This is a genomic window from Nonomuraea mangrovi (genome assembly GCF_042681425.1).
GTDB lineage: Bacteria > Actinomycetota > Actinomycetes > Streptosporangiales > Streptosporangiaceae > Nonomuraea > Nonomuraea mangrovi.
The window spans coordinates 56,114-100,810 of the sequence record NZ_JBHUFV010000024.1; the positions used below are offsets into that span (position 1 = coordinate 56,114).

Genomic DNA, 44,697 nt, shown 5'->3' on the forward strand with positions numbered 1-44,697 from the left:
CGTCGTAGGACCCTTCCGGCGATCCCTACGTGTCCGCGCCCGCGTACCGGCCGGCGAGCGCGGCCCGACCACGCCCATCGATCCGCGACCACGCAATGGCGGCCGGCGCTGTTCTCGCCTCACCGAGGCCACCGCCCCTTGGAGGATTGACATGCAACGACGGGACCTTCTTCGCGCCGGCCTGGTCGCCACGACCGGGTTCGGCCTCGCCGAGGTAACCGCGGGTCCGGCCGCGGCGGCCGAGCCACGGCGTACGCCGCTGCGCGTGCACACCGTGCTGTACGACGGCGTGGAAGAGCAGGATTTCGCCGGGCCGATCGCGGTCTTCGGCGTCAACGCCGACCACATCAAGCAGACCTTCGTGACCGCCGACGGCCCCCGCACGGTCACCACGGCGATCGGCATGGAGATCGTGGTGCGCGACTCGTGGGACCCCCGGTCGGCCGACGTGCTCATGGTGCCGGGCGGCGGCCTGGGCGAGGGGTCGGCCACGTACCGGGAGATCAGCCGCGGCGTACTGCCCAAGGCGCTGGCCGCCGCGCGGCGGCCCGGCTTGATCATGGCGTCGGTGTGCGCCGGAACGCTGTTGCTGTCGGCCGCCCGGATCACCGCCGGACGGTCCTGCACCACCCACCACGCGGCCAAGCAGGAGCTCAAGAAGCAGGGCGGCAAGGTCGTCGACGGCCGGGTCGTCGACGCCGGGGACCTGGTCACCTGCGGCGGGGTGACCTCCGGTCTCGACCTCGCGCTGTGGCTCACCGAGCGTTTCCACGGACCTCAAGCCGCGTTGTTCGCCGAGAAGGTGATCGAATACGAGCGGCGCGGCACCGTCTGGCGGCGACCCTCCTGAGCTGGACTCCGTGTCCGGCCTGTCCGTGCTCCCGGATGGGCCGCGACTCGACGCCTCACCCTCGTGTGAAGAGGACGGTGTCACCGACGTCGAGCACCTCGGCGATCCGCCCTTCCATACCGTGCAGTACTGTACGGAAGGGCGGATCTTCCGATTGTTCCCTACCTCGTGCCGAGCCTTCGGAAGGTGCGTCACCGCATCGTCAACGGCACACGACAACCGTCGCTCCGGAGGAATGATGGACACACGTATCCCGCTGGTATGGGGGGCTACGGCTGAGGAAATCAAGGCTCCCTACCCCTGTGACACCCAGCTCGAGGCCACGTCCCAGCCGCTGTTCCGCGCCGTCACCGTGCAGGCCGAACCGTCGGTGCTGTTCAGGTGGCTCTGTCAGCTGAGGATTTCCAGCTACAGCTTCGCCTTCCTGTTCGGCATGCGGACCCCCACGACACTCACCCCGGGCACGGACCGGCTCGAGGTGGGCCAGCGCTTCATGGACCTGTTCGACCTCGTCGACTACGACGTGAACCGGCATCTGACATTGGCGATATCCGGAAGCGGCGGCAAGACGATCTATGGCGACCTGGTGGTCAGCTACGTCGTGCGCGACATCGGCCACGGCCTCAGCAGGCTGGTCGTCAAGACGATTCACGAGCCCGCAGGCGGTTTGCAGAAGGTTCTCAAGCCCTTCCTGGCCTGGGGCGACCTGTTCATGATGCGCCGTCAGCTGCACAACCTGAGGAGATTCGCCGAACGCGAGCAGCTGTCGCGGCAAGGACACTGAGTGTTCGGCGTGGCGGGGCCGGTGCCGGCCCCATCCGAACGTTCAGCCCCACCGCGTATCGACGACCTCTACAATGCGGCCGAAAGTGATCTTTCACCGGAAAGTCAGGATTGGGGATAGATGTCGGTCAAAAAGCGTACGGCGTCCGCACTTCTCGCCGGATCCCTCATCGTCGCGGGACTAGGAGCCGGAACCACCGCCGCCTCGGCGGACACCAGCAGTGCCCCGTGCACGGGCAAGACCGGCCTTCACATCATGGCCAAGGGCGAGACCAGCGGTAAGGCCTGGGCGGATGTCCTCAACTGCGGCAGCACGGGCCTCGTGACGCTCGACATCTCGTGGGGGCCCGATCCGCTGTGCCGGGAGATCCGTCATGGGGTCACGGCGAGGATCACCGCCCCCACCGCCGTCGGCAGCGTCAGGAAGGCCAAGTACTGCTGACCCCCTGGATGGGCGGCCTCCGCTCTCTCGGACGGCCATGAGCTGCGGGACACCAGACGACGAGGTCCCGCCTGATCCTGGCGATCGGGCGGGATCCCGCCGGTTCAGGCTCGGAGTCCCGGCTGGGGCAGGCGAAGGGAGCGCAAGGTGACGCCAGAGGATGTGGTCCGGCACACGAAGCAGACCGTGGTCACGGTCGATGACGTCTGCGGCGTCGACAGGCGTAGGTGATCACTACGGCCGTCACGCGCGCCGAAACCCCGCTACGTGGTCCTCGCGATCCACTCGGCCGTCGTCGACAGGCGAGCGAGGCTGTCAGGATCCGGGAGCACGCCGAGCCCGGGGGTGTCCGGGACGGCGAGGTGGCCGTCCGACAGGGTGAAGGGGACCGTGATGTCCTCGCTGTAGTAGCGGGCGGTGGCGCTGATGTCGCCCGGAAGGGTGAAGCCGGGAAGGGCGGCGAGCGCGAGGTTGGCGGCACGCCCGAGGCCGGTCTCGAGCATGCCGCCGCACCAGACCGGGACGCCGCTCGCCTGGGCCACGTCGTGGATGCGCCGCGCCTCCAGATATCCGCCGACACGGCCCGGCTTGATGTTGATGATGGAGCAGGCGTCGGCGCGGATGGCTCTGGCCGCGTCGGCCGCGGAGTGGATGCTCTCGTCCAGGCAGATCGGCGTGTCCATGGCGGCCGCGAGCCTGGCGTGCGCGCCGAGGTCGTCGGGCGCGAACGGCTGCTCGACCAGGACCAGGCCGAAATCGTCAAGCCCGAGCAGGTGCCGGAGTTCGCCCGGCGCGTACGCGGCGTTGGCGTCCACCTGGAGCGGGATGTCGCCGAACGTCTCACGGACCACGCGCACCGGTTCGAGGTCCCATCCCGGCTCGATCTTCAGCTTGATCCGGGCGTACCCGGCGGCCAGGTATTTGTCCACCTGGTCGAGCAGTTGGTCAAGGGTGTCCGTGATGCCGACCGACACGCCGACGGCAACGCTCCGCCGTACTCCCCCGAGGTAGCGCACCAGGCTCACCCCCTTGGCCCGCAGGAAGGCGTCCAGCACCGCCATCTCCACGGCCGCCTTGGCCATCGGATGCCCGCGGAACCGGTCAAGCGCGACCGCGACCCCTGCCGGGTCGAGGTCCTCCACGGCGAAGAGCGCGGGCAGGAGGAACCTTCTGATCACGTCGGCCGCGCCCTCGAGGTATTCCGGGCTGTAGTCGGGCTCGTCGTCGGCGACGCACTCCGCCCAGCCCTCGCCCGCGTCCGTCACCAGACGGATCACCAGGGCGTTACGCACGTGCTGGGTGCCCAGCGACGTGCGGAAGGGGGTGACCAGCGGCAGCGAGACCCGCCGCAGTTCGGCCTTGTCCAGTTTCATCAAGCATCCAGAAGGTAGTAGCCGTCACAGGTGAGTCCGGTGACCGGCGCGATCATCAGGGGTGGAGCGACGGGATCACCGAGTTCATCCCGTGATGGGGGAGTTCCGGCCGTCACGCATGAGAGTCCCCGCGCAGGCGCAGCTGCAGCGCCAGGACGAGCCGGGTGTCAGGATCGTCGATGTCGATCAGCTCGCCGATGCGCCGCAGCCGGTAGCGCAACGTGTTGGGATGGAGTGAGAGCACCTCGGCGGCGCGGGGCACGTCGTAGTGCGAGGCGATCCACGCCCGCAGGCTGTGCAGGTAGTCGGTGCCGTGGCGACGGTCGTGCTCGGTCACCCGGGCGAGCGGCTCACCGGTCAGCGCGGGCAGCTCGCGCATGGCCGTGCCGACGTCGAGGAGCAGCAGCGGAGCCGCCAGGTCCTCGTGCCTGCCGATGTCTCCCCTGCCCAGGTGGCTGTAGAGCACGCGCAGCGCCGCCTCGGCCTGCCGCAGGCTCTCGGGTACGGCCACGAGCGGCACGCTCCGCCCGATTCCCGCTCGCCATCCGTCCCCGAGCCGCTCGTTGGCCTGCGCCAACGCGTCGGCGGTGATCCGGTGCAGGAGCGGCGCCCGGGAGTCGGCGGAGACGATCGCGTAGGCCCGCCCGTCCACGGCTCCTGCGGCCGCGCGGACACGGTAGGCGGCGAACGCCGAACGGAGCAGGTCGCCCGCGTAGACCGCGTCCACGGCGTGGTCACCACGGCTGATCGCCACGACCGTGACCGGCTTGCCCGCCGGCAGGCCGAACGCCGCGGCCAGTTCCTCGGTCGGCCCGAGGCCGCGCAGCAGCCTGCCGAGCTGCTCGGTCCTTCGGCGCCGTACCTCGTCGGCGTCCAGGTTGACACGGGCCAGGTGCGGTGCGGCCGCGACGGCGGCCTCGGCGAGCACCTCGGCGGCATCGGGCGCGAGCGGCCGGTCCGCCTCGACGGCCCAGATCGTGCCGAGCGCCTCGCCGCGCGCGCGTACGGCGATGGCCAGGCGGGGCAGGAACTCGCGAGGCTCGCGGCTCCAGATCGCGCCGTCGGACCGCAGGACGGCGGTGTACTCCTCGACGTGGGTCGGGTGCTCGGGCACTCTGCGGCCAAGGATGCCGTCCCTGCGCAGATCGTCGATCCGCTGGCCCTCGATGGTCGAGTAGGCGAGGATCCGCATGGCCAGGTCCTCGATCGCGACGGCCCCGCCGACCCGGGCCGCGATCTGGTTGGCCAGCGTGAACAGGTCGGCGGGCTCGCCGGGTCCGAAGGGGCCAGCGACGGCGAGCAGCGCGTCGATCAGCGTGTACAGCTGACCCCAGGACACCTCGGGCGCGGCCCTGAGCACGGCGGTCCCTGCCGAGGCCCAGCGTTCGTCGTCGGACTTCACGATGACCGCCGCGACTCCCGCCTCGACCAGCTTCGGCAGCACGTCGGCCGACGGCCTGGACGCGGCCAGCAGGACCGCGCCTTCGAGTCCGGCCGGTGGCTCGGCAGGGTCGTAGATCACCGGACCGCCGACCGGGACGTCCGTACCCCGCGGCAGGGTCACCGGCCGTACCAGCTCGGGCCCGAGGCTGTCGAGCAGAACGCCCAGCGTCGCGCTCATGATCGTCCGTGGCGCAGCACCCGCCCGTGCCTCCCTCCGGTGAACTCGCCGTCCTCGATGACCAGGTGGCCGCCGAGCAGCACATGGCGCACGCCGACCGGCCGGAGATCGGGCGCCTCGTAGGTGCCGGGGTGGTCGATGACCGAGGGGTCGAAGACGCAGACGTCGGCTGTGGCCCCTGGCCCGAGCCAGCCGCGATCGGCCAGCGCGAACTGCGTCGCGGTCGCCGAGGTGACCTTGCGAATCGCCTCCTCCAGCGGAACGACCCCGCGATCTCTGACGTATCGCCCGAGGAACACCGGGAACGTTCCGAACGTGCGCGGATGGTTCGGGCCGACCGGCGGGCCGCCGTCGGAACCGATCGCGATCAGCGGATCGGCCATGATCCGCATCACGTCGTCGTCGTGCATCGTGTGGAAGACCCCGGCCGCGCCCGGGTCCTTGATCAGCAGATCGCAGAGCGCGTCCCACGCGTCGCCGTCCCCTGCCGTCTCGGCCAGGGTACGCCCGGCGATCGACGGGTCGGTGTGGACGAGGATCCGCACGTCGTCCGGGTGGAGTTCGCGCCAGAACCCGACCCCGGTCCCGTTCGCCGGGTCCTCGGCGACCTCGCGAAAGGCCTTGCGCTGAGCCGGGTCGGCAAGCCGCGCCCGCAGCTCGGCGATGCCGCCTTCGAGGACGGCAGGCGGGAGCACGGCCGCCAGTGAGGTGCTGAAGGCCTGGTAGGGGTACTGATCGGCCCGGACGTCGACGCCGCTGAGACGTGCCTGGCGAAGCTTGTCCAGCAGCATGACCGACGAGCCGTGGACCGCCCGCCCGGACGCCTTGCAGTGCGACACCTGGAGCCGCACCCCCGCCGCCCGCGCCACCGCGATCGCCTCGTCGAGCGCGTCTGCCAGCCCCTCGCTCTCGCTCCGCATGTGCGTGGCGTAGGTCCCGTTCCACCGCCGCGCCACCAGGGCCAGAGCGATCAGTTCGTCGGTTCCCGCGTACGCGCCGGGCACGTATTCGAGTCCGCTGGAGAACCCGAAGGCCCCCGCATGGAACGCCTCCTCGGCCAGTGCCAGGAGCCGGTCCCGCCCGTCGCGCGGCAGGTCCCGGTTCAGGCCGGCGACCATGACGCGCAGCGTGTTGTGCCCGACCAGCACGGCCAGGTTGTTGGTCGTCCCGGCGGCCTCGGCGGCGTCCAGGTAGCCGCCGAACGTCGCGAAGAGGTCGTCGCCGTCGCCGAGGGGCGTGAAGTCCGAGCTCGACGGATCACCGGGGGCGCACGAGAACCCGCAGTTGCCGCAGATCTCGGTGGTGACGCCCTGGTAGAGCTTGAACGGCTGGGCGTCGGCCAGGAACGGAACCGTGTCGGAGTGGCTGTGCGGGTCCACGAACCCGGGCGCGACCGCGAGGCCGGTCACGTCGATCATCCGGCGTCCGGTGAGCCCCTGGCCGACCGCCACGAGCAGGTCCCCCGAGATCGCGACATCGGCCGTCCTGCCCGGTGTCCCGAACCCGTCGTACACCGTGCCGCCATGCAATACCAAGTCGTACATCTCTACCTTTTCTACCCTTCGAACGTGATTTCCGGGAGGGAGGCGATCAGCCGCCGGGTGTAGTCGTGCCGGGGGTCGTCGAGCACGTCCGCCGTCGGCCCGCTCTCCACCACCTGCCCGTTCAGCATGACCAGCAGCCGGTCGGTGACCTGCCGGACCACGGCCAGATCGTGCGTGATGAACAGCAGGCTCGTCCCGAGGTCGCGGTTCACCGACCGCAGCAGCGAAAGGATGTGCGCCTGCACCGACACGTCCAGGGACGCCACCGGCTCGTCGCAGATCAGCAGCGCAGGACGTACGGCGAGAGCTCGCGCGATCGCCACCCGCTGCCGTTCGCCTCCCGAAAGCCCGCCGGGCCGCCGGGTGGCGTAGGCGGCGGGCAACCCGACCAGCCGCAGCAGGTCGGAGGGGGTGGGACGATCGTCGGCCGGTCCCTGCGCGGCCGCTTCGGCCAGCGTGGTACCGATCGACCTGGCGGGGTTGAGCGAGGTGTAGGGATCCTGGAAGACGCACTGCACGAGCCGGTGCCGGGGCCGGTCCCCGGTCCCGAGCGCGATCCGCCCGCCGCTCGGCGTCACCAGCCCCAGCACGCACCGGGCGAGCGTCGTCTTGCCGGACCCCGACTCCCCGACGATCCCGACGCTCTCCCCTGCCGCGACGTCCAGGCTGACATCCCGCACGGCCCGCACGGCCCGGTAGTCCTTCCGCAGCCCGTCGACCTTCAGCAACGTCCCGCCGACAGCCTGGGGGCGCCTCTCGTCAGTGGGCGTTTCGGGCGCAGGCCGTACCGGAAGCAGACACGCGCTCTCCCGCGTGTGGGCGACGGGTCGCAGCGCGGGACGCGCCTCCCCGCACTCGGGAGCCGCCTGGTCGCAGCGCTCGAGGAAGGCGCACCGATCCTGGACGGTGTTCGCCGGAGGGACGCTGCCCGGGATTCCGGTCAGCGTGGCCAGGGTCCGCTCGGCCGACGGGAGCGCGCGCAGCAGCCCCGCGGTGTAGGGATGCGCGGGACCTGCGGCGATCTCGCGGGCGGGGCCCCGCTCGACGATCCGCCCTGCGTACATCACGGCGAGGCGGTCGCACAGCGTGAAGGCGACCCGCAGGTCGTGGGTGATGAGCAGCACGGACATGCCGCGTTCCCGCTGGATCCGGCCGAGCAGCTCCATGATCTCGTGCTGGATGGTCGCGTCCAGCGCGGTGGTCGGCTCGTCGGCGATCAGCAGCTCGGGATCGCGGGCGAGCGCGGCGGCCAGAGCGACCCGCTGCCGCATGCCGCCGGAGAGCTGGAACGGGTACCGCTTGGCCACGGTGGGATCGTCGATGCCGACCTCCCTCAGGCGTTCCCGTACGGCCCCACCGGACTCGGCGATGGTCTGGCCCGCCGTACGGAGGGGATTCAGCATGGCGAACGGGTCCTGCATGAGCAGGCTGATTCGCCGCCCGCGCACCGCGTGGAACGCCTTCTCCCCCGACAGCGCGGCATCGCGGAACCGGATGGAACCCGAGGCGGTGATACCGCGCGGCAGCAGCCCGACGACGGCGCGGGCGGTCAGTGACTTGCCGCTGCCCGACTCGCCGACCAGGCCGTAGGTCTCTCCCTGCGCGATCTCCAGGTCGACGCCGTCGACGATCAGCCTGGAGCCGTGCCGGACCCGCAGATCCTCAATCTCCAGCACGCTGCGTTCCTTTCGCGGACAGCCGGTCGAAGATCCCGTCGCCGAGCAGGGTGGCGGCGGTCGCGGCGACGGTGATCAGGATCGCGGGCGCGAGCGACGCCCACGGGTTGAGATCGAGCAGGCGGCGGTTCTCCTCGATCATCAGCCCCCAGTCGGGGGTTCCGGGCGGAAGCCCGATGCCGAGGAACGACAGCCCGGACAACGCGACGAGCGCGGCGACGAAGGTCAGCAACAGGTTGGCGAGCACGGTCGGGGCCAGGTTCGGCAGGATGTGCCGGAACATGATCCGCCCGGACCGCAGTCCCAGCGTCCTCGCGGCCTCCACGTAGGCGAGGTCGCGCTGGGCGAACACCAGGCTGCGGATGACCCGCACGTCGTTGGGGGCCGACAGCACGATCAGCGCGGCGACCGCCCACACGTAGCCGCCGCCGACCACACCCACCAGCACGACCAGGACCAGCAGGCCGGGCAGCGCGATCATCAGATCGGTGACCCGCATGAGGATCGCGTCGGTCCAGCCCCGGTAGTACCCGGCGGCCAGGCCGAGGGCCGTACCCAGGACGGTCGTCCCGACGGCGCCCACGACGGGCCCCCACAGGGCGGTCCCCGCTCCGGCCAGGAGCCGGGAGGCGATGTCCCGGCCCAGCTCGTCGGTGCCGAGCCAGTGCCCGGCCGACGGTCCTGTCGGGCCGAGATCCAGGTTCTGCGCTCCCGGGTCGTACGGCGCGACCAGCGGGCCGAACAGCGCCGCGAGCGCCGCCAGGAGCAGTACGGCGAGAGCCGAACCGAGCACGACGCGGTCTCTCATGCCTCGATCACCCCGTGCCTGACCCGGGCGTCCACGGCCAGACAGGCCAGGTCGATCAGCAGGTTCGTCACGACCACGACCGTCCCACCGAGGAGCACCAGCGCCTGCACGACCGGGATGTCCTTCTGCCCTACGGCCTGGATCAGCAGCGATCCGAGACCGGGCAGGCTGAAGACCCGCTCGACGAAGACGGCGCCCGTGAGGTTGGCCGCGAGCAGCAGCCCGCCGACGGTCAGGACCGGGAGCGAGGCGTTGCGCAGGGCGTAGCTGACCCAGATGCGGCGCCGGCCGAGCCCGCGCGCCCTGGCGAAGGTCAGGTAGTCCTGGTTCGCCAGGTCGAGCGCCGCCGCCCTGGTCTGCCGGACCACGAACGCCGCCTGCCCGGCCGCCAGCGCGATCGCGGGCAGGGTCAGGTGCGCGAGGTCACCCGACCCGTACATCGGGAACCAGCCGAGGGCCACGGCGAAGCCGTACAGCAACGCGATGCCGAGGGCGTAGGACGGGACCGACGTGGCGATCAGCGCGGCGGAGGTGATGCCCTGGTCGAGACCGCTCCCCCGCCGCATGCCCGCGATCAGCCCGGTGGGGATGGCCACGACCAGGGTGAGCCCGACCGCGTAGGCGGCCAGCCCCGCGGTGGTGGAGAACCGCTCGCCGACCACACTGCTCACAGGCTCACGGGAGTACACCGAGCTGCCGAAGTCGCCATGGACGGCGTTGCCGAGCCAGTGGCCGTACCGGACGACGAAGGGCTCGTCGAGCATGAACTCGGCGCGGATGGCGGCGCGGGTCTCCGGGGTGGAGGGCCTGCTGCCCAGCAGGGCCTGCTCGGGGCTGCCGGGGGCGACCGCGAGCAGGCCGTAGGTCAGCAGCGACAGCAGCCCGAGCAGGAGTACCGCCGCGGCGACCCTGCGGGCGAGGAACGTCACCATGGGCATGTCAGCCCGCCATGCGGATCGCGCTGAAGATGTCGAGCGTCCACGCGTTCACCTTGATGGTGAACCTCTCGTTGAGCGCGTAGGCACCGTCGAAGTAGTACAGCGGCACGTAGGGCACCTGCTCGGCGACCTCGTTGAGGATCGTGTCGACCAGCGGGATACGCGCGGGGCCCGACGTCGTGAGCATCCGGTCGAGGGCCGCGTCCAGCGCGGCGGAGCCGTACAGCGCGAAATTCCACCCCTGCGGCTCGGCGGAGGCCTGGCTGAGCAGGTCGGGCAGGACCTCACCGGGGTCGGGAGTGCCGTAGACGAGGCGGTGCAGCTGCATGCCGGCCCGGTCGTGGGACATGAGCCGCGCGCGGTAGGCGTCGGCCGGCATGGACTCGACGGTGATCCTGATGCCGATCTTGGCGAGGTCGGAGATGATCGCCTGCATGGTGAGGGCGTCCTCACTGTTCGGCGTGAAGGGGATGGTCATGGCGAAGCCGTCCGGGTACGGCGACAGCGCGAGTTCCGCCTTGGCCTTGCCGATGTCATGCGGGTAGGTGCGGGTGAGCGGGCTTCCCTTGTCGCCGTAGAGCGTCTTGAGCTGCGGGGCGGTCAGGAGCGCGGCGGCCGCGGAGCCGTGCCCGCCGGTACCGAGCCTGACCAGCGCGTCCTTGTCGATCGCGTGGGCGATGGCGCGGCGGACGTGCACGTCCTTGAGCGGGCCGTCGGTCACGTCGAACGACAGGAAGAAGATCGAGTTCGCCGGGTAGAAGCCAGTGGCGACGCCGGGGATGCCGGTCCACTTGCGGGCGTCACGGATCGGCACGTCGCTGGTCGCGTCCACGCTGCCCTGCTTGATCGCCAGGCGCAGCGCCTCCGGGTCGTTGATCGTCCTGATCTCGATTCTGGCGAGCTCGGGCTTCGGGCCCCAGTACTGGTCGTTGCGTACCAGCGTGACGCCGTCGGTGAGCGAGAACTTCGCAACCTTGTAGGGACCGGTGCCGAGCGTGCCGACCTGCGGGCTGCCCAGGTCCTTGGGGTGCGCCTCTGCCAGCTTGCGCGGCACGACCTGCCAGGCCAGCGCGGAGACGGCCAGGAAGGCGGCGGTCGGCTGGCGCAACGTGACCCGGACGCTGTTCTCGCCGGTGGCCTCCACGCTCTTGACATGCACCACGTAGCTGGCCGCCTCGGAGGCGACGTTCGGGTCCAGATGCCTTCTCAGTGAGAAGGCCACGTCGTCGGCGGTCAGCAGCGTGCCGTCGGAGAAGCGCACGCCCTTCCTGAGCTGGAAGTCGTAGACGCCCGGTTTGGTCTCCTTCCAGGACTCGGCCAGCGACGGGACGACCTGGCCGTTGCCGTCCAGGGTGACCGGCGTGTCGAGCACGGAGAACTGGGCCAGGGTCGAGGTGTCGAAGCCGTGCGCGATGTCGAAGGTGTGGACCGGGAGGGAGGTGGCCCAGACCAGCGTGTCCTTGGGCGCGGCGGCTTGGGTTGTGGCGCATCCGGTCAGCAGGAGCAGGGCCACGAGGGCCGCTATTCGTGCCATAGGGGACTCACTTCTCTTGGGGGGTGAACCGCATCCGGCGCACGCCGTGCGAGGACAGGAGCAGGTCGCCGCCCTCGAGGTAGAGGGTGACAAGCGGACCTGCCTGCCAGGCGTCGGCGGAGACGGGGGTCAGAGGGAGGGAAGGCTGTCCGGTGGTCACGAGCCGCCCGTCGGCGATCGTGAGGGTGGCGCCGATCTCGGCGTTGCGGAAGCTCCCCTCGGGAAGTCGCGCGCCCGTCGCGGGCTCCCTGCGGACCATCGTGATCTGCCGGGCAGGGATCAGCTCGGTCCCCATCATGAGGCGGCCGTCGGCGAGCCACAGCTCGGTCGCGGACTCGTCGCGCCACACGCCGTCGGCGCGGTGGGTGAACTCCTCGCCCTGGAATCTGATCCCGCCGTCGGAAAGCTCGATCTCGACGGCCGCGTCGGTGATCTCGTTGAACCAGTGCCCGGCCAGCGCCTCGGCGTCGCCCGGAGTGGCGTCCACGACCGGTTGCGGCTGGCCGGTCACGATCCTCGCGACCTTCGCGGCGATCGCCACCGGGTCGTGGCGGGACTGGTTCGACAGGAGGGAGACGCCGATCCCCGCGGACGGGACGTAGATGAGCTGGGAGCGGTACCCGGGGACGCCTCCCGCGTGACCGAACCCGTCCAGTTCGCCGATCCTGATCGGGTAGATGCCGAAGGAGTACTTGAACGCGGTGTTCTCGACGAGCTGGTCACGCAGGTCGGCGCCGAGCACCCGGCCGTCGGCCAGGAATCCGAACCAGGGGGCCAGGTCGCTGACGCTGGTGACCAGGCCGCCGTCGCCGACCGCGCTCTCCACCGTGTCGGCTCTGACCAGGCCCTTGTCGGAGTTGTAGCCCGGCGCGAACCGGGGCAGCACGGCGGTGACGTCGTCGCGGAACAGCGTGTCGTTCATGCCGAGCGGCCTGAAGATCCGCTCGGTGGCGAACTCGTTCAGCGACTGCCCGGTGATCCGCCTGATCACGGCGGCGGTCAGGACGTACCCGGTGTTGGAGTAGGAGAACGCCGTCCCAGGCTGGTAGTTGAGCGTCCGCAGCCCGGTGAACAGCTCGACGAGCCGCTCCTCGGAGCACGCGTACAGCGGAATCCCTGCCACCGTCACCAGGGAGTACCACTCCGGCAGCCCGGCGGTGTGCTGGAGGCACTGCCGTACCGTGACAGGGACGGGCAGGCTCAGCTCCGGCAGGTGGACATGGATGCCCTCGTCCAGGTCGAGCTTGCCGTCCCGCGCCAGGAGCAGCGCGGCCGCCGCGGTGAACTGCTTGCTCGCGGAGGCGATGTCGAACCGCGTCCGCGCGTCCACGGGAACGCCGAACTCCACGCAGGCCTCGCCGGCCGAGGCCGTGAACACCAGGTCCCCCTGCTCGTACACGCCCACGGCCAGTCCGGGCTCGCCGGGCCCCGCCAGGTCGGCGACCATCGCGGAAACGATCTCTGCATATCCCATGGCGGCAAGCATCACAGGGCGGTCCCGAGTTTGCCGTTGGCGTGGACGCAGAAGTCGGAGGGGGTGCCTTTGTCCGTTCGCGACATGAACCCTGTTCGTCGCGCGCGTACTGTCCCGCCATGGTCAGGCGCCGCCGCCGATCACCTGCTCGGCGACCGGCGGGGCGCCCCGCGTTTCGGAGAGCGTTCGCCCCTGCGCCCTCGTTCCGAGCTCGACCCCGAGCGCCTGGTCATTAGGCCTTCATCAGGGACGTTCCGTACAGCGTGGGTCTCGTGAAGACGGTCGGCTCGCCGAACGGTGGCGACAGATCGAGGAGTTCTTCACGCCGCCTGACGCCGGCTACCTGACGACGCTGATCACTGAGCTGAGAGGTCTGGCCCGGCGGGCACAGGCGGAAGAGCAGATGATCTATTGCTGGACGTGCGTCTAGAGACCGGAAGGTCGCCGCTGTGCCGAGCGGGCCGGTGAAGCCGGTTACTCGCCGAAGGTGATCACCATGTACCTGCCGTTGGCGTAGCTGACGACAGGGCGCTGGAGCATCTCACCCACCCGGTGGGCGACCGCCTGGAACAGCTCCACCAACTCCGGCGTGTCGGCGCTCACCCTGAACCGCCCGTTTTCGACGAGCTGCTGGGCGACGAAGGGGGCGAAGTTCGCCTCGCTCCTGACCTTCTCCTCCGTGCTGATAGGGGTGTGCAGGGGCGCGGGCTGCGTGCCGAGGGGGTGGGTCATCGCTGCTCTCCTTGTGATCGCCGGCCTCCCAGCATGCCACCCTTCGCGCCAGGCGGCCGTCCTCATGTCGAACGTCACGAGATCCGTGCTCGTCGGCGCGCCTTCCGCCACAGAGTCCGCCGACAGCCGTACGGCGAACGCCTGCGTGACAGGAGAACATGCGGCGATCGTCGCGTGATCGCGGCCGAATACCCGGCGGATGGCGGATGATCCCCGCGGAGGCTGTCGCGAGGATGGTTGTCATGGATCCCGAACTCGAAGCGTTCATCCCGTTCATCCCCCGAGCCGATCTGGCCGACCCCGCCGCCGAGCGCAGAAGCCTCGCCCAGCTGGTCGCCTCGCTTCCCGCGCCCGACACGGAGAGCCTGCAGATGGAGGACCTCATGGTCCCGGGCGACCCGGACGTGCCGGTTCGGATCTATCGGCCGAAGGAGGCGCACGGCGCCGTCGTCTGGCTGCACGGCGGCGGCTTCGTCACGGGCGACCTGGACACCGAACACCCCTGGGCGGCCCGGCTCGCCGACGCCTCGGGCGCCGTGCTGATCTCGGTGGGCTACCGGCTGGCTCCCGAGCATCCGTTCCCTGCCGCTCTGAACGACGCCTACGCCGTACTGACCTGGGCGGCCGAGCACGCCGCGGAGCTCGGCACCGAGCCGGCGAGGATCGCGGTCGGCGGGACCAGCGCGGGCGCGGGCATCGTGGCCGCCGTGTCGCTGCGGGCGCGCGACGAGCAGGGGCCGGCGATCCGGTACCAGGTGCTCAACCAGCCCGTGCTCGATGATCGGCTGGAGACGGTGTCGGCGCGGCTGTTCACCGACACGCCGCGGATGGATCGCCGGAACGTCGCCGCCGGGTGGCGGCACTATCTCGGCTCCGCGCCCGCCTCGCCGTACGCCGCCCCTGCACGGTCCGACGACCTGTCGGACCTGCCGCCCGCCTACATCGCCACGGCGGAGTTCGACCCGCTCCGCGACGAGGGCATCGCGTACGCGCTGCGCCTGCTGGAGGCGGGCGTCCCGGTCGAGCTGCACCAGTGGCCGGGGACGTTCCACGGATCGCAGGCCATCCTTTCCGCCGAGGTGTCCCAGCGGCAGTTCGCCGAACTCGCCACGGCTCTGCGCCGCGCGCTGTCCTTCTAGCGCTGTCCTCCGAGGAGTGCGGTACCGGCGGTGGCATACGAGACGTATCTGACATACGCTGCGTATGTCGCCGACACGTTCGTGCGCCGCGCCAGGGACTCCCTCCTGGCGGGGCCTACTCCGAGCGCCCTCTTGGGGGGATGCGTGAAACGACTCGTCGCACTCTTAGGTTGCCTTCTTCTCGCCGGCTCGCTGGTCGCACCCCCCGCCGCCGCCGCGGTGGGCGGTGTACGGCTCAAGCTCAGCTTCGGGTGGTGTGAATCGGCGTGCGAGATCCGCATCACCATCACGAACAACAGCCGATACGCCATCGACTGGGTGGGCGGGACCTGCCGCCTCACGGTCAACGGACGCTACGTGGGAAAGGGCGCCGTCTATCTCGGCTCCATCAAGCGCGGCCATTCCCGCAGCAGCACGTGCAACGTCGTCGATTCGCGGCTGGAAGACGCGTGGTGGGAGTACGACAGCGGCGAGGCCGCCTTCGCGACGCACGCCACCGTGAAAGCGATCCCTCACTTCCGCTACCGCCGCTGAGCGGTACGGGATGGGCGCGGGTTCCAGGGGGAAGCGCGTGGTGGATGCCATGGGGTTCCTTCCGGGTGAGAGCGGCCGGGCCTCAGGCGAGTCGCCAGGCGAGCAGTCCTTCGGGCGCGTCGGCCTGGACGAAGCCCGCCGTGACCAGCTCTTCCTCGATCGTCTCCCACACGGGACGGTAGGCCCGGCCGACGATCTCCTCCTCGCTCACCACCTTGTCATCCTCGGTGATCCGATAGAGGTAGCGGGCCTTGCACGCCTCCTCACCCGACTCGAGAATCTCCGACAGGACGGCGTAGGTGTGCCGCCCCACCCGGCGGGAGTCCAGCTCCTGGAGGGGGCGCGGCGACGGGGGGCCGCCATCGCGCCAGGTGAAGACGAGGAGTCCGCCGGGTTCCAGCTGGGCCGCGAGCACGGGCCAGAGCCTCCTGCGGTAGTCCGGCTCCAGGGCGTACATCACGTTGATCATCACCATGGCCTCGACCGGCTCGCTCAGGTCCACGCTCAGCGCGTCACAGGGAAGCACGGTCACGCGCCGCAGCAGCTCCGGGCTCGCGCTCAGCCGGGACAGCAACACCCCGCGCATGGCTGTCGAGGGTTCCAGCGCGAAGATCTCGGCCGGTGTCCAGTCGGCCAGCGACGTGGTGATCAGGCCGGTTCCCGCTCCGATCTCCAGGATGCTGCGCCGTACCCCGGCGAGCAGCGGGGGGAGCTTCTCACGGATCCCCGGCACGTGCCCGTTCTCGTGGAGCAGGTCATAGAAGGGGAGGGAGATGAAGTCCGTCACGGCCGGCAACGCTACTCCAGGGCGACGCGGGCGATCTCCTGGTTCTGGTCGCCTCCTTCGCAGGCGGGCTCGTCTCGTCGTTGGTGCTGCTCGGCATGGGCGCATCTCAAGGTGCAGGCCGCGATCCTTCGCGAACTCCAGGACCGGCACCCGTCACGCTGATCAGGCGCGTACGGCCTGGGCGGCGACGAGGCGGGCGTAGGCGCCTCGCGACGCCATCAGCTCGGCGTGGGTGCCGCGCTCGACGACGCGTCCCCCGTGGACGACCAGGATCAGGTCGGCGTCCCTGACCGTGCTCAGCCGGTGCGCGATCACGATCCTGGTCTGGGTGAGGCGGCTCAGGTTGGCCTCGATGAGCGCCTCGGTCGCGCTGTCGAGGTTGCTGGTGGCCTCGTCCAGCAGCAGGATCTTCGGCTGGGACAGGATGGCGCGGGCGAGGGCCAGCCGCTGGCGCTGTCCGCCGGACAGCCCGCCGCCGTCGGTCAGCATGGTCTCGTAGCCCATCGGCATGGCCATGATCTCCTCGTGGAGCGCGGCCAGGTGGGCCGCGGCGGCGACCCGCTCCAGCGGCGCGTCGGGGTCGTTGAGCGCGATGTTCTCCCTGATGGATCCGTTGAACAGCGAGGGGTCCTGGGTGACCACGCCGAACTGGCGGCGCAGCGTGCGCAGGTTGAGTTCACGTGCGGGGACGCCGTCGTAGCGGATCTCGCCGGCTCCCGGGGCGTACAGAGCGAGCAGCAGCCTGGCCAGCGTGCTCTTGCCGGATCCTGACGCGCCGACGAGGGCGACCTTCTGCCCTGGCCTGATGTCGACCGAGACGTCCCTGACCACCCAGGGTCCGCGCGGGTCGTGCCTGAAGCTCACGCCGCGCAGTTCGACCGCGCCGCGCAGGCGCAGGACCTCGATGCCCTCGGCCGGCTCCGGCTCGGCCGACAGGATGTCGGAGAGCCGGTCGAAGTGCGCGCCCACCTGCTGCAGGCTCTGCAGTCCCGTCATGAGCGAGCCGAGCGGGGTCAGCGCGCCGAGCGCGATCGCGTTGAGCGCGATCAGCGCGCCCACCGTGAGCTGGCCGTCGATCACCCGCCACGCGCCGAGCCAGAGCAGCCCGAGCGGCGCGATCACCCGGATGGCCGACAGCCCGGCCTCGAGCAGTCCTTTGGTGAGGCCGCTGCGCACGTCCGCGTTGAGCTGCTGGGTGAAGTGCGCCGACCACTGCGCCACCGCCCTCCGCTCGGCGCCTGACGCCTTCAGCGTCTCGATGCCGCTGATGGCCTGGATCAGGCTGCTCTGCGAGGCCGACAGCGCGTTGAGCTCCTGCTGGGCGAGCATGTTGACCCTGCGGGTGGTGGCCAGCAGCAGACCGGCCTGCAGCGCGGCGACGCCGCTCAGCGCCGCCCCGAAGGCCGGGTCCCAGACGAAGACCAGCACCAGGTAGCCCACGGCGAGCGGCCCGTCGAGCAGCGCGGCCACGACCTGCCCGGTGAGGATGTCGCGCAAGGTGGACACGCTGGCCGCCCTCGTCACCAGGTCGCCCTTGCCGCGCCTGGAGAAGTAGCGGTACGGCAGGGCCACCAGGTGCCCGACGACTCCCTCGGTCAGTTCCTGGTCGGCTCGCGCCCGTACCGCGACGAGCAACGCCGCGCGCAGGTAACCGATGACGAACTGGGCCGCCCCCGCCAGGAGTACGGCGCCGCCCAGCAGGGACAGCACCTCGACGCCGCGCGAAGGGACGATCCTGTCGATCAGCACCTGGGAGAACAGCGGCAGGGCGAGCCCCAGCAGTTGCAGCAGCAGCGACGCCCCCACGAGCTGGGCGAGCAGGCCGCGGCGGCGCCGGAAGAGCGTGCGCACGAACTCGCGCCGCCAGGCGCTCGCCATCGACGACGCGCCTCGCCTGAACCCCTCGCCAGGTTCGAAGGCGAGCAGCACCCCGGTGAACCCGGCGCCGAACTCCTCAGCGCTCAACCGGCGCCGGCCGAGCGCGGGGTCCACGATGTCGACGCGGTCGTGCGACCAGGATTCGACGACGACGAAGTGGTTGAACTCCCAGTGCGCGACGGCGGGCATCGGCACGTGCGCCAGGTCCTGCGGCGCGAGCGAAAAGGCCCGCGACTTGAGGCCGCGTTCGCGGGCCCCGTCGACCAGCGCCTTGGCGCTGAGCCCGTCCCTGCCGACCTGGAGCTCCTCGGCGATCTCGTGCAGGGCGGTGCGCTGGCCGTGATGGCACAGCACCATGGCCAGGCACGCCGCGCCGCACTCGGTCGGGGTGTTCTGCAGGAGCACGGGCAGCCGTCGCCTCACGATCCCCCTCCCAGGGTTCCAGGAGTGAACCGTCGCCTCACGATCCCGCTCCCAGCGTTCCGAGCGCCAGCGCGGTCAGCGCGACGCCGGCGGCGACCAGGAGCGCCACCACGGCCCAGAGCAGCGCGAACGAAGGACCGCTGATCACCAGAGGGACCCGGCGGGCCGCGGCACGTGCGGCGGCCCGGCCGCGCAGCGCCTCCTCCCGGTAGACACCGCGCGGGCCGACGCCGGCCGTACGCGGTCGTGGCACCCGGTAGGCCCTGGTCGGCTCGTCGGAATCGCGCGGACCGGTCACGACCAGTGCCATTCGACGGTGGCGTCGGCCCGCCGCCCTGCCAGCCAGTCGGCGAACGCGGCGCGGCCCGCGGCGGCGAGCGTCTCGGGGTCGCCGGAGACGGCGGGGGTACGGGACAGCACGGCGCCGGTCAGGAATCCGCCGTCCGGCAGCTGCACCGGCCCCACGACCGTGCCTGGCGCCGCGCCGCGCAGCGGCACGGGCAGGTCGCCCTCGAAACGCGTGCCCACGGTCACAATCGCGTCCCCGAGCTCGGCCAGCCGGCCGAACAGCTCATCGGGGGTCGCGGCGGGCACCCGCTCGCCGCCGGTGACCCACACCGCCCTGACCCGGGCGAAGTCGCCGGGCCGCGCGTCGAGTCGGGCGGCGGCCAGTTCGCCCTCCTTGTCGAGGCGGAAGCGCCGTCGCCGGGCGATCCCCGTGATGTACGCCTCGAACCGCTCCTCCGACATGCCCGCCGACTCCAGCCACGCCAGCGTCGCCGCCCTGTCGTGCAGCCCGCGCCCGCGCCGGAACTCATCCGCCGTGGCCTGCAGGTCCGCCGCGCTCACCGGGAGCGTGTCGTCCACCGCCGAGGCCAGCAGGCACTGGTCCACGATCTCCTGGTACGGCGTGGCCCCGCCGCGCGACAGCGAGCGCAGCATGGTCAGCGCCTGGGACACCGACACGTGCACGTCGTCGACCGTCACCAGGTGCCCCGCCGCCCAGTGCGTGGAGTGGTCGACCAGCCAGGGCAGGCCGTCCTCGGGCGGCGCGGTCAGCGCGACGGTGCCGCCGCGCGGATGGTCGAGGACGAGGTCGTAGTCCACCACGGGCGTGCCGGGGCGCTGGTCGACGATGAGCCGCGCCCGCACGGCCGGATGGCGCGCCGCCCACTCGGCCGCGGCCAGCCGGGCCTCGGGGACGCCCGATCTGCGCCTGGGCAGCGAGCACAACAGGTCGGCCCCGGACTCCAGGGCCGTCGCGAACGCGGTCACGAGCTCTTGTCTCCGTTCATCAGCCAGTCGGCGATCGCGTCGCTGACCGGCAGCCCCGCCCACAGCTCCACGAGTCCCCACGCGCCGTTGGAGTTCAGCTCGAGGAAGACGTGGTCGCCGCCGGGCGTGACGATCAGGTCGAGCGCGGCGTAGGTCAGCCCGACGTCGGCGACCAGCCGGGCGCAGCGCCGCGCCACCTCGGCGGGCAGGTCGTAGGGGCCGTAGGCGACCCGGTCGGTGTCGTAGTGGCGGGAGTCGTCCCTGGCCATCCGGGAGGCGGACACGTCGATCTGGGCGGCGAAGACCCGCCGTCCCACGACGATCACCCTCAGCTCGACGGACTTGTCGACGTACGGCTGCAGGATGACGGGCGCGTGCCGCAGCCGGTGCCGGGAGGTCAGGTGCCTACGCGTGATCACCGTCGTGTACGCGCGGTGCTGCGCGCCGTCGATCCGGAACGCCTCCGCGGTGAGCTGCTTGGCGACCAACCGGCCCTCGGCCGCCTCGTAGGCGTCGGCGAGTTCGGCCGGGTCGTTGGTGAACGTCGTGTCGGCGACCGTGAAGCCCAGCTCGATCGCCCGCGCCAGGTGAAAGAGCTTGTTGTGCGCCCGCAGCTCGTCGGCCCGCCGCCCCGGCAGCCACCGCGCCGGCAGCAGGCTCCACACCCCGTCCAGCATGAGCTCGGCCTGGACCGCGGCGTAGGCGCGGTGCGCCGGGTCGGCCACCGCTTCGGCCGGGGCGGGGGCGCTCGGCCGGCTCCGCCACACGGCCGTCACATCGGCCAGGTCGATCGTCCGCGCGCCGGTGTCCAGCAGGAGCCGCCGGCCGCCGGTGCCGCCGAACGCCGCGGTGATCCGGCTCTCCCGCGGGAACTCTCCCGGATCCCACCACACCACCGGCATCCCGTCGCCGTCCGCGCGGTCCTGCCCCATCAGCCGGGCTCCGCGCCGCGTGAGCGCGGCCAGCACGCGCTCGGCCGCGCCGTCCTCGCGATTGCTCAGAATCAGAATCACTGCCCGGTCCCATTCCGTGAGGTGCGGCGGAACGGGAGCACCGTTCCGCCGCACCGATCTCCCAGCGGGTGACGCCTAGATCAGCCACCACTCGTAGGGCACGTCGTCGAGGGTCCAGGCGCTGGCGACCCACTCCTTACGACGGCTACCGGCCACCTGGCCCAGCTCGGCGTCGGTCAACTCGGCGCCGCCGAAGGGCAGGTCGTCAATAGTGATCTTCGACATGATCGTTCCTTTCTCTTCACTGAGGTCCCGTGGAGGACCTCGAAAGGAAACCTAGAAACGATCACTTGGGGCTCACTTGTGCCTCAATGTGGACAGACTGGGCGTCTCGCCTCACACGGGCTGGTCAGGCCGCGCCGGAGAGCTTGGTGCCGTGCAGCCAGCGGTAGGTGAGCAGGATGTTCAACCGGTGCAGGGAGCGCATGAGCAGGGCGATCCTGTCGGCGCCGGGCGCGCTCGGTGGGAGCTCCAGGGCGTCGCGGAGCGGAATGTCCTCCATCATCCGCTCGACGGGCTTGCCCGCCTCGGACCCGGCCGACACGGCCGAGGCGAGCCGTTCCAGATAGGTCAGCAACCAGCTGATGCCGGGGTCGGCCTCGCCGTACATGCCGTGTCCGGGGACGATGACGTCGATGTCGAGGGTGGCCTTCACGGACCGCAGTGTGCGGGCGTATCCCAGGGGGTCGCCGATCAGGAGCATCGGCGTGATCCCCGCCGGTGCCAGGAAGTTGCCTCCCCAGGCGGTCCTGGTGTCGGGGACATACACGAGAGTGTCGCCCGAGCCGTTGCCGGGACCGAAGTGCCACAGTTGAACGACGCGGCCGCCGAGGTCGATCTCGCAGAACCTGTCGAACACCGCGTCGGGACCGCGCCAGGTGACGACCTCGTCCAGGACGTCGGCGTCGCCGTACATGCTGTCCCGGCGTACCTGCTTCTCGGCGGCGAGGCTGGTCATGGCGGCCTTGTTGAGCCGCGAGGAGACGATGGTGACGTCGTCGCCGAAGGCGGCGTTCCCGAAGGTGTGATCTCCGTGGTAGGTGGTGTTGGCCAGGTAGCGGATCGGCTTGTCGGTGAGCTCGGCGGCTATCTCCTGGATGCGGCGCCCGATCCCGGGGGTGATCCCCGAGTCGATCACCAGCGCCGCCTTCTCACCGATGACCAGGCCGTTGTTGTCCTTCGGCAGCTGGTTGGCCATCAGGGCGTACACGCCCTCGCCGAGCTGCTGGGGGTGGAGCTCGAGGCCGACAGGGCTGAGATCGGGAGCGATGTAACCGAGAGGCCGCTCGCGCATCTCCTCCACGACTGGAAGCATGCCTAGATCCTTTCTTCGGAGGGACCTTCTCTCCCCGATGGGGTGACGCAGGTCAGGAAGAAGGCCACGTGGTCGTCGATCGCCCGCCGGGCGGTGGCCACGTCGGCGTCGGTGGCGTCGGCGCGCAGGAAGAGGAAGCGCGGCACCTGCAGCGGTGCGAACAGTTCCCACACCAGCTGCCGGGGCGCCAGGTCGGCGCGGATCAGCCCCGCCTCCTGCCAACGGCGGAACAGGGGCTCCAGCCGGTCCTTGGCGTCCTCGATCGCCAGCGACAGCCCCCCGAGCCCGCCGGCTCCCGAGCCGTCGCGAAGCACCACGCTGGAGAACAGCCGCATCCGCGGGCTCGACCACACGGCCACCAGCCTGTCGATCAGGTCGGGCACCGCGAGCCGCGGCCCCGCCGCCGCCAGCTCCTCCACGTCGACGTCGAGGACCTCGAGCTGGGGCGGTCCCCCCTCGGCGAACAGCTCGTCGTAGATGGCCTGTTTGCCGGGGAAGTGCGCGTAGATCGCGCTGTCCCGCACGCCGATGACCTCGGCGATCTGCCAACGGGGCTCCCGGAAGGGGCGGTCAGGGTCGATCATGGAGAGATGACGAGCCCCCGCAGACGAGCCGAGATATTCACCGGAGCCGACGACGATCGCCGGTTCAGCGCACCCGCCACCGCCGACGAGCGCACCATGCTCCTCGACTTCCTGGGAGCACAGCGCGCGACCATGGAGTTGAAGTGCGCGGGCCTGGACGCGGAGTTGTCCCGGCGATCCGTGGAGCCCTCCACCCTTTCGCTGCTCGGACTGGTCCGGCACCTGGCCGACATGGAGCGCCGCTGGTTCCGGCGCGTGATGGCCGGGCACGACGCGCCGCCCCGCTTCTCCTCGAAGGCGAGCCCCGACGACGACTTCGACGGCGCGGTGCCCGATCCCGCGGTCGTCGCCGCGGCCTGGGAGGCGTGGCGCGCCGAGGTGGCGTTCGCCGACCGGTTCGTGGCCGACGCGCCCACCCTCGACATCGTGGGCGAGGACTCGTGGCGCGGGAAGGTGTCGCTGCGCTGGGTCCTCATCCACATGGTCGAGGAGTACGCCCGGCACAACGGGCACGCCGACCTGATCCGTGAGCGGATCGACGGTGCGATAGGCCTGTGAGCCCGCGCCGGGCGCCCCGAGCACGCCCTCCCCTGCGGCGACCACCCCGATGGCGCCAGGACGGGCGTCACGCCGGACGGCAGGCGCAGCGTCGTGGTCTCGATGAGCACGCAGCTCGGCGACAAGCGCTCGCTGGAGCAGGAGAAGGCCGCGGGCGACCTGATCGACCGCGCCCTCTGCGACCGCGGCTGAGCGGCGGGCTCCGCACGACCGCGGCCGATCGGGGCTCCGGACGACCGCGACCTTCCCGCGGCGACCCGCGAGCCGGCGGCGGTGGGCCGGATGGTCAGGGGGCGGTGACCGGCAGGAGGTCGCGCTCGGCGAAGACCTTCTTGGCGACGAAGGTGGCGTTGAGCGCGCGGGGCATGCCGCAGTAGACGGCGGAGTGCAGGAGAACCTCGACGATCTCCTGCGGGGTGAGGCCGACGTTGAGCGCGGCGTTGATGTGGACCTCGAGCTGGGGCTCGCAGCCGCCCAGCGCCGTGAGCGCGCCGAGCGTGACGAGCTGGCGGTCCCGCAGCGGCAGGCCGGGGCGGGTGTAGATGTCGCCGAAGGCCCAGGCGACGACCTGGTGGCCGAGCTCGGGCGAGATGTCGGCCAGAGAGTCGATGACCTTCTGGCCTGCCTCACCGTCGATCCGCCGGAGCATTGTCAGGCCGTTCTCGAACCGCTCGTCCCGGGTCATGCTTCCTCCTGGAGGGTCCTCGCCGACGTGGCCGACGCGGTGTTTTCGCTGGTGGAAGCGACATTAGGAGTTCGAGCGCGCTCCAACGCAAATCACATCAACCGTGGGGGCGAGCGTTGCGGGGCAGGAGCCGGACCAGGCCGCAGCAGACCAGGACGACGGCGGCCACCACCAGGAGGCTGCGAGCCGCGCCGCCGGCATGGGTCTGGAAGTAGACGGTCGTGACGGCGGCGGCGCCGATCGCGTTGGCCAGTTGCTGGACGGCGGCCAGGGAACCGCTGGCGCTGCCGGATTGTTCGGGGTCGATGTCGCCCATGGTGACGTCGTACACGGTGCCGAAGCAGGTGCCCATGCCGAGGCCGATGATCAGTGCGGGCAGGGCGACGACCCAGCCGTTCAGTGAGCCGGTGGAGACCAGCACGAGGGCGAGCGTGGTGCCCGCCAGAGTGATGAGCAGTCCGATGAGGATGAGCCTGCGGCCGAGCCTGCCGATGAGCCTGTGGCAGGCGACCGAGGCGATGACGATGCCGGCGGCCAGCGGCGCGAGGCCGAAGGCGGCCTGCTTGGGGCTGTAGCCCAGGGTGTGCTGCAGGTACAGCGACAGCACGTACAGCAGGCCCGAGACGGCCGCGAAGAAGGCGACGCCGAGCACGAGGCCGGAGGTGAAGCCGCGGTTGCGCAGCAGGGACGGCTCGATCAGCGGGGCGGCGGCGGTGACCTGGCGGCGGCAGAACAGGAGGAAGAAGGCGAGCCCCGCGGCCATGCTGAGCCAGGGGACGAGGGTCCAGCCGTGTGCCGAGCCGTCGATCAGGCCATAGAGCAGCCCGATCATGGTGGCGCCGAGGTAGAGGGAGCCGAGGCCGTCCAATGACGCGCCGGGCCTGCCGTCGTCCTTGGGCAGGAGCTTGACGGCGGCGATCATCGCGGCGCCGCCGAGCAGGATGTTGATGAGGAACATGGCGCGCCAGCCGAAGCTCTCGATGAGGAGTCCGGCAAGGATGGGGCCGGCGACGGCGGACAGGCCGAGGACGGGGCCGAAGACGCTGAAGACCTTGCCGAGCTGCTCGCGGGGGAAGACGGCGGACAGGATGCCGAAGCCCTGAGGGATGATCAGCGCGCCGAAGGCGCCCTGGACGAGGCGGGCGACGACGATCGCGGCCGGGGCGGGGGCCAGTCCGCAGGCGACGGAGGCGAGGGTGAAGCCGGCCAGGCCGATGAGGAACAGGTTCCGCCTGCCGTACCGGTCGCCCAGCCGGCCGCCCACGACGAGCAGGACGCCGAGGGACAGCGCGTAGCCCGCGCCGAGCCACTGGATGAGGGGCTCGCCGCCGTCCAGGTCGGCGGCGATGGTGGGGGCGGCGATGGTGGTGATGGTGGAGTCGAGCAGGTCGAGGACTTCGGCGGCCAGGATGACCGCGAGGACGGCCCAGGACCGCGCCTGCGAGGGGGCTCGCGGCGCGGCGAGGGGAGCCGGGGTGGACATGTGCGGGGGGCCTTTCGGGGAGGGTCAGAAGGCGGCGATGTTCTCGCGCGCCCACTGTTCGAAGGGACGCGCCGGGGTGCCGAGGAGGGTCTCTGTGGTGTCGGCGACGGGGGCGGGGCCTTCGGCCGCGGTCGCCCAGTAGTCGAGCAGCGAGGTCGCGACCTCGGCGGGCACGTGCTGGACGAGCTGTCGCTCCGCCTCGGCGCGGGTGATGTGCTCGACGGCGACGTCGCGGCCGAGCACGCGCGAGATGATCGCGAGCTGCTCGCGGAAGGTGAGCGACTGGGCGCCGGTGAGGACCACGGTCCTGCCGGTGAGGGTGTCGCCGGTGAAGGCCTCGACCGCGATGTCGGCGATGTCGGCGGAGTGGATGGGCGCGACGGCGGCCTCGGGGTAGGCGAGCTGGACGGGCAGCCGCCGGCGGATGACGTGGCTCCAGGCGAGGGCGTTGCCGGCGAAGGCGTCGGGGCGCAGGACGGTGGCGGTGAGGTTCGAGGCGGCCAGGGCGCGCTCGACCAGGAAGCTGGGCCTGGCCAGCCCGTTGTGCTCGGCGTCGGGCGCGAGGACCGCGGAGGAGGACAGCAGCACGATGTGCTTGACGCCGGCGGCCTCGGCGGTCCGCAGGAACTCGTCGACACCCTCGGGCTCGGGGTAGAGGAAGACCTGGCTGACGCCGTGCAGGGCCGCCTCGAAGGTGCCGGGGTCGGTGAGGACCAGCTCGACGGCCTCGACGCCCGCCGGGAGGCGCAGGTCGGCGGGGTTCTTGCTGGCGGCGCGGACGGCGTGGCCCGCGGCGTGCAGGCGGTCGAGGACGGCGCGGGCGACGCTGCCACGGGCACCGGTGACGAGAACGGTCATGACGAAGTCCTTTCGTTGATCGAAGACATGTGCATGCTGTCATGCATATAAATGTTCGTCAACACATGCCTGTCGGCCGACATGGAAGTAGGCTGGGGACATGACGAGCGAGCACACCTACACCGACGCCGAGGCCGGCGCGCTCCTGGACGCCGTCGGGCCCGCCTTCTCCAAGCTGCGCCGCACGGCCCTGCTGGAGGTGGAGAACCCGATCTCCGCCAAGGACCTGAGCAGGACCCTGGTGCTGAGGTTCGTCGAGGAAGGCGGCGACGAGGTCACAGTCGGCGCGGTCGCCGAACACCTCGCGGTCGACCCGTCGGTGGCCAGCAGGATGGTCTCCGACTGCATCTCCGCCGGCTACCTCCTGCGCGCCGCCTCGCAGCGGGACGGCAGGCGCACGATCCTGCACCTCTCCCCCGAGGGCACGGACATGATGGCCCGCTTCCGCAAGCACCAGCGCGACGCCTTCGAGTACATCACCGCCGACTGGAGCGAGCGCGACAGGCTGGATCTGGCCCGGCTCATACTCAAGTACGTCGACTCCCTCGCCGACCTGCGGGCCAGGGGGGTCGCCAGGGAGACGTGACCCGCGGGCGCGTTCCCAGGAGAACCACGGGTGACCTCGATCCGGCAGGTCACATTTCCCACATCTGCCGCACTGGGCCCTTGAAAAGGTAACTGACGGGAGTCACGCTTCGTCCACATGGAGGTAAAGATCCACTAGGAGCGCCTGTGACCCACACCCCCCGGCACCGGCGAGCGGCCCTGTTAGGGATCCTCGCGGTGCTCGCACTCCTTCTCCCCCAAGGCCTCGCGCACGCCGCGCCCGAGCCGCAGAAGATCAGCGAAGCCGTCCGCGCCGACCTGGCCAAGCAGGACAAGGCCACGTTCTGGGTGCGGTTGAAGGGCGAGGCCAGCCTCACCGCCGCGCACCGCGCCGCCACGAAGGACGACAAGGCCAAGGCGGTCTTCACGGCCAAGACGCAGCACGCCAACGCCTCCCAGGCCAACCTCCGCAAGCTGCTCGAAGCCCGGCACGCGGACTTCACCGCCTACTGGATCGTCAACGCGGTCACCGTGACGGCCGACGCCAAGCTGGCCGCCGAGATCGCCGAGCTGCCCGAGGTCACGGCCATCGAACCGGTCAGGACCCTGTCCCTGCCCAAGCCCGTCCCCGGCACGGCGGAGGCGAAGGTCAACGCGGTCGAGTGGAACGTGGACCGGATCAACGCCCCCAGGGTGTGGAGTGAACTCGGCACCCGCGGCGAAGGCATCGTGGTCGCGCACATCGACACCGGCGCCCAGTTCGACCACCCGGAGATCGCCGCGCAGTACCGGGGCAGGCTCCCCGGGGGCGGCTACGACCACAACCACAACTGGTTCGACCCCGCCAGGGTCTGCCCCAGCCCCGCCCCCTGCGACAACAACGGCCACGGCACCCACGTCATGGGCACCATGGTGGGCGCCTCCGGCATCGGCGTCGCGCCCGGCGCCACATGGATCGCGGCCAAGGGCTGCGAGGGCCAGACCTGCACGGACGCCTCGCTCCTCGCGGCCGGTCAGTGGGTGCTCGCGCCCACCGACCTGACCGGCGCCGACCCGCGCCCCGACCTGGCGCCCGACATCGTCAACAACTCCTGGGGCGGAGCGGGCTTCGACCCCTGGTACAAGGCGACCGTCGAGGCGTGGATCGCGGCCGGCATCTTCCCCATGTTCGCCAACGGCAACGAGGGGCCCGCCTGCCGTACCAGCGGCTCGCCGGGGCAGTACGTCGCCAGCTACAGCACCGGCGGGTTCGACGTGAACAACGTCGTCTACAACCGCTCCAGCAAGGGCGAGGGCGAGAACGGCGAGATCAAGCCGAACATCGCCGCCCCCGCCGTGAACGTCCGCTCCTCGGTGCCGGGTGGCGGCTACAGCAGTTTCACCGGCACCTCGATGGCCTCGCCGCACGTGGCGGCCACGGTGGCGCTGATCTGGTCGGCCTCGCCCCGCCTGCGGGGCGACATCGCCGCCACGCGTCCGCTGCTCGACAGCACCGCGATCGACGTCAACGACACCAGTTGCGGCGGCACGGCGGCCGACAACAACGTCTGGGGCGAGGGCAGGCTCGACGCCTTCGCCGCGGTCAGCGCCGCGCCGCGCGAGGGCCTCGGCGAGCTCAAGGGCACGGTCACCGCGGCGGGATCGCCGCTGTCCGGCGCCACGGTCTCGGTCACGGGCCCGATCAGCCGCACCGCGACCACGGGACAGGACGGCGGCTACAGCCTGCCGCGCCTGGTGCCGGGCGACTACCAGATCACCGTGACCAGGTTCGGCTACGAGCAGGCGACCGCGACTGCGACGATCGTGGCCGAGCAGAGCGTGACCAGGGACCTTTCCCTGACCCCGAAGGCCTCGGGCGTCGTCTCGGGCACGGTCGCCACGGCCGGCACGCCGGAGGCAGGGGCCACCGTGGCCGCGCGGGGCACGCCGGTCAGCGCGGTGACCGACGCCGCCGGCAGGTACCGGCTGACGCTGCCGCACGGCTCCTACGAGCTCACCGTCACCCCGACGTCGCGCTGCTCCAGCGCCGCCACGACGGAGGTCACGGTCGCGGGCGACGTGACCAAGGACATCGAGCTGCCGCTGCGCGGCGACAACTTCGGCTACACCTGCAGGAGCGGCTCCGACGCCTACGTGGCGGGCACGGAGAAGCTGGCGCTCACCGGCGACGACGAGGCGCTCCAGGTGACGCTGCCGTTCACCGTCCCCTTCTACGGGGCCGGGCAGTCGCGCGCGTGGGTGACCACCAACGGCCTGGCCACGTTCGCGGCCGACCGGGTCACCACGGGCAGCAACGGCACGCTTCCCACGACAGGCACGCCCAACCTGGCGGTCTACCCGTTCTGGGACGACCTGGTGGTGGACGCCCAGGCGGGCGTCTACACCGCGACCGGCGGCACCGCGCCGCGCAGGACCTTCGTGATCGAGTGGCGGAACGTCACCTTCTACTCCGACACCAGCCAGCGGATGTCGTTCTCCGTCGTGCTGGGCGAGGACGGCTCGGTCGGCTACCGCTACAAGGACGTGGAGAGCGAGCGGGAGCAGGGCTCCAGCGCCACCGTGGGCATCGAGAACGCCGGCGGCACCGACGCCCTGCTCTACTCGGCCAACGCGGCGGCGATCGCGAACGGGCAGAGCCTGGCGATCACCGCCAGCAGGCACGGCCTGGCGATCGGCACCGTCACCGACGCCAACGACGGCGACCCGCTCGCGGGGGCGCAGGTGAAGATCGGCGATGTCGCGACCTTCACCACCGGCGCCGACGGCACCTTCTACGGGCAGGTGCCCGCGGGCGACTACACGGTGGAGGTGTCGAAGGAGCACTACGGCACCTTCTCCAAGCAGGTGACGATCGCGCCTGGGACGCTCACCAGGATCGACACCGCCCTCGTCACTGGGCGGGTGAGCGCCTCGGTGGCCGAGGTGACCGTGGTGATGCCCGCGGACGCGACCAGGAACCGCACCGTGCAGCTCACCAACCTCGGCTCGCCCACCGCCTACACGGCCACGGCCGACGCGACCTGGCTGACCGTGGCTCCGGCCGCGGGCGACCTGGCCAAGGGGCAGTCGGCGGCGCTGAAGGTCACCGCGTCCAGCGCCGGCCTCCAGCCGGGCGGCGTGCGGACCGGCAAACTGACGGTCCGCTCGGCCAGCGGCCGCCAGCCGGTGATCGAGATCAAGGTGACGGTCGCGGTGCCCAAACTCCAGGTGGCCGTGGACGCGGGCGGCTCCAAGGCGCTGGTGGACGGCGAGGGCGACACGTGGACCCCCGACAGGAAGTACGCCCAGGGGGCGCATGGCTACGTCGCCAACTCGACCTCGACGCACACCACGACCAGAACCATCAACGGCACCACCGAGCAGGAGCTGTTCCGGCGCGTCAGGGAGAACATGCTGGAGTACCGCTTCGACAACGTCCCCTCCGGGACGTACACCGTGGAGCTGGGCTTCGCGGAGACCAGGTCGATGGGGATGGGCAAGCGGGTCTTCGACGTGATCGTCGAGGGCCAGCTGGCGATCCCCGCGCTCGACCTGGCGCTGGAGGCGGGCACGTACACCGCGGTGACCAGGCAGCACACGGTGAAGGTGACCGACGGCCAGCTGAACGTGCGCTTCGCGGCGCGCAAGGGCTCGCCGACCGTCAGCTTCGTCCGCATCTCGGAGCGGCCTGACAAGCCCTGAGTTCCACGGCTCGTCCCCTCCGCCCGGAGGGGGCGAGCCCCCGTGACTCCCCGTCGTGCCGGACCTCCTCGCGGACGTGATGACCCGCTTCTAACGCAACTTTGTCTATTGACCCATTAGAAACGGGTCCGCTATAACTAATGCATCTTCACGTTGAGGAGGCATTAGATGAACATCCCCGTGGTGCATCACAGGTTCGTGGACGTCGAGGGCGTGCGCGTCTTCTACCGCGAGGCGGGCCCGGCCGACGCGCCCGTCCTGCTGCTGCTGCACGGCTTTCCCTCCGCCTCCCATCAGTTCCGGCGGTTGATCGACGCGCTCGGCACCGACTACCGGCTGATCGCGCCCGACTATCCGGGCTTCGGGCACACCGAGGCGCCTGCCGACTTCGTCTACTCCTTCGAGCGTCTGGCCGACATCACCGAAGGCTTCGTGCAGGCGGTGGGGCTGGAGCGCTTCGTGCTCTACGCCTTCGACTTCGGCGGTCCCGTCGGGTTCCGGCTGGCGACCCGCCACCCCGAGTGGATCGCCGGGCTCGTCGTGCAGAACGCCAACGCCTACGAGGAGGGCCTGTCCGACCTGGCCAGGAACTTCATCGCCAACCGGCCCGGCGTGCCCGGCGCCGAGGAGGCCGTCGCCCAGATCCTCGTCCTGCCCATGACCAGGGGACAGTACGAGGGCGGCACCACGGACGTCAGCCGGATCGCGCCCGACGGATGGACTCTCGACCAGCACTTCCTCGACCTGCCCGGACGCAAGGAGGCCCAGGTCGCGCTGGCGCTCGACTACCACAGCAACGTCGATCTCTACCCGGTCTGGCAGCAGTGGCTGCGCGAGCACCGGCCCCCCGCCCTCATCGTGTGGGGCGACGGCGACGCCTTCTTCACCGTGCCGGGCGCCAGAGCCTACCTTCGCGACCTGCCCGACGCCGAGCTCCACGTCTTCGCCACCGGCCACTTCGCGCTCGAGGAGAACCTCCCCGAGATCGCCCCGCTGATCGCCTCGTTCCTCGACACGACCTGGAAGGACTGACCATGAAGATCGCAGTCATCGGCGCCACCGGCAACCTGGGCGGCGCGGTCGCCCGCGAGGCGGCCACCCGCGGCCACGAGGTCACCGCCCTGTCCAGCCGCGACGTCGACGTGCTCGACCCGGCCTCGATCAAGCCCGCCGTCGCCGGCCACGACGCCGTCGTGGCCTCGGTCAAGGGGGCCGACCACCTGGTGCCCCGAGGGGCCGCCGCCCTCCTGGACGCGCTGCCGGACGCGGGCGTCGACCGGTTGCTGTTCGTCGGCGGCGGCGGCAGCCTGACCTCGCCCGAGGGCAGGCGGTTCGTCGACTCGCCCGGCTTTCCCCCGCAGTACCTCGAAACGGCGCTGGACCAGGCGGCGGCGCTCGACCTCCTGCGTGCCGCCGACACCACCGTCGACTGGTCGTACGTGAGCCCGCCGCCCATGCACCTGGTGGAGGGGGACAAGACAGGCGGCTACCGGGCCGAGGCCACCGACACCCCGCTGACCGACGACCAGGGTGAGAGCCGGATCAGCACCGGTGACTTCGCCTCCGCCATCGTCGACGCCCTCGAGCGGCGCGACTTCGTCAGGCAGCGCTTCACCGTCGCCTACTAGGTCCGACGCCGCGTCCGCCATCAACCGATCGGTGGATTCCGGGGTCAGCAGCATCAGCGGACGATCGTGGCCGCGCGGCCGATTCGCCGCGCGCGCCCGCGAACCATGCTTTGCCCATGGCAGTCATCGAAGTCACCGACCTCACCAAGAAGTACGCGGACCTGACGGTCCTGGACAGGGTGTCGTTCTCCGTGGAGGAGGGCGAGATCTTCGGCATCCTCGGTCCCAACGGCACCGGCAAGACCACCACGGTGGAATGCGTGGAGGGCCTGCGGCGGCCCGACGGCGGGTCGATCAGGGTGCTCGGCCTCGACCCGATCAAGGACGGGCGCGAGCTGCACGAGCGGATCGGCGTGCAGCTCCAGCACACCCAGCTGCCCGAGAACATCAAGGTCTGGGAGGCGCTCGACCTCTACGCCTCCTTCTACGCCAAGCCGCGCGACTGGCGGGAACTGCTGGACCAGTGGGGGCTTGCCGACAAGCGCGACACCCGCTTCGGGAAGCTGTCGGGCGGCCAGAAGCAGCGGCTGTTCATCGCCCTGGCTCTGGTGGGCGATCCGCGGGTCGCCTTCCTCGACGAGCTCACGACGGGACTCGACCCGCAGGCCCGCCGCGCCACCTGGGAAGTGATCAAGCAGGTCAGGGCGTCCGGCGTGACCGTGGTCCTCGTCAGCCACTTCATGGACGAGGTGGAGGAGCTCTGCGACAGGGTCGCGGTCTTCGACCGCGGCACCATCGTCGCGCTCGACACCCCCGCCGGCCTGATCGACGGTGTCGACGCCGAGCACCAGATGCGGTTCACGCTCATGACGGGGGACGCGACCGACCCGGTCGTCCTGCTGGGCGGCCTGCCCGGGGTGTCCGGCGTGAGCAGGAACGGCGACCAGGTGACCGTCACGGGCAGGGGCGACTTCGCCACGGCCGTCACCTCGACGATGGCCCGCAACCACCTCCCTGTCGCCGACCTGCGGATCGACAAGCGCACCCTCGACGACGCGTTCGTGGCCCTGACCGGCCGCTCCCTTCACCTCTGACCCACAGATCAGCGACGGAGACCTGTCATGACCGCGATCACCAAGCTCACCACCGTGGAGCTGAAGCTGCTCGTCCGCGAGCCCGGCTCGATGTTCACGATCCTCATCCCCCTCTTCATCCTGGTCGTCTTCGGCAGCTCGATCACGCCGGGCGACACGGTGCTGCTGCCGATGTCGCTGGCGATCGCCGTGGGACTCGTGGGCCTGTACCTGCTGCCCACCACCCTGGCCACCTACCGGGAAAGGGGCATTCTGCGCAGGCTCTCCACCACCCCGGTGCGTCCGGGGAGCATGCTGCTGGTGCAGCTGATCCTGCAGCTCGTCCTCGCGCTGGTCGCCGCCGCCCTGCTCCTCGGCGTCGCGGGGACGGTCCTCGGCGCCCACCTGCCCGGCCGCGTCCTCCCGTTCGTCGTCGCCTTCCTGCTCGGGACCGCCGCGATGTTCGCCGTCGGCCTGCTCATCGCCGCCCTGGCCCCGAACGGACGATCCGCCAACGGGGTGGGCGTCCTGCTGTACTTCCCCATGGCGTTCCTCGCGGGACTGATCCAGCCGACCGACCAGATGCCCGTTATCCTGGCCCGTATCGGCGAATACACCCCCTTGGGCGCTTTCAGGCAGGCCCTCCAGGATGTCTGGGCTGGTCATTGGCCGAGCCCCCTGCTGCTGGGCGTCATGGCCGCGTACGCGGCGATCGTCAGCCTTGCCGCGGCCACGTACTTCCGCTGGGAGTGAGCATGACGACGGTGGCGGGCGAGCGCCTCGACCGATGGGAGAGGCGTCTGGAGCGCCTCATGGCAGGCGTCCCCTACCTCCTTCTCGCGATCTCCACGACGCTCTCCTGGCTCACCGGCGACACCTCGTGGGCCCACCGGCTCGTCACGCTCGGCCTTGCCGCGCTCGCGGCCGCCTGGATCTGGGTGATGACCGCCCGCCGCGCCGGGTGGACGTCGAACGGCACCATGATGGCCGGCTACGTCACCGGACTGGTGGTCCTGATCGCGGTGCTCAGCACGCGCGGGGTGTGGTTCGCCGGCTTCTTCGCCTTCACCGGCTACCTCCATTCGTGGCAGTACCTCAAGGGGCGGTGGCGGTTCGCGGGGGTGACGGCCACCGCCGCGATCAGCATCACCGCCTACAGCGGCGGACTCCCCGAGGCCACCCCCTCCTCGATCCTCACCTACCTCTTCTTCGTCGCCGCGATAGTGGCGGTCGTCAGCCTGTTCAGCTTCCTCGGCGAGGTCACGAACGAGCGGAGCGCCGAACGGAAGAGGATGGTGACCAGGCTCGAGGAAGCGATGCGGGAGAACGCCGGCCTGCACGCCCAGCTGCTGATCCAGGCCCGCGAGGCCGGCGTGCTCGACGAGCGGCAGCGCATGGCCGGCGAGATCCACGACACGCTCGCGCAGGGGCTGACGGGCATCATCACCCAGCTCCAGGCGGCCGTGCACGCCACGGAGGCGGGCGAGAACCCCGCCGAGTGGCGGCGCCACATCGACAACGCCACCCGCCTGGCCCGCGAGAGCCTCGCCGAGGCGCGCAGGTCCGTCCACGCCGTCGGGCCTGGCCCCCTGGAGTCGGCGCAGCTCCCCGACGCTCTGGCGGAGGTCGCCGCCGAGTGGTCCGGCCTCAACGCCGTGCGCGCCGACCTCACCACGACTGGTACGGTCCGCCCCATGCATCCCGAGGTCGAGGTGACCCTGCTGCGGACGGCCCAGGAGGCCCTCGCGAACGTGGCCAAGCACGCGCGCGCCAACCGCGTCGGGCTGACGCTGTCGTACATGGAGGACCTGGTCACCCTGGACGTCCGCGACGACGGCGCCGGCTTCGACCCTGAGCGGGTCCGAGACGGCGGCGGCTTCGGCCTCACGTCGATGAGCCGGCGGGTGAGCCGCCTGGCGGGCACGCTGGAGATCGAGTCAGAGCCCGGCGGCGGCACCGCGATCTCCGCGAGCGTCCCCGCCATCCCGAGGGAGACCCCACGTGTCTGAGGCCCCCATCAGACTGCTGATCGCCGACGACCACCCCATCGTCCGCGACGGCATCCGCGGCATGTTCACCGCCGACCCGCGCTTCGAGGTGCTCGGCGAGGCCGGCGACGGCGCGCAGGCCGTCGAGCTCGCGCGCGCCCTGCTCCCCGACGTGATCCTCATGGACCTCCGGATGCCCAGGATGGACGGCGTGACGGCCATCAAGGAGCTCGCCAAGCTCGGCAACACGGCACGCGTTCTCGTCCTCACCACCTACGACACCGACAGCGACGTCCTGCCCGCGATCGAGGCCGGAGCCACCGGCTACCTCCTCAAGGACGCGCCCCGCGACGAGCTCATGCGCGCGGTCCACGCGGCGGCGCGCGGCGAGGCCGTCCTCTCCCCGTCGGTCGCCACCCGCCTGCTCGGCAGGGTACGCGCCCCCGCCGACCCGTTGAGCGCCAGAGAGCTGGAGATCCTGCGCCTGATCGCCCAGGGCACGACCAACCGCGAGGCGGCCGCCCGCCTGTTCATCAGCGAGGCCACGGTCAAGACCCACGTGCTGCACATCTACACCAAGCTCGGCGTCAACGACCGCGCGGCAGCGGTCGCCGTCGCCTACCAGCGCGGGCTGCTCACCCTGGACAACGGCTGAGGCGCCCCTCGCCGCCCGGCCCGCGACGAGCGGCGTCGGGTACGGTGTCGCGCGATGTCACCCGAGCGGGGAGGAAGCGTTGCGCGACTGGAAGCTGACCAGGACCTTCGAGAGCGCACTCGACGGTCTTCGAGCAGCTTCCCGTCCATCTGCACCGCGCGCTCGTGCGCGAGTATGTGAGCTCGGCGAGCAGCCCTGGCCTGCACCCTGCGGTCCTCGACCGCCTGGTCGATCCGTGGCTCGACGAGGCGGGCCAGCCCGCCTTCTACCGCCAGATCGCCCAGGCCGACCAGCGGTTCACCGACGAGTTGGAGGACCACCTCGGCGCGATCGGGATCCCCGTGCTGGTGTGCTGGGGAGAGGACGACGCGTGGATCCCGGTCGGCAAGGGCCACGAGCTGGCCACACGCATCCCCAGCGCCCGGCTGCGCGTGCTGCCGGGGGCAGGCCATCTGGTGCAGGAGGACACGCCTGCCGAGCTCACCGCCGCCCTGCTGGACTTCCTCGCCTGACGGCTACCTGAGGACCTCGGTCCCCCGGGACGAACCCGGGAAGATCATCACAAGGAACTGCTGGCGGGCGTCGCCGTCGTCCTTCATCGCCGCGCCGGCGCCGCGCATGTGCACGCGGACCCGGTAGCGTCCCGGGCCCTTCACCAGCGGGTTCGGAAGGTCGGCGGCGGCCTCGGCCCAGTAGGTCAGCTCGCCCTTGGGGCTGGTGTAGCCGATCTCGACGACCTTCTCCCAGCCCTTGCGCTCCACGGGCGGGCGCCTGCCGTACCCCTCGACCGTGACGCAGACGTGCATCGCCTCGTCGGCGGTGAGGATGGCGAGCTCGCCCTTGGCCGCGCCGACGAGGTCGTTGCCGAACGCCTTGTCCAGCGCTGCCGTTCCCTCCGGCTCCTCGTCCTCGATGGCGGTCACCGCGCCGTAGTCCGACCACATCGACGTCGCTCCCCTCACCGCCGCCCTGATCCGCGGCCGGTGCGGCGGGAGGCCCGCGCACCGCTTCTTCGCGGTGGCGGTGAACTCGTCGTTCTCCGCCTGCCGCCGCTTCTCCTCGGCCTGCTCGCGGGCGTCCACCTCGGGGCAGAGCAGCGCCAGCGCCTGTGTCGTCTCGACGGTATCGACGCTCACGCCGGTCTCGCCGTGAAGGCGTCCCAGTTCCTTCGGGTCGGCGCGCATGCTCGCCCCGCACAGGTTCCTGCCGAAGGCGACCAGCTCGGCGTCGGGAAGGTCGCGCAACTTCGGCGGGAGCACGTACTCCTGGCCCCGCGCCACGCAGACGAAGGCGGTCTCCCTGTCGCCACGGCCGACCGGCCTGGGGCCGTAGCGGAGGTCCCATGAGCCGCACTTCTCCCCGGCCGCCTCCGTCACCTTCCCCCTGGCCCTGTCGCCGGTCTGCAGGCCCAGCAGGAGGAGCACGGCGAAGGCGGCGGCCGCCGTTCGGGCGATCCCGCCTCGCGGGGTCGTGCGGGGCACCCTCACGGCGACGAGGATCAGGAGGGCGGGCAGCACCTCGCCCACGTGCCCCAGGATGGACGGGCCCTCCCCGAGGAACGGTGCCCACGTCTGCGCGCATCCGTCCCCCGTCAGCAGATCCGGCACGGCGAACCCGAACTCCAGGAGCGTGGGCCACGTGATGCCCAGGACGGACAGCCATCCGGCCGCGCGGCCCCACCGCGGCATGCCCTTCCACGCCAGGAGCGCCCAGAGACCGAATCCGACGAGGACGATCACCGGCTCGGGCACCGCGTACAGCGGCAGGAGGGCCATGCTGACGTCCGCGTACCGCATGAACCCCCAGCACGACCCCATCGTCAGTGCCGCGTACGAGCCGCTCCATCCCCCCAGGAACGGGACATAGGGAAGCGCGGTCAGCGCCAGCGCCAGTGCCCACAGCACGAGTGATGATCGCCGTAACATGGGCCGTCACCCTACAACGCGGGACCGACATCGGGGCGGTCAGCGAAGTCCGTGCCGGTCCGCCCACGTGGCGACGGCGGAGGCGATCGCGAGCGGCTGGTCCTCGGGCGTGTGGTGCCCTGCGACCCCGTCGTGCCGGTCGATCTCCAGGCCCGCGATGTTCTCCGCGCACCAGTCGATCAGCTCGGGCCCCATCATCGTGCCGGGGCCCGGCTGGAAGGTGATGAGCAGTTTGGGGATGTCCGCGCTGGTCGCCAGCCACTCGTCGTAGGCCTCGATCCTGGCCACGACGTCCGCGGGCTCGCCGTCCAGCGGCATCGACCGCGGCCACCGCAGCAGCGGCAGCCTGCTCTCCCTCGTCGGGTACGGCTTGCGGTAGACGTCGAGGTCGCCCTGCCTCATCGGGACGGCGACGGTGGCGGGCAGGCCCTGCTCGAGGAAGGCGTTGTCGTCGAGGATCATGGCCTCGCCGACACCCTCCGTCTTGATCGCCTGGAACAGCGGCCGACCGCCCTCGGGGAACTCCTGCCACGTCATCGGCTTGACGATGGTCTCGGTGAACGCGATGCCGCGTACCCGCCCCGGATGGCGGGCCGCGAAGTCGAAGGCGAGCGCGCCGCCCCAGTCGTGGCCGACGAGCACCACGTCGTCCAGGGCGAGCGCGTCGAACCAGGCGGCCAGGTAGCGGGCGTGGTCGGCGAAGGTGTACTCGATGGGCGGCTTGCCTGACTCGCCCATCCCGATCAGGTCGGGAGCCAGGCGGCGGCCGGGGTCGCCGACGGCGGGCAGGACGTGCCGCCACAGGTACGACGAGGTCGGGTTGCCGTGCAGGAAGACCATGGGCGTGCCGTCGCCGAGGTCGCGGTAGGAGATCGTCGAGTCGATCACGTTCTGGATGGGCATGGAGAGTCCTTTCAGAGGTTGAGGTTCATCACGCGGTCCACCGCGATCTCGACGACCACCCGGCCGGGCGGGTCGGGCGGCGGCGACCAGTAGCGTTCGGCGTAGCGGCGCGCTCCCTCGGCCACGCGCGGCACGTCGGTCCGGACGTGCGCGCGTCCTTCGAGCGTGACCCAGCGGAAGCCGTCGACCTGGCAGAGGGCGGCGCGGCCGCCGGGGTCGGCGAGCAGGTTCCCGACCTTGCGCGAGGAGGCCACCGTCATGACCCTGGCCAGGCCCGCGGCGCCGTCCCATGTGAAGCGCACGGCCACCACGTGGGGCGAGCCGTCGGGCCTGAGGGTGGTCAGGGTGGCCAGGTGCGGCTCGGCCAGGAAGGCCTCGACGGGCTTCGGCAGCGCGCTCATCGGAAGGCGGCGACGTTGCGCGCGGCCCAGTCGGCGAAGGACCGCGGCGGCCGGCCGAGGAGCCGCTCGACGGCGGGGCTCACCTGCCGCTCTGCGTCAGGCGGCGTGCCGAGGATGGCCAGCGTGCCTACGTTTCCCGTCGCACCGGTCACCACGATCATGATGAACTCCTTCTGAGTTAGTTGACTGACTTACTTCGGACCATAGCCGACCGGCGGAACGGATGTCCATAGTTAGTCAGACAACTGACTCAAAGAGTGGTCGCAGTTCGGGGATGGCCCGCGAGACGCGTGACAGGCTCCGGGGCGTCGCGGCCGCGCCCGGGGGTAGCGGGCGGTGATGAACGCTCCGCACGTCACCAGGCCGGTGATGTACCACCACTGGTCGACCGTGACCTTCCTGCACTGGCGGTATCCGCCTGCCGTGGTCCAGCCGCTGCTGCCCGCGTCCCTGACGGTCGAGACCTTCGACGGGAGCGCGTGGGTCGGGCTGACGCCGTTCCTGATGGAGGGGGTGCGGTCACCGGGACTGCCCGTGCTGCCCTGGCTGTCCCGCTTTCCCGAGACGAACCTGCGGACCTATGCCCGCGACGAGCGAGGCCGCGAAGGGGTCTGGTTCCTGTCCCTGGACGCGGGGCGGCTGCCCGCCGTGCTCGGCGGGCGGGCCGGCTACGGCCTGCCGTACTTCTGGTCGGACATGTCCGTAGGAGCCGGCGACGAGCTCGTGCGGTATCGGTGCCGCAGGAAGTGGCCGGAGCCGAGCGGCGTGCGGTGCGACGTCGACGTCGAGCCGGGCGCGCAGGCGGTCGAGGACGAGCTCGCGAGGTTCCTGACCGCCCGATTCCGCCTGTTCACCGTGATCGCCGACCATGTGGCCGTGGCCGAGGTCGAGCACCCGCCGTGGCCGTTGCGCCGGGCCGAGCTGGCGCGCCTCGACCAGGACCTGGTCGAGGCGGGAGGGCTTCCCGCACCCGGCCACGAACCCGTCCTGCACGCCTCTCCCGGGGTGCCGGTGCGGGTGGGCATGTGGCACTGGTGACCCGGACGCCACGTTGATCGTCCGTGACCCGGATCCGCATGATGGTCGCTCGCCCGGACAACCATCACCGGAAATAGCCCCACGTGGGTGAAACAACCCGCCCTGGCCGTACATCTCCTCTGGTGTGTCCACCAACCGGAAGGAACACCACATGGGGCCACCGGATCCCGAACAGCGCTTCGAGGAGCTGTACACGGCGCACTACCCGGCCGTCTCGGCCTATGTCAGGCGGCGCGCCGACTCGCCCGACGACATGGCCGACGTGATCGCGGAGACGTTCACGACCGCCTGGCGCAAGCTGCCCGAGGTTCCCGAAGGCGACGAGGCCAGGCTCTGGCTGTACGGCGTCGCCAGGCGCACCCTCGCCAACCACTTCCGCTCAGAGGGGCGCAGGACCGCGCTGGCCATACGGCTGCGAGAGGAACTCACGGCCTGGGCGAGCTCCGTCGTGGACGGGGACCACGACGAGGCGCGCCGGGCCTTCCTGCAGCTCTCGCCCGACGACAGGGAAGTGCTCGCGCTGGTCGGCTGGGAGGGCCTGAGCATCGGCGAGGTGGCCAAGGTGCTCGGCTGCTCCAGGGGCGCCGCGCGCCTGCGCCTGCACCGCGCCCGCAAACGGCTCGCCAGAGCGCTGGCCGCCGCCGATCTCGATCTCAGCAGGTACGGCTCACGGGCCGTCTCACTCGCGGAAGGTCACTCATGAACGGAGGGTCACTCATGAACGCCGATGTCGACCGCGTCGTCGCCCACCTCGCACCCGACCAGGGACCCGGCATGAGCGAAGGGGCGCGGCAGCTCATGCGCGAGATCATGGAGGGCGACCCGGCGCCGCTCGCCAGACCCACAGCCAGGCGCGGAGCCTTGGGCCGGTGGCCGAAGCTCGCGGTCATCGGCGTGCTGGCCGCCACCGCCGTGGGGGTGAGCTGGGTGGGGCCGTCCGGCCTCGGCCTCGGGCCCGCCCCTGTCGCGGCGCTCGACATCAAGCAGGAGGACGGCTACTACGTCATCACGGTGAAGGACCTCTACGCCGACCCCGACAGGTACGCGGCACAACTGGAGGCTGTCGGCCTCGACGTCTCGATCAGGGTGGAGCCGGTTACCGCCGCCTTCGAAGGGCAGGTCTTCCCCACATCCGGCGAAAGGTACGTGACGGAGTTCAAGTCCATCGAGGCGCCCGGTACCTGCGACAAGACCGGCGGCTGCCCGGTCGGGCTGAAGATCCCCATCGACTTCGAGGGTTCGGCCGACGTCCGCCTCGGCCGCCCGGCCCAGCCCGGCGAGAAGTACCGGTCGATCACGTCGTGGGACGCACGCGGCGAGCCGATGCACTGCGCCCCCTACATGAACAAGCCGGTCTCCGAGGTGCGGGAGCTACTGCGGCAACGCGGGATCTCCATCGAGGAGTTCACGGTCTCCGACCCCAACGACGAGAAGGTGACAGGAGACCACGAGATGAAAGACTCCGTGCCGGACTCCTACCTCGTCCACGGCGGCACGCTGACCGAGCCGGGCAAGGCGATGGTCGACGTGTGGACGGCGCCCATGAAGGAGGAGTACGTGAAGAACGTGGCGGAGGCCAACGGCTGCCCCGTCTCCTGACGGCCGGCTCGGGGTGGGCGACCACGCGCCCCGGGTCGCGGGTCGCCCCGTCGAGTGCAGCGCCGGAGACGGCGGATCTAGCTGAACTTGGTCGTGGGGCGCTCCTCCAGCACCTCGTCGACGTAGATGTCGAGCTTCTCGTTGTAGAAGGCGATCAACCCGGCGATCCGCTCGCTCTCGCGCAGCGGCGTGCGGTAGGACCAGGCCAGGTCCTGGTGGCCGTTGACCGACCAGTACTCCGCCGTCCCCTTGTAGGGGCACTGGGAGGAGGTGTCGGTCGGCGCCAACAGGTGCATGCGGACGTCCGTCTTCGGCAGGTAGTAGCGCGCCGGCAGACCGGTCTCGAACAGGATCACCGGGCGGGTGGAGTCGGCCACCGTGACGCCGTCGACCTCGACCCTGACCCTGCGTGAGCTGGACAGGACGTCGACGCGGGTGTAGGGGCTTCGGGGATGGACGTAGACCTCCTCGTCCTCCTCGAACCAGGAGTCCATCGCCGCCCATTCGAAGCGGACGTGCTCCCTCAACTCCTCGATCGGGGAGTCGGGATAGATCAGAGCGGCGTCGTCCGCCTCCTTGCCGCCCGCTGTGACGGTGTGGACGACGCCCTCCCCTCGGCTGGGCGAGTGCACGGTCGCGCCGGTCGGCTTGAGCGCCGCCTGATCGACGTCGGCGAGGGGCAGGTAATAGGTCGGATAGTAGGGGCTCTCCCAGACCAGGAGCGCCTTCGTCGTATCGGCGATCTGGTGGCCACCGAAATAGGTGCGCACGCGCTTGGCCGTCGGTTCGACCTTCAAACGGCTCTTCATGGGGGCGGAAACCGTCCGCGTGGCCGGGGTATTCCGTCAACCCGGCGGGTGATCCCCTGTCGCTCCGTCGATGAGCTCGCGCAGGATGTCCATGTGACCCGCATGCCGTACGGTGTCCTCGATCATGTGGATCAGCACCCAGCGCATCGACACGGGGGTGCCGTTCCACGAGGTGCCGAGGTCGTCGAGCCCGATCTCCTCGATCGCCCTGTCGGCCGCGGCCCTCGCCCGGCCGTAGAAGGCCACGATGTCGGCGGTGCTCTCGTCAGGCGTCGTCGACATGTCCTCGGTGACATCGAACCAGAGCGGCTCGATCGCGCGCCCGAACGTCGTGCAGAACCACCCGTACTCGACTGTCGCCAGGTGTTTCACCAGGCCGAGCAGGTTCGTCCCCGACGGGGTCATGGGGCGGCGCAGTGCCTCGTCGTCGAGGCCGTGGAGCTTCCACAGCACCGCGTCGCGGTGCCGGTCGAGGCTGACGTGGAGGCTTTCCTTCTCACCACCGGTGTACGGCACGCGTCGCATCATGCGCCGACCCTACAGACCCGCCTCCGGCCGGACCTCCGGAGGTCGTGCGGAGTGGACACGATCCGAAGGCCGCGCTCGCGGCGTGTCCGAGCCGGCCGCCGCGTCCCCGCCGCCGCTCGCCGGACAGCGCGACGACACGATCACCCGGCGCTACCGCTACGACGGCGGTCGGCGTGCGAGCCTGTCAGTGGGCGGGCCATCGGCTCGTCCGCCAACTCTGACCAGGAGGTTCACCGATGAGTCGTTCCGCCGCCCTGGTGGACGCCGACTGGGTCGAGGCCAACCTCGACTCCCCGGGCGTCGTGCTCGTCGAGGTCGACGAGGACACCAGCGCCTACACCAGAAGCCATATCCGTAACGCTGTCAGGATCGACTGGCAGGCCGATCTGCAGGACCCCGTCCGCCGTGACTTCGTCGACAAGGCGGGTTTCGAGGCGCTGCTGTCGGAGCGCGGTATCGCCAACGACGACCTCGTGGTGCTCTACGGGGGTAACAACAACTGGTTCGCGGCCTACGCGTACTGGTACTTCAAGCTCTACGGTCACTCCAACGTCAAGCTGCTGGACGGCGGTCGCAAGAAGTGGGAGCTGGACTCGCGTGAGCTGGTGACCGAGGTTCCCGAGCGTCCGGCGACCACGTACGCGGCGCAGGAGCAGGACACCGCCATCCGGGCCTTCCGCGACGACGTCCTCTCCTCGATCGGCCAGCTCAACCTGGTCGACGTCCGCTCGCCCGACGAGTTCACCGGCAGGTTGAAGGCCCCCGCGCACCTTCCGCAGGAGCAGGCGCAGCGGGCGGGACACATCCCGACGGCTCGCAACATCCCGTGGTCGAAGGCGGCCAACGACGACGGCACGTTCAAGTCCGACACGGAGCTGAAGGACCTGTACTCGGGTGCGGGCGTCGACTTCGGCAAGGACACGATCGCCTACTGCAGGATCGGGGAGCGCTCGGCGCACACGTGGTTCGTGCTGCACGAGATCCTCGACCAGGCCAACGTGAAGAACTACGACGGTTCGTGGACCGAGTACGGCTCGATGGTGGGCGTGCCGATCGAACTCGGCGAGGCCCGCTGACCGGCCAGGTGCCGCTGCTCCCCCTGCCCGGATGACCGGCCGAGCGGGGGGCTCGCCGTACACGCTTGGGTGAGTGCGCAGAAGTGTATTGACGCTGCCGCAGGTAGAGGTTAACGTCATCTCAAAATTAAAAGGAAACCTTACTAATAGTTTCCTTGAAACGCCTCCCATCCCACACCCCAACTCACCCCCCAACCGGATGTCGGAGCATCGATGAAACACACCCTGAGCAAGGTCCTCGCAGTCCTCGCGGCGTTACTGATGCCGCTCACCGCGGCAGTCGTCGCCCCCTCCAGCGCGTACGGCGCGGCCACGTCCAGCACCTCGGCGGCCGTCTTCGCCGCGTGGGCCCCGTGGACCGCCTACACGGCGGGCACCCGCGTCACCTACAACGGCGTCGAGTACGAGTGCGTCCAGAGCCACACCTCGCAGCCGGGCTGGGAACCGCCCAACGTGCCCGCACTGTGGAAGACCACAGGCGGCGGGGGCGGCGACACCAGCGCGCCGTCCGTGCCCGGCAACCTCCGCTCGACCGGTGTCACCGCCAACAGCGTCTCCCTCGCCTGGAACGCCTCCACCGACAACGTCGGCGTCACCGGC

General features: G+C 70.8%; 46 protein-coding genes. 20 read left to right on the forward strand and 26 right to left on the reverse strand.

The window, feature by feature from the left end; genetic code table 11:
- Positions 1-151: 151 nt before the first annotated feature.
- The 3 genes from ACFSKW_RS16790 to ACFSKW_RS16800 all read left to right on the forward strand — a co-directional run bounded on the left by ACFSKW_RS16790 (position 152) and on the right by ACFSKW_RS16800 (position 2,075).
- On the forward strand, positions 152-850 hold the full coding sequence (locus tag ACFSKW_RS16790; protein ID WP_379573177.1) for a DJ-1/PfpI family protein: 699 nt from the start codon (positions 152-154) through the stop codon (positions 848-850).
- Between the two features lie 10 nt (positions 851-860).
- Positions 861-1,634, forward strand: coding sequence for a hypothetical protein (locus ACFSKW_RS16795; RefSeq protein WP_379573178.1), 774 nt, complete (start codon positions 861-863; stop codon positions 1,632-1,634).
- A gap of 120 nt (positions 1,635-1,754) precedes the next feature.
- The gene (locus ACFSKW_RS16800; RefSeq protein WP_379573179.1) at positions 1,755-2,075 is read left to right on the forward strand and encodes a hypothetical protein; all 321 of its coding nucleotides are present in this window, start codon (positions 1,755-1,757) and stop codon (positions 2,073-2,075) included.
- Between the two features lie 263 nt (positions 2,076-2,338).
- Here the strand turns inward: ACFSKW_RS16800 and menC are convergent, their stop codons facing one another.
- The 9 genes from menC to ACFSKW_RS16845 form a co-directional block, all read right to left on the reverse strand.
- On the reverse strand, positions 2,339-3,448 hold the full coding sequence (gene menC, locus ACFSKW_RS16805) for an o-succinylbenzoate synthase (protein ID WP_379573180.1): 1,110 nt from the start codon (positions 3,446-3,448) through the stop codon (positions 2,339-2,341).
- Between the two features lie 112 nt (positions 3,449-3,560).
- Positions 3,561-5,069, reverse strand: coding sequence for a PucR family transcriptional regulator (locus ACFSKW_RS16810; RefSeq protein ID WP_379573181.1), 1,509 nt, complete (start codon positions 5,067-5,069; stop codon positions 3,561-3,563).
- Positions 5,066-6,613 carry an N-acyl-D-amino-acid deacylase family protein gene (locus ACFSKW_RS16815; protein WP_379573182.1) on the reverse strand — a complete coding sequence of 516 codons (1,548 nt, stop codon included), beginning with the start codon at positions 6,611-6,613 and terminating at the stop codon, positions 5,066-5,068. The genes ACFSKW_RS16810 and ACFSKW_RS16815 overlap by 4 nt, the downstream gene beginning before the upstream one ends.
- Positions 6,614-6,624: 11 nt before the next feature.
- The gene (locus tag ACFSKW_RS16820) at positions 6,625-8,289 is read right to left on the reverse strand and encodes an ABC transporter ATP-binding protein (protein ID WP_379573183.1); all 1,665 of its coding nucleotides are present in this window, start codon (positions 8,287-8,289) and stop codon (positions 6,625-6,627) included.
- Positions 8,276-9,097: an ABC transporter permease gene (locus tag ACFSKW_RS16825; protein ID WP_379573184.1), complete on the reverse strand. Its 822-nt coding sequence runs from the start codon at positions 9,095-9,097 to the stop codon at positions 8,276-8,278. The genes ACFSKW_RS16820 and ACFSKW_RS16825 overlap by 14 nt, the downstream gene beginning before the upstream one ends.
- The gene (locus ACFSKW_RS16830) at positions 9,094-10,035 is read right to left on the reverse strand and encodes an ABC transporter permease (protein WP_379573185.1); all 942 of its coding nucleotides are present in this window, start codon (positions 10,033-10,035) and stop codon (positions 9,094-9,096) included. The genes ACFSKW_RS16825 and ACFSKW_RS16830 overlap by 4 nt, the downstream gene beginning before the upstream one ends.
- Position 10,036: 1 nt before the next feature.
- A complete protein-coding gene (locus ACFSKW_RS16835) occupies positions 10,037-11,569 on the reverse strand; it encodes an ABC transporter substrate-binding protein (protein ID WP_379573186.1) in 1,533 nt (510 codons plus the stop codon).
- Between the two features lie 7 nt (positions 11,570-11,576).
- Entirely contained in the window at positions 11,577-13,043 is a 1,467-nt protein-coding gene (locus ACFSKW_RS16840; protein ID WP_379573187.1) for a serine hydrolase domain-containing protein, read from the reverse strand.
- A 474-nt stretch (positions 13,044-13,517) separates the two neighbouring features.
- The gene (locus ACFSKW_RS16845) at positions 13,518-13,775 is read right to left on the reverse strand and encodes a hypothetical protein (RefSeq protein ID WP_379573188.1); all 258 of its coding nucleotides are present in this window, start codon (positions 13,773-13,775) and stop codon (positions 13,518-13,520) included.
- Positions 13,776-14,017: 242 nt separating this feature from the next.
- Between ACFSKW_RS16845 and ACFSKW_RS16850 the strand changes: the two genes are divergently transcribed.
- Both ACFSKW_RS16850 and ACFSKW_RS16855 read left to right on the forward strand, forming a co-directional pair.
- A complete protein-coding gene (locus ACFSKW_RS16850; RefSeq protein WP_379573189.1) occupies positions 14,018-14,914 on the forward strand; it encodes an alpha/beta hydrolase in 897 nt (298 codons plus the stop codon).
- 30 nt (positions 14,915-14,944) lie between these two features.
- Positions 14,945-15,448: a hypothetical protein gene (locus ACFSKW_RS16855; RefSeq protein ID WP_379573190.1), complete on the forward strand. Its 504-nt coding sequence runs from the start codon at positions 14,945-14,947 to the stop codon at positions 15,446-15,448.
- An 82-nt stretch (positions 15,449-15,530) separates the two neighbouring features.
- Here ACFSKW_RS16855 and ACFSKW_RS16860 read toward each other — a convergent pair whose 3' ends face one another.
- The 8 genes from ACFSKW_RS16860 to ACFSKW_RS16895 all read right to left on the reverse strand — a co-directional run bounded on the left by ACFSKW_RS16860 (position 15,531) and on the right by ACFSKW_RS16895 (position 22,723).
- Positions 15,531-16,235 (reverse strand): class I SAM-dependent methyltransferase, encoded by a 705-nt coding sequence (locus ACFSKW_RS16860; protein WP_379573191.1) that lies wholly within the window; start codon positions 16,233-16,235, stop codon positions 15,531-15,533.
- Between the two features lie 162 nt (positions 16,236-16,397).
- Entirely contained in the window at positions 16,398-18,536 is a 2,139-nt protein-coding gene (locus tag ACFSKW_RS16865) for a peptidase domain-containing ABC transporter (protein WP_379573192.1), read from the reverse strand.
- Positions 18,537-18,573: 37 nt separating this feature from the next.
- Complete coding sequence (locus ACFSKW_RS16870; protein WP_379573193.1) at positions 18,574-18,846, reverse strand: hypothetical protein; 273 nt, start codon at positions 18,844-18,846, stop codon at positions 18,574-18,576.
- Positions 18,831-19,811, reverse strand: a complete 981-nt coding sequence (locus tag ACFSKW_RS16875; protein WP_379573194.1) for a TIGR04500 family putative peptide maturation system protein — start codon at positions 19,809-19,811, stop codon at positions 18,831-18,833. The genes ACFSKW_RS16870 and ACFSKW_RS16875 overlap by 16 nt, the downstream gene beginning before the upstream one ends.
- Positions 19,808-20,824, reverse strand: coding sequence for an MvdC/MvdD family ATP grasp protein (locus ACFSKW_RS16880; protein WP_379573195.1), 1,017 nt, complete (start codon positions 20,822-20,824; stop codon positions 19,808-19,810). The genes ACFSKW_RS16875 and ACFSKW_RS16880 overlap by 4 nt, the downstream gene beginning before the upstream one ends.
- Before the next feature lie 75 nt (positions 20,825-20,899).
- Positions 20,900-21,049 (reverse strand): putative ATP-grasp target RiPP, encoded by a 150-nt coding sequence (locus tag ACFSKW_RS16885; RefSeq protein ID WP_379573196.1) that lies wholly within the window; start codon positions 21,047-21,049, stop codon positions 20,900-20,902.
- Positions 21,050-21,173: 124 nt separating this feature from the next.
- On the reverse strand, positions 21,174-22,139 hold the full coding sequence (locus tag ACFSKW_RS16890; protein WP_379573197.1) for an MBL fold metallo-hydrolase: 966 nt from the start codon (positions 22,137-22,139) through the stop codon (positions 21,174-21,176).
- Positions 22,140-22,141: 2 nt separating this feature from the next.
- Entirely contained in the window at positions 22,142-22,723 is a 582-nt protein-coding gene (locus ACFSKW_RS16895; protein WP_379573198.1) for a TetR/AcrR family transcriptional regulator, read from the reverse strand.
- A gap of 6 nt (positions 22,724-22,729) precedes the next feature.
- Here ACFSKW_RS16895 and ACFSKW_RS16900 point away from each other — a divergent pair, with 6 nt between their 5' ends.
- Positions 22,730-23,281 (forward strand): DinB family protein, encoded by a 552-nt coding sequence (locus ACFSKW_RS16900; RefSeq protein ID WP_379573199.1) that lies wholly within the window; start codon positions 22,730-22,732, stop codon positions 23,279-23,281.
- 286 nt (positions 23,282-23,567) lie between these two features.
- Here the strand turns inward: ACFSKW_RS16900 and ACFSKW_RS16905 are convergent, their stop codons facing one another.
- From ACFSKW_RS16905 to ACFSKW_RS16915, 3 genes are all read right to left on the reverse strand, one after another.
- Positions 23,568-23,966, reverse strand: coding sequence for a carboxymuconolactone decarboxylase family protein (locus tag ACFSKW_RS16905; RefSeq protein ID WP_379573200.1), 399 nt, complete (start codon positions 23,964-23,966; stop codon positions 23,568-23,570).
- 97 nt (positions 23,967-24,063) lie between these two features.
- Positions 24,064-25,449 (reverse strand): DHA2 family efflux MFS transporter permease subunit, encoded by a 1,386-nt coding sequence (locus tag ACFSKW_RS16910; RefSeq protein ID WP_379573201.1) that lies wholly within the window; start codon positions 25,447-25,449, stop codon positions 24,064-24,066.
- Positions 25,450-25,473: 24 nt separating this feature from the next.
- On the reverse strand, positions 25,474-26,307 hold the full coding sequence (locus ACFSKW_RS16915; protein ID WP_379573202.1) for an SDR family oxidoreductase: 834 nt from the start codon (positions 26,305-26,307) through the stop codon (positions 25,474-25,476).
- A gap of 100 nt (positions 26,308-26,407) precedes the next feature.
- On the opposite strand from ACFSKW_RS16915, the gene ACFSKW_RS16920 reads away from it, so the two are divergent.
- The 9 genes from ACFSKW_RS16920 (at position 26,408) to ACFSKW_RS16960 (ending at position 36,330) form a co-directional block, all read left to right on the forward strand.
- Complete coding sequence (locus ACFSKW_RS16920; protein WP_379573203.1) at positions 26,408-26,893, forward strand: MarR family winged helix-turn-helix transcriptional regulator; 486 nt, start codon at positions 26,408-26,410, stop codon at positions 26,891-26,893.
- Positions 26,894-27,039: 146 nt separating this feature from the next.
- A complete protein-coding gene (locus ACFSKW_RS16925) occupies positions 27,040-30,534 on the forward strand; it encodes a S8 family serine peptidase (protein WP_379573204.1) in 3,495 nt (1,164 codons plus the stop codon).
- Between the two features lie 168 nt (positions 30,535-30,702).
- Entirely contained in the window at positions 30,703-31,566 is an 864-nt protein-coding gene (locus ACFSKW_RS16930; RefSeq protein WP_379573205.1) for an alpha/beta fold hydrolase, read from the forward strand.
- A gap of 2 nt (positions 31,567-31,568) precedes the next feature.
- The gene (locus ACFSKW_RS16935) at positions 31,569-32,162 is read left to right on the forward strand and encodes an NAD(P)-dependent oxidoreductase (RefSeq protein WP_379573206.1); all 594 of its coding nucleotides are present in this window, start codon (positions 31,569-31,571) and stop codon (positions 32,160-32,162) included.
- A 116-nt stretch (positions 32,163-32,278) separates the two neighbouring features.
- Complete coding sequence (locus ACFSKW_RS16940) at positions 32,279-33,196, forward strand: ABC transporter ATP-binding protein (protein WP_379573207.1); 918 nt, start codon at positions 32,279-32,281, stop codon at positions 33,194-33,196.
- A 27-nt stretch (positions 33,197-33,223) separates the two neighbouring features.
- Entirely contained in the window at positions 33,224-33,928 is a 705-nt protein-coding gene (locus ACFSKW_RS16945; RefSeq protein ID WP_379573208.1) for an ABC transporter permease, read from the forward strand.
- A gap of 2 nt (positions 33,929-33,930) precedes the next feature.
- Complete coding sequence (locus ACFSKW_RS16950; protein ID WP_379573209.1) at positions 33,931-35,184, forward strand: sensor histidine kinase; 1,254 nt, start codon at positions 33,931-33,933, stop codon at positions 35,182-35,184.
- Complete coding sequence (locus ACFSKW_RS16955) at positions 35,177-35,818, forward strand: response regulator (RefSeq protein ID WP_379573210.1); 642 nt, start codon at positions 35,177-35,179, stop codon at positions 35,816-35,818. The genes ACFSKW_RS16950 and ACFSKW_RS16955 overlap by 8 nt, the downstream gene beginning before the upstream one ends.
- A 164-nt stretch (positions 35,819-35,982) precedes the next feature.
- Positions 35,983-36,330: an alpha/beta fold hydrolase gene (locus ACFSKW_RS16960; RefSeq protein ID WP_379573211.1), complete on the forward strand. Its 348-nt coding sequence runs from the start codon at positions 35,983-35,985 to the stop codon at positions 36,328-36,330.
- Between the two features lie 3 nt (positions 36,331-36,333).
- On the opposite strand, the gene ACFSKW_RS16965 is transcribed toward ACFSKW_RS16960, so the two are convergent.
- The 4 genes from ACFSKW_RS16965 to ACFSKW_RS16980 are packed head-to-tail and all read right to left on the reverse strand — an operon-like array spanning position 36,334 to position 39,208.
- A complete protein-coding gene (locus tag ACFSKW_RS16965; protein WP_379573212.1) occupies positions 36,334-37,743 on the reverse strand; it encodes a hypothetical protein in 1,410 nt (469 codons plus the stop codon).
- Positions 37,744-37,782: 39 nt separating this feature from the next.
- Positions 37,783-38,646, reverse strand: coding sequence for a haloalkane dehalogenase (locus ACFSKW_RS16970; protein WP_379573213.1), 864 nt, complete (start codon positions 38,644-38,646; stop codon positions 37,783-37,785).
- 11 nt (positions 38,647-38,657) lie between these two features.
- On the reverse strand, positions 38,658-39,047 hold the full coding sequence (locus ACFSKW_RS16975; protein ID WP_379573214.1) for a pyridoxamine 5'-phosphate oxidase family protein: 390 nt from the start codon (positions 39,045-39,047) through the stop codon (positions 38,658-38,660).
- On the reverse strand, positions 39,044-39,208 hold the full coding sequence (locus ACFSKW_RS16980; protein ID WP_379573215.1) for a hypothetical protein: 165 nt from the start codon (positions 39,206-39,208) through the stop codon (positions 39,044-39,046). Before ACFSKW_RS16980 ends, ACFSKW_RS16975 begins: the two co-directional genes overlap by 4 nt.
- A gap of 178 nt (positions 39,209-39,386) precedes the next feature.
- Here ACFSKW_RS16980 and ACFSKW_RS16985 point away from each other — a divergent pair, with 178 nt between their 5' ends.
- The 3 genes from ACFSKW_RS16985 (at position 39,387) to ACFSKW_RS16995 (ending at position 41,684) form a co-directional block, all read left to right on the forward strand.
- Positions 39,387-40,085: a YqjF family protein gene (locus ACFSKW_RS16985; protein ID WP_379573216.1), complete on the forward strand. Its 699-nt coding sequence runs from the start codon at positions 39,387-39,389 to the stop codon at positions 40,083-40,085.
- A gap of 151 nt (positions 40,086-40,236) precedes the next feature.
- A complete protein-coding gene (locus tag ACFSKW_RS16990) occupies positions 40,237-40,788 on the forward strand; it encodes an RNA polymerase sigma factor (RefSeq protein WP_379573217.1) in 552 nt (183 codons plus the stop codon).
- 14 nt (positions 40,789-40,802) lie between these two features.
- Complete coding sequence (locus tag ACFSKW_RS16995) at positions 40,803-41,684, forward strand: hypothetical protein (RefSeq protein ID WP_379573218.1); 882 nt, start codon at positions 40,803-40,805, stop codon at positions 41,682-41,684.
- A 77-nt stretch (positions 41,685-41,761) separates the two neighbouring features.
- Here ACFSKW_RS16995 and ACFSKW_RS17000 read toward each other — a convergent pair whose 3' ends face one another.
- Complete coding sequence (locus ACFSKW_RS17000; protein ID WP_379573219.1) at positions 41,762-42,493, reverse strand: DUF427 domain-containing protein; 732 nt, start codon at positions 42,491-42,493, stop codon at positions 41,762-41,764.
- 36 nt (positions 42,494-42,529) lie between these two features.
- Complete coding sequence (locus tag ACFSKW_RS17005) at positions 42,530-43,021, reverse strand: DinB family protein (protein ID WP_379573220.1); 492 nt, start codon at positions 43,019-43,021, stop codon at positions 42,530-42,532.
- A gap of 236 nt (positions 43,022-43,257) precedes the next feature.
- Between ACFSKW_RS17005 and ACFSKW_RS17010 the strand changes: the two genes are divergently transcribed.
- Both ACFSKW_RS17010 and ACFSKW_RS17015 read left to right on the forward strand, forming a co-directional pair.
- Entirely contained in the window at positions 43,258-44,097 is an 840-nt protein-coding gene (locus ACFSKW_RS17010; protein ID WP_379573221.1) for a sulfurtransferase, read from the forward strand.
- 213 nt (positions 44,098-44,310) lie between these two features.
- Positions 44,311-44,697 (forward strand): carbohydrate-binding protein (locus tag ACFSKW_RS17015; protein WP_379573222.1); only part of this gene is annotated, 387 nt, incomplete at its 3' end.

Bases quoted from the DNA above. Each gene is read 5' to 3' on its own strand.
- ACFSKW_RS16790 (WP_379573177.1), top strand. From the start codon at position 152: ATGCAACGACGGGACCTTCTTCGCGCCGGCCTGGTCGCCACGACCGGG.
- ACFSKW_RS16800 (WP_379573179.1), top strand. From the start codon at position 1,755: ATGTCGGTCAAAAAGCGTACGGCGTCCGCACTTCTCGCCGGATCCCTC.
- menC (WP_379573180.1), bottom strand. From the start codon at position 3,448: ATGAAACTGGACAAGGCCGAACTGCGGCGGGTCTCGCTGCCGCTGGTC.
- ACFSKW_RS16810 (WP_379573181.1), bottom strand. From the start codon at position 5,069: ATGAGCGCGACGCTGGGCGTTCTGCTCGACAGCCTCGGGCCCGAGCTG.
- ACFSKW_RS16815 (WP_379573182.1), bottom strand. From the start codon at position 6,613: ATGTACGACTTGGTATTGCATGGCGGCACGGTGTACGACGGGTTCGGG.
- ACFSKW_RS16825 (WP_379573184.1), bottom strand. From the start codon at position 9,097: ATGAGAGACCGCGTCGTGCTCGGTTCGGCTCTCGCCGTACTGCTCCTG.
- ACFSKW_RS16830 (WP_379573185.1), bottom strand. From the start codon at position 10,035: ATGCCCATGGTGACGTTCCTCGCCCGCAGGGTCGCCGCGGCGGTACTC.
- ACFSKW_RS16835 (WP_379573186.1), bottom strand. From the start codon at position 11,569: ATGGCACGAATAGCGGCCCTCGTGGCCCTGCTCCTGCTGACCGGATGC.
- ACFSKW_RS16840 (WP_379573187.1), bottom strand. From the start codon at position 13,043: ATGGGATATGCAGAGATCGTTTCCGCGATGGTCGCCGACCTGGCGGGG.
- ACFSKW_RS16845 (WP_379573188.1), bottom strand. From the start codon at position 13,775: ATGACCCACCCCCTCGGCACGCAGCCCGCGCCCCTGCACACCCCTATC.
- ACFSKW_RS16850 (WP_379573189.1), top strand. From the start codon at position 14,018: ATGGATCCCGAACTCGAAGCGTTCATCCCGTTCATCCCCCGAGCCGAT.
- ACFSKW_RS16870 (WP_379573193.1), bottom strand. From the start codon at position 18,846: ATGGCACTGGTCGTGACCGGTCCGCGCGATTCCGACGAGCCGACCAGG.
- ACFSKW_RS16885 (WP_379573196.1), bottom strand. From the start codon at position 21,049: ATGTCGAAGATCACTATTGACGACCTGCCCTTCGGCGGCGCCGAGTTG.
- ACFSKW_RS16890 (WP_379573197.1), bottom strand. From the start codon at position 22,139: ATGCTTCCAGTCGTGGAGGAGATGCGCGAGCGGCCTCTCGGTTACATC.
- ACFSKW_RS16895 (WP_379573198.1), bottom strand. From the start codon at position 22,723: ATGATCGACCCTGACCGCCCCTTCCGGGAGCCCCGTTGGCAGATCGCC.
- ACFSKW_RS16900 (WP_379573199.1), top strand. From the start codon at position 22,730: ATGACGAGCCCCCGCAGACGAGCCGAGATATTCACCGGAGCCGACGAC.
- ACFSKW_RS16905 (WP_379573200.1), bottom strand. From the start codon at position 23,966: ATGACCCGGGACGAGCGGTTCGAGAACGGCCTGACAATGCTCCGGCGG.
- ACFSKW_RS16910 (WP_379573201.1), bottom strand. From the start codon at position 25,449: ATGTCCACCCCGGCTCCCCTCGCCGCGCCGCGAGCCCCCTCGCAGGCG.
- ACFSKW_RS16915 (WP_379573202.1), bottom strand. From the start codon at position 26,307: ATGACCGTTCTCGTCACCGGTGCCCGTGGCAGCGTCGCCCGCGCCGTC.
- ACFSKW_RS16920 (WP_379573203.1), top strand. From the start codon at position 26,408: ATGACGAGCGAGCACACCTACACCGACGCCGAGGCCGGCGCGCTCCTG.
- ACFSKW_RS16930 (WP_379573205.1), top strand. From the start codon at position 30,703: ATGAACATCCCCGTGGTGCATCACAGGTTCGTGGACGTCGAGGGCGTG.
- ACFSKW_RS16935 (WP_379573206.1), top strand. From the start codon at position 31,569: ATGAAGATCGCAGTCATCGGCGCCACCGGCAACCTGGGCGGCGCGGTC.
- ACFSKW_RS16940 (WP_379573207.1), top strand. From the start codon at position 32,279: ATGGCAGTCATCGAAGTCACCGACCTCACCAAGAAGTACGCGGACCTG.
- ACFSKW_RS16945 (WP_379573208.1), top strand. From the start codon at position 33,224: ATGACCGCGATCACCAAGCTCACCACCGTGGAGCTGAAGCTGCTCGTC.
- ACFSKW_RS16950 (WP_379573209.1), top strand. From the start codon at position 33,931: ATGACGACGGTGGCGGGCGAGCGCCTCGACCGATGGGAGAGGCGTCTG.
- ACFSKW_RS16965 (WP_379573212.1), bottom strand. From the start codon at position 37,743: ATGTTACGGCGATCATCACTCGTGCTGTGGGCACTGGCGCTGGCGCTG.
- ACFSKW_RS16970 (WP_379573213.1), bottom strand. From the start codon at position 38,646: ATGCCCATCCAGAACGTGATCGACTCGACGATCTCCTACCGCGACCTC.
- ACFSKW_RS16975 (WP_379573214.1), bottom strand. From the start codon at position 39,047: ATGAGCGCGCTGCCGAAGCCCGTCGAGGCCTTCCTGGCCGAGCCGCAC.
- ACFSKW_RS16980 (WP_379573215.1), bottom strand. From the start codon at position 39,208: ATGATCGTGGTGACCGGTGCGACGGGAAACGTAGGCACGCTGGCCATC.
- ACFSKW_RS16985 (WP_379573216.1), top strand. From the start codon at position 39,387: ATGAACGCTCCGCACGTCACCAGGCCGGTGATGTACCACCACTGGTCG.
- ACFSKW_RS16990 (WP_379573217.1), top strand. From the start codon at position 40,237: ATGGGGCCACCGGATCCCGAACAGCGCTTCGAGGAGCTGTACACGGCG.
- ACFSKW_RS16995 (WP_379573218.1), top strand. From the start codon at position 40,803: ATGAACGCCGATGTCGACCGCGTCGTCGCCCACCTCGCACCCGACCAG.
- ACFSKW_RS17000 (WP_379573219.1), bottom strand. From the start codon at position 42,493: ATGAAGAGCCGTTTGAAGGTCGAACCGACGGCCAAGCGCGTGCGCACC.
- ACFSKW_RS17005 (WP_379573220.1), bottom strand. From the start codon at position 43,021: ATGATGCGACGCGTGCCGTACACCGGTGGTGAGAAGGAAAGCCTCCAC.
- ACFSKW_RS17010 (WP_379573221.1), top strand. From the start codon at position 43,258: ATGAGTCGTTCCGCCGCCCTGGTGGACGCCGACTGGGTCGAGGCCAAC.